The sequence below is a fragment of the Ensifer meliloti genome (assembly GCF_030064585.1).
GTDB lineage: Bacteria > Pseudomonadota > Alphaproteobacteria > Rhizobiales > Rhizobiaceae > Sinorhizobium > Sinorhizobium meliloti.
The window spans coordinates 1-57,671 of sequence record NZ_CP120365.1 but is presented as its reverse complement, the minus strand read 5'-3'; the positions used below and the strand labels follow the sequence as shown (position 1 = coordinate 57,671).

At 63.1% G+C, this 57,671-nt stretch carries 47 protein-coding genes and 3 tRNA genes (1 of these 50 running past the window's edge); 16 read left to right on the top strand and 34 right to left on the bottom strand.

All coding sequences use genetic code 11. The annotated features are described in order from the left end of the window. Positions 1-442 carry the end of an AEC family transporter gene (locus tag PZL22_RS07300; RefSeq protein WP_003533040.1) on the top strand. The gene continues 494 nt to the left of window position 1, outside the view, so the window shows 442 of its 936 coding nt (coding positions 495-936); its start codon lies off the left edge, out of view; it ends in the stop codon at positions 440-442. On the opposite strand, the gene PZL22_RS07295 is transcribed toward PZL22_RS07300, so the two are convergent. Further along, positions 424-2,076 carry an acyl-CoA dehydrogenase family protein gene (locus PZL22_RS07295; protein ID WP_003533037.1) on the bottom strand — a complete coding sequence of 551 codons (1,653 nt, stop codon included), beginning with the start codon at positions 2,074-2,076 and terminating at the stop codon, positions 424-426. The two genes, PZL22_RS07300 and PZL22_RS07295, sit on opposite strands and share 19 nt — an antisense overlap. A 142-nt stretch (positions 2,077-2,218) precedes the next feature. On the opposite strand from PZL22_RS07295, the gene PZL22_RS07290 reads away from it, so the two are divergent. The 10 genes from PZL22_RS07290 to rpmG all read left to right on the top strand — a co-directional run bounded on the left by PZL22_RS07290 (position 2,219) and on the right by rpmG (position 14,171). Continuing rightward, complete coding sequence (locus PZL22_RS07290; RefSeq protein ID WP_003533035.1) at positions 2,219-3,160, top strand: aspartate carbamoyltransferase catalytic subunit; 942 nt, start codon at positions 2,219-2,221, stop codon at positions 3,158-3,160. Next, on the top strand, positions 3,157-4,449 hold the full coding sequence (locus PZL22_RS07285) for a dihydroorotase (protein WP_003533033.1): 1,293 nt from the start codon (positions 3,157-3,159) through the stop codon (positions 4,447-4,449). Before PZL22_RS07290 ends, PZL22_RS07285 begins: the two co-directional genes overlap by 4 nt. Positions 4,450-4,484: 35 nt before the next feature. Further along, the gene (gene plsY, locus PZL22_RS07280; RefSeq protein WP_003533031.1) at positions 4,485-5,090 is read left to right on the top strand and encodes a glycerol-3-phosphate 1-O-acyltransferase PlsY; all 606 of its coding nucleotides are present in this window, start codon (positions 4,485-4,487) and stop codon (positions 5,088-5,090) included. After that, on the top strand, positions 5,090-6,241 hold the full coding sequence (dprA, locus tag PZL22_RS07275; protein ID WP_284718583.1) for a DNA-processing protein DprA: 1,152 nt from the start codon (positions 5,090-5,092) through the stop codon (positions 6,239-6,241). The genes plsY and dprA overlap by 1 nt, the downstream gene beginning before the upstream one ends. 209 nt (positions 6,242-6,450) lie before the next feature. Then, positions 6,451-9,135, top strand: coding sequence for a type I DNA topoisomerase (gene topA / locus PZL22_RS07270; protein WP_003533027.1), 2,685 nt, complete (start codon positions 6,451-6,453; stop codon positions 9,133-9,135). Between the two features lie 2 nt (positions 9,136-9,137). Then, a complete protein-coding gene (rnr, locus tag PZL22_RS07265; protein WP_003533025.1) occupies positions 9,138-11,507 on the top strand; it encodes a ribonuclease R in 2,370 nt (789 codons plus the stop codon). A gap of 36 nt (positions 11,508-11,543) precedes the next feature. Continuing rightward, positions 11,544-11,999 (top strand): DUF983 domain-containing protein, encoded by a 456-nt coding sequence (locus tag PZL22_RS07260; protein WP_010969162.1) that lies wholly within the window; start codon positions 11,544-11,546, stop codon positions 11,997-11,999. Beyond that, positions 11,996-12,712, top strand: coding sequence for an NUDIX hydrolase (locus PZL22_RS07255; protein WP_003537638.1), 717 nt, complete (start codon positions 11,996-11,998; stop codon positions 12,710-12,712). Before PZL22_RS07260 ends, PZL22_RS07255 begins: the two co-directional genes overlap by 4 nt. Before the next feature lie 12 nt (positions 12,713-12,724). Further along, the gene (locus PZL22_RS07250) at positions 12,725-13,909 is read left to right on the top strand and encodes an MFS transporter (protein WP_003537639.1); all 1,185 of its coding nucleotides are present in this window, start codon (positions 12,725-12,727) and stop codon (positions 13,907-13,909) included. Between the two features lie 94 nt (positions 13,910-14,003). Beyond that, complete coding sequence (gene rpmG, locus PZL22_RS07245; protein ID WP_003537640.1) at positions 14,004-14,171, top strand: 50S ribosomal protein L33; 168 nt, start codon at positions 14,004-14,006, stop codon at positions 14,169-14,171. Positions 14,172-14,657: 486 nt separating this feature from the next. On the opposite strand, the gene PZL22_RS07240 is transcribed toward rpmG, so the two are convergent. Beyond that, on the bottom strand, positions 14,658-16,025 hold the full coding sequence (locus PZL22_RS07240) for a PleD family two-component system response regulator (protein WP_003537641.1): 1,368 nt from the start codon (positions 16,023-16,025) through the stop codon (positions 14,658-14,660). A 17-nt stretch (positions 16,026-16,042) separates the two neighbouring features. Further along, positions 16,043-16,414 (bottom strand): response regulator, encoded by a 372-nt coding sequence (locus tag PZL22_RS07235; RefSeq protein WP_003537642.1) that lies wholly within the window; start codon positions 16,412-16,414, stop codon positions 16,043-16,045. 156 nt (positions 16,415-16,570) lie between these two features. On the opposite strand from PZL22_RS07235, the gene PZL22_RS07230 reads away from it, so the two are divergent. The 3 genes from PZL22_RS07230 (at position 16,571) to PZL22_RS07220 (ending at position 19,680) form a co-directional block, all read left to right on the top strand. Continuing rightward, positions 16,571-16,840, top strand: coding sequence for a DUF3572 domain-containing protein (locus tag PZL22_RS07230; RefSeq protein WP_003537643.1), 270 nt, complete (start codon positions 16,571-16,573; stop codon positions 16,838-16,840). Between the two features lie 206 nt (positions 16,841-17,046). Then, positions 17,047-18,339: a DNA polymerase IV gene (locus PZL22_RS07225; protein WP_003531881.1), complete on the top strand. Its 1,293-nt coding sequence runs from the start codon at positions 17,047-17,049 to the stop codon at positions 18,337-18,339. Between the two features lie 123 nt (positions 18,340-18,462). Next, positions 18,463-19,680 carry a L,D-transpeptidase family protein gene (locus tag PZL22_RS07220; RefSeq protein ID WP_284718582.1) on the top strand — a complete coding sequence of 406 codons (1,218 nt, stop codon included), beginning with the start codon at positions 18,463-18,465 and terminating at the stop codon, positions 19,678-19,680. A 280-nt stretch (positions 19,681-19,960) separates the two neighbouring features. Here PZL22_RS07220 and dnaE read toward each other — a convergent pair whose 3' ends face one another. The 27 genes from dnaE to PZL22_RS07085 form a co-directional block, all read right to left on the bottom strand. Further along, positions 19,961-23,470 (bottom strand): DNA polymerase III subunit alpha, encoded by a 3,510-nt coding sequence (gene dnaE / locus PZL22_RS07215; RefSeq protein WP_003531877.1) that lies wholly within the window; start codon positions 23,468-23,470, stop codon positions 19,961-19,963. 469 nt (positions 23,471-23,939) lie between these two features. Continuing rightward, a complete protein-coding gene (locus PZL22_RS07210) occupies positions 23,940-24,626 on the bottom strand; it encodes an ABC transporter ATP-binding protein (RefSeq protein ID WP_003531875.1) in 687 nt (228 codons plus the stop codon). A gap of 17 nt (positions 24,627-24,643) precedes the next feature. Continuing rightward, positions 24,644-25,957 (bottom strand): lipoprotein-releasing ABC transporter permease subunit, encoded by a 1,314-nt coding sequence (locus PZL22_RS07205; RefSeq protein WP_003531874.1) that lies wholly within the window; start codon positions 25,955-25,957, stop codon positions 24,644-24,646. 17 nt (positions 25,958-25,974) lie between these two features. Then, positions 25,975-27,303: a proline--tRNA ligase gene (gene proS, locus PZL22_RS07200; protein ID WP_003531873.1), complete on the bottom strand. Its 1,329-nt coding sequence runs from the start codon at positions 27,301-27,303 to the stop codon at positions 25,975-25,977. Between the two features lie 550 nt (positions 27,304-27,853). Further along, positions 27,854-28,147 carry a hypothetical protein gene (locus PZL22_RS07195; RefSeq protein WP_003531871.1) on the bottom strand — a complete coding sequence of 98 codons (294 nt, stop codon included), beginning with the start codon at positions 28,145-28,147 and terminating at the stop codon, positions 27,854-27,856. A 239-nt stretch (positions 28,148-28,386) separates the two neighbouring features. Beyond that, positions 28,387-28,656, bottom strand: coding sequence for a DUF1467 family protein (locus PZL22_RS07190; RefSeq protein WP_013844284.1), 270 nt, complete (start codon positions 28,654-28,656; stop codon positions 28,387-28,389). 139 nt (positions 28,657-28,795) lie between these two features. Beyond that, on the bottom strand, positions 28,796-29,200 hold the full coding sequence (mce, locus tag PZL22_RS07185) for a methylmalonyl-CoA epimerase (protein ID WP_003531864.1): 405 nt from the start codon (positions 29,198-29,200) through the stop codon (positions 28,796-28,798). 58 nt (positions 29,201-29,258) lie between these two features. Then, positions 29,259-30,926: a ribonuclease J gene (locus PZL22_RS07180; protein WP_010969151.1), complete on the bottom strand. Its 1,668-nt coding sequence runs from the start codon at positions 30,924-30,926 to the stop codon at positions 29,259-29,261. 27 nt (positions 30,927-30,953) lie between these two features. Then, complete coding sequence (locus tag PZL22_RS07175; RefSeq protein WP_003531861.1) at positions 30,954-31,721, bottom strand: biotin--[acetyl-CoA-carboxylase] ligase; 768 nt, start codon at positions 31,719-31,721, stop codon at positions 30,954-30,956. Continuing rightward, positions 31,718-33,160: an NADH-quinone oxidoreductase subunit NuoN gene (gene nuoN, locus PZL22_RS07170; protein ID WP_003531859.1), complete on the bottom strand. Its 1,443-nt coding sequence runs from the start codon at positions 33,158-33,160 to the stop codon at positions 31,718-31,720. The genes PZL22_RS07175 and nuoN overlap by 4 nt, the downstream gene beginning before the upstream one ends. A gap of 19 nt (positions 33,161-33,179) precedes the next feature. Beyond that, positions 33,180-34,691 carry an NADH-quinone oxidoreductase subunit M gene (locus tag PZL22_RS07165; protein ID WP_003531857.1) on the bottom strand — a complete coding sequence of 504 codons (1,512 nt, stop codon included), beginning with the start codon at positions 34,689-34,691 and terminating at the stop codon, positions 33,180-33,182. Beyond that, on the bottom strand, positions 34,691-36,685 hold the full coding sequence (nuoL, locus tag PZL22_RS07160; protein ID WP_003531855.1) for an NADH-quinone oxidoreductase subunit L: 1,995 nt from the start codon (positions 36,683-36,685) through the stop codon (positions 34,691-34,693). The genes PZL22_RS07165 and nuoL overlap by 1 nt, the downstream gene beginning before the upstream one ends. Before the next feature lie 7 nt (positions 36,686-36,692). Continuing rightward, complete coding sequence (gene nuoK / locus PZL22_RS07155) at positions 36,693-37,001, bottom strand: NADH-quinone oxidoreductase subunit NuoK (protein WP_003531854.1); 309 nt, start codon at positions 36,999-37,001, stop codon at positions 36,693-36,695. A gap of 29 nt (positions 37,002-37,030) precedes the next feature. After that, positions 37,031-37,645 carry an NADH-quinone oxidoreductase subunit J gene (locus PZL22_RS07150; protein ID WP_003531851.1) on the bottom strand — a complete coding sequence of 205 codons (615 nt, stop codon included), beginning with the start codon at positions 37,643-37,645 and terminating at the stop codon, positions 37,031-37,033. Between the two features lie 151 nt (positions 37,646-37,796). After that, entirely contained in the window at positions 37,797-38,288 is a 492-nt protein-coding gene (gene nuoI, locus PZL22_RS07145) for an NADH-quinone oxidoreductase subunit NuoI (RefSeq protein ID WP_003531850.1), read from the bottom strand. Positions 38,289-38,353: 65 nt separating this feature from the next. Continuing rightward, positions 38,354-39,397, bottom strand: coding sequence for an NADH-quinone oxidoreductase subunit NuoH (gene nuoH / locus PZL22_RS07140; RefSeq protein ID WP_003531848.1), 1,044 nt, complete (start codon positions 39,395-39,397; stop codon positions 38,354-38,356). 20 nt (positions 39,398-39,417) lie between these two features. Further along, the gene (nuoG, locus tag PZL22_RS07135) at positions 39,418-41,499 is read right to left on the bottom strand and encodes an NADH-quinone oxidoreductase subunit NuoG (protein ID WP_003531846.1); all 2,082 of its coding nucleotides are present in this window, start codon (positions 41,497-41,499) and stop codon (positions 39,418-39,420) included. Positions 41,500-41,698: 199 nt separating this feature from the next. Continuing rightward, a complete protein-coding gene (locus PZL22_RS07130) occupies positions 41,699-42,343 on the bottom strand; it encodes a helix-hairpin-helix domain-containing protein (protein ID WP_003531841.1) in 645 nt (214 codons plus the stop codon). Positions 42,344-42,349: 6 nt separating this feature from the next. Continuing rightward, positions 42,350-43,654 (bottom strand): NADH-quinone oxidoreductase subunit NuoF, encoded by a 1,305-nt coding sequence (gene nuoF / locus PZL22_RS07125; RefSeq protein WP_003531839.1) that lies wholly within the window; start codon positions 43,652-43,654, stop codon positions 42,350-42,352. A 14-nt stretch (positions 43,655-43,668) separates the two neighbouring features. Continuing rightward, a complete protein-coding gene (gene nuoE / locus PZL22_RS07120; RefSeq protein WP_003531836.1) occupies positions 43,669-44,499 on the bottom strand; it encodes an NADH-quinone oxidoreductase subunit NuoE in 831 nt (276 codons plus the stop codon). A gap of 16 nt (positions 44,500-44,515) precedes the next feature. Beyond that, on the bottom strand, positions 44,516-44,770 hold the full coding sequence (locus PZL22_RS07115) for a hypothetical protein (protein WP_003531834.1): 255 nt from the start codon (positions 44,768-44,770) through the stop codon (positions 44,516-44,518). Continuing rightward, positions 44,770-45,960: an NADH-quinone oxidoreductase subunit D gene (locus tag PZL22_RS07110; RefSeq protein ID WP_003531832.1), complete on the bottom strand. Its 1,191-nt coding sequence runs from the start codon at positions 45,958-45,960 to the stop codon at positions 44,770-44,772. The genes PZL22_RS07115 and PZL22_RS07110 overlap by 1 nt, the downstream gene beginning before the upstream one ends. A gap of 56 nt (positions 45,961-46,016) precedes the next feature. Beyond that, positions 46,017-46,622: an NADH-quinone oxidoreductase subunit C gene (locus PZL22_RS07105; protein ID WP_003531830.1), complete on the bottom strand. Its 606-nt coding sequence runs from the start codon at positions 46,620-46,622 to the stop codon at positions 46,017-46,019. 17 nt (positions 46,623-46,639) lie between these two features. Then, a complete protein-coding gene (locus tag PZL22_RS07100; protein ID WP_003531828.1) occupies positions 46,640-47,218 on the bottom strand; it encodes a NuoB/complex I 20 kDa subunit family protein in 579 nt (192 codons plus the stop codon). Further along, entirely contained in the window at positions 47,209-47,574 is a 366-nt protein-coding gene (locus PZL22_RS07095) for an NADH-quinone oxidoreductase subunit A (protein WP_003531826.1), read from the bottom strand. Before PZL22_RS07095 ends, PZL22_RS07100 begins: the two co-directional genes overlap by 10 nt. 301 nt (positions 47,575-47,875) lie before the next feature. Then, positions 47,876-47,952: transfer RNA gene (locus tag PZL22_RS07090), tRNA-Asp, on the bottom strand. A 69-nt stretch (positions 47,953-48,021) separates the two neighbouring features. Continuing rightward, a tRNA-Asp gene (locus PZL22_RS07085) sits at positions 48,022-48,098 on the bottom strand. Between the two features lie 443 nt (positions 48,099-48,541). Between PZL22_RS07085 and PZL22_RS07080 the strand changes: the two genes are divergently transcribed. Continuing rightward, a tRNA-Val gene (locus tag PZL22_RS07080) sits at positions 48,542-48,617 on the top strand. Positions 48,618-49,321: 704 nt separating this feature from the next. Here PZL22_RS07080 and PZL22_RS07075 read toward each other — a convergent pair. From PZL22_RS07075 to PZL22_RS07065, 3 genes are all read right to left on the bottom strand, one after another. Further along, the gene (locus PZL22_RS07075) at positions 49,322-49,720 is read right to left on the bottom strand and encodes a (R)-mandelonitrile lyase (protein WP_003531820.1); all 399 of its coding nucleotides are present in this window, start codon (positions 49,718-49,720) and stop codon (positions 49,322-49,324) included. 88 nt (positions 49,721-49,808) lie between these two features. Beyond that, positions 49,809-53,270 (bottom strand): ATP-binding protein, encoded by a 3,462-nt coding sequence (locus PZL22_RS07070; protein ID WP_003531817.1) that lies wholly within the window; start codon positions 53,268-53,270, stop codon positions 49,809-49,811. After that, entirely contained in the window at positions 53,270-54,562 is a 1,293-nt protein-coding gene (locus tag PZL22_RS07065; RefSeq protein WP_003531816.1) for a metallophosphoesterase family protein, read from the bottom strand. Before PZL22_RS07065 ends, PZL22_RS07070 begins: the two co-directional genes overlap by 1 nt. Positions 54,563-54,816: 254 nt before the next feature. On the opposite strand from PZL22_RS07065, the gene PZL22_RS07060 reads away from it, so the two are divergent. Then, positions 54,817-55,290, top strand: a complete 474-nt coding sequence (locus PZL22_RS07060; RefSeq protein ID WP_003531815.1) for a MarR family winged helix-turn-helix transcriptional regulator — start codon at positions 54,817-54,819, stop codon at positions 55,288-55,290. 188 nt (positions 55,291-55,478) lie between these two features. On the opposite strand, the gene PZL22_RS07055 is transcribed toward PZL22_RS07060, so the two are convergent. Further along, on the bottom strand, positions 55,479-57,671 hold the full coding sequence (locus tag PZL22_RS07055) for an esterase-like activity of phytase family protein (RefSeq protein ID WP_003531813.1): 2,193 nt from the start codon (positions 57,669-57,671) through the stop codon (positions 55,479-55,481).

Below are 57,671 nucleotides of genomic sequence, written 5' to 3'. Positions count from 1 at the left end.
CACCAATCCGCTGATCATCTCGTCGGCGCTCGGGATATTGTTCAACTTGACGGGCATCGAACTGTATGAGCCCGTGATGACGGCGGTCGACATGCTGGCGAGCGCTTCGCTCGGGCTTGGGCTGATCCTGGTCGGGGCCGGCCTCAAGATCGCCGACGCCTTGAACCCGAGCATCCCGGTCCTGTTCGCGGTCGTGCTCAAGCTGATCGTCATGCCGGTGTTCATGGTGGGCGGCAGCGCGCTTCTCGGCATCCGGGGGGATGCCCTGCTCGTCATCGCCGTGGGTGCGGCCGTCCCGACCGCCATGAACGGCTATCTTCTGGCCAAGCAGATGGGGGGTGACGCGGAGCTTTACGCGTCCGTCGCCACGATCCAGACGGCGGCCTCGTTCCTGACGATACCGCTCGTGCTCTTCGTTACGGGCTATGTTGCGGCCGGGTAGAGCAAATCGAGGACATAGGCCGAATCGAAGCGCGAATCGAGCATGCCGTAAGTCGAGCGCCAGCCGGCGGCCAGGCGCGATTCCAGGAACGCATCGGCGATGCGCCCGGCCCCGAGCCTGTAGAGTTCGGCAGCAGCCGCCGCCAGCGCCAGTTGCTCGACCAGCATGCGTGCCGCGCCCTCGTCGCGCTCGCAGAGCGACATGGCGGCACGCAGAACCTCGATCGTCTTGCGCCCGGCGGGGCCGAGATCGCGGCCGATCGTTGCGAAGAGCTGTTCGAACAGTTCCTTCCGGCGCCCGAGCACCCGCAGGACGTCGAGCGCCATAACGTTGCCGGAGCCTTCCCAGATCGCATTGACCGGGGCTTCGCGGTAGTGGCGCGCAAGCGCCCGCTCCTCGACATAGCCGTTGCCGCCCATGCACTCCATCGCCTCATAGATCAGCGCGGGGGCGATCTTGCAGCACCAGTATTTCGCGACCGGCGTCATGATACGGGCGTAGGCGGCATCCTCCGCGCTGCTATGGGCATTATCGAAGGCTTCGGCCAGGCGGAACGACAGTGCGCTTGCGGCCGCGACATCCAGGGCCATATCGGCGAGCACCCTGGTCATCATCGGCTGGCTGACAAGCGCCTTGCCGAAGACCTTGCGGCCGCGGGTATGATGCACGGCTTCGGCGAGCGATGCGCGCATCATCCCGGCCGAGGCCAGCGCGCAGTCGAGCCGGGTCAGCGTCACCATGTCCAGGATCGTGCGGATACCGGCATCCGGCGTACCGAGCAAGAAACCGAAAGTGTCGGAAAACTCGACCTCGGAGGAAGCATTGGAACGGTTGCCCAGCTTGTCCTTCAGGCGCTGGAAACGCAGACCGTTGGCCCCGCCGTCCTCCAGCAGCCGCGGGACCAGGAAGCAGCCGAGCCCCTCCCGGGTCTGTGCCAGCATGACGAAAGCGTCGCTCATCGGCGCGGACATGAACCATTTGTGTCCGGTGAGGCGATAAATGCCCTCCCCCACCCGTTCGGCCGTGGAGGTATTGGCGCGCACGTCGGTGCCGCCCTGCTTCTCGGTCATGCCCATGCCGATCGTGACCGCGGACTTCTGCATCCACGGCCGATTGGACGAATCATATTTGCGCGAGAGGATCTTCGGCGCCCATTCCTTCTGGACGGCGGGGGAAGCGGTAATCGCCGCGACCGAGGCACTGGTCATCGTCAGCGGGCAGAGATGGCCGCATTCGAGCTGCGCGGTCAGATAGAAGCGGATCGCCCTTACCTTGTGCGAGCGGCCGCGCTCATCGGGCAGGTTCTCCCAGGCGGAAGAATGCAGACCGGTCGTCATGGAGCGGCGCATCAGCGCATGCCAGGCGGGATGGAACTCGACGACGTCGAGGCGCTCGCCGCGCGGCCCGTGCGTCTTCAGCTTCGGCACGCCTTCATTGGCCATCCGGGCCAGTTCCTGTGCCTCGGGCGAAGTCACATAGCGCCCAAGCCCATCGAACTCGTCGCGCAGCGTCTTCGGCATGCTGGACGTGATGTCGACCACCAGCGGGTCGGAGCGAAAGGCGTTGACACCGGACCAGGGCTTGGGCTGGTTCAGTTCTGCAAGTTTTTGTTCTGTCCGGTTCATCTGATTCATGGGCCGGTTTTAGAGCCTTTCCTGTCCAAATGGAAACAATTCTGTTGGCCCAAGTTTTCTTCGGAACGGGCGGCGCGCCGCTTGCCGCGCCGGGGTCCACGTTCTATAGAGCGACCGAATTCCAGAAATGCAAGGGCGGCTCATGATCACCTTCCCGCATCGCCACCTGCTCGGCATCAAGGGGCTGACGGAACAGGATATCACGCTCCTGCTCGATCGCGCCGACGAGGCCGTCAAGATCTCTCGACAGAGGGAAAAGAAGACCTCCTCGCTGCGCGGGCTCACGCAGATCAATCTGTTCTTTGAAGCCTCGACCCGTACCCAGTCCTCATTCGAGCTCGCCGGAAAGCGGCTCGGCGCCGACGTCATGAACATGTCCGTCGGCAATTCCTCGGTGAAGAAAGGCGAGACGCTGATCGATACGGCGATGACGCTGAACGCCATGCACCCGGACGTGCTGGTCGTTCGCCACTCGTCGGCGGGGGCTGCCTCGCTGCTTGCCCAGAAGGTCTCCTGCTCAGTCGTCAACGCCGGCGACGGCCAGCACGAGCACCCGACGCAGGCGCTGCTCGACGCGCTGACGATCCGGCGCGCCAAGGGCAAGCTCTCGCGGATCATCGTGGCGATCTGCGGCGACGTTCTCCACTCGCGCGTCGCCCGCTCCAATATCCTGCTTTTGAACCAGATGGGCGCCCGTGTGCGGGTCGTCGCGCCGGCGACGCTGCTTCCCGCCGGCATCGCCGAGATGGGCGCCGAGGTCTACCACTCCATGGCCGAGGGCCTCAAGGATGCGGACGTGGTGATGATGCTGAGACTCCAGCGCGAGCGCATGGCCGGCTCCTTCGTGCCTTCGGTGCGCGAGTACTTCCATTACTACGGCCTGGATGCCGAGAAGCTCAAGGTCGCGAAGGACGACGCGCTCGTCATGCATCCGGGGCCGATGAACCGCGGCGTCGAGATCGCCTCGGAGATCGCCGACGGGCCGCAAAGCGTGATCGAACAGCAGGTCGAGATGGGCGTCGCCGTGCGCATGGCGGTGATGGAAACATTGCTTCTCTCCCAGAACCAGGGGCCGCGCCTATGACCAGACCACTCGTTCTGCAGAACCTCCGCATCGTCGATCCCTCGCGGAAACTGGACGAAATCGGCGCCATCATCGTCGGGGACGACGGCCGTATCCTCGCGGCCGGGAAGGATGCGCAGAACCAGGGCGTACCTGCGGACGCCTTCGTCAAGGACTGCGCCGGCCTCACCGCCGTCCCGGGATTGGTCGATGCGCGCGTCTTCGTCGGCGAACCGGGCAGCGAACATCGCGAGACGATCGAGTCGGCCTCGCGTGCAGCGGCAACCGGCGGCGTCACTTCTTTCATCGCCATGCCGGACACCGATCCGGTGATCGACGATATCGCGCTTGTCGAATTCGTGCAGAAGACCGCGCGCGACAAGGCGCTCGTCAACGTCCATCCGGCGGCGGCCCTGACCAAGGGACTGCTCGGCCAAGAGATGACCGAGATCGGGCTGCTTCGCGATGCGGGCGCCGTCTGCTTCACCAACGGGCGACAGCCGGTGCACGATACGCTCGTGCTTCGCCGCGCGATGACCTACGCGCGCGAGTTCGGTGCCGTCGTCGCGCTCGGGACGCGCGACAAGTATCTCGGCGCCAACGGCGTCATGAATGAAGGGCTGCTTGCGAGTTGGCTCGGCCTTCCCGGCGTGCCGCGCGAAGCCGAGATCATTCCGCTCGAACGCGACCTGCGCATCGCCGGCCTGACGCGTGCGGCCTATCACGCGGCTGAAATTTCCGTTCCCGAATCGGCCGAGACCATTCGCATCGCCCGCGAGCGCGGCACCAACGTCACCTGCGGCATCTCGATCAACCACTTGACCCTGAACGAGAACGACATCGGCGAGTACAGGACTTTCTTCAAACTCTCGCCGCCCTTGCGCACCGAGGACGATCGCGTCGCGATGGTCGAGGCGCTGGCCGACGGAACGATCGATATCATTGTCTCGTCTCATGATCCGCAGGACGTCGACACCAAGCGCCTGCCCTTCGCGGATGCCGCGGACGGGGCGATCGGCCTCGAAACACTGGCGGCAGCGGCGCTGCGGCTCTATCACAGCGGCGAAGTGCCGCTGATGCGGCTGATCGATGCTCTGTCCACCCGCCCGGCCGCGATCTTCGGCCTGGATGCCGGCACGCTGAAGCCCGGCGCCCGAGCCGACATCGCCGTCATCGACCTTGACGAGCCTTGGGTTCTCCACAAGGAGACGCTCGTCTCACGCTCCAAGAACACGCCTTTCGAAAATGCACGCTTTACCGGACGGGTCGTCCAAACCTATGTTGCTGGCGAACTCGTGCATTCGGCATAACCGGCGCGGGTCAGCGGAAGGGGGGACCGGTGGACATGTTTTCCTGGCAGTTGGGGCTGCCTTCGACTTTCGCATGCCTTGTTTTCGGTTATCTGCTGGGCTCGATCCCGTTCGGCCTCATTCTGACGCGGATGGCCGGCCTCGGTGACGTACGCAAGATCGGCTCCGGCAATATCGGCGCGACGAATGTGCTCAGAACCGGCAACAGGAAGCTTGCCGCCGCCACGCTGCTGCTCGATGCCCTGAAGGGCACGGCTGCCGCAGCGATCGCATCCTACTGGGGTGTCGAAGCGGGCATTGCCGCCGGTTTTGCCGCCTTTCTCGGACACCTTTTTCCCGTCTGGCTTTCCTTCAGGGGCGGCAAGGGCGTTGCGACCTATATCGGCGTACTGCTCGGCCTCATGCCGGTTATGGTGCTCCTTTTCGCAGCCATCTGGCTGGCGATGGCAAAGATCACCCGCTACTCCTCTCTTTCGGCACTCGTCGCGACCGCCGCCGTCCCCATCGCGCTCTATGCAGCCGGCAACGGCAAGGTGGCCGGGCTCTTTGCGGTCATGACGGCCATCGCCTGGATCAAGCACCGCGCCAACATCCAGCGCCTCCTGAGCGGCACCGAAAGCCGGATCGGAGAAAAGGGCTGATGCCGCCGGGCGGCGCTCGACGGACCGGGACCGCGCTCAGCGAACGGCAGAAGATCGCATGGTTGCGGCTCATCCGAAGCGACAATGTCGGCCCGGCAACCTTCCGCGATCTGATCAGCCATTTCGGCAACGCAGAGGCGGCGCTCGAGGCGCTGCCGGAACTTTCGCGTCGTGGCGGGGCGGACCGGTCCTTCCGCATTGCCACGGTGGACGAAGCCGAGCGAGAACTCGAGGCCGCACACCGGTTCGGTGCCGTGTTCGTGGGCATCGGCGAACCCGATTATCCGGACGCGCTCAGACAGATCGACGGCGCCCCGCCGCTTCTCGCGACGAAGGGCAATTTGAACGCGACGGCCCGTCCCTCGCTTGGGATCGTCGGCTCACGCAATGCCTCGGTCAGCGGCGCGAAGTTCGCGGCGATGATCGCCCGCGACGCCGGAGCTGCCGGCTATGTCATCACATTAGGGCTCGCCCGCGGCATCGACACCGCCGCGCACCGCGCCAGTCTGCGGACAGGCACGATCGCCGTGCTCGCCGGTGGCCTCGACCGCCCCTACCCGCCGGAGAATCTCGGCCTCCTGCAGGAAATCGTCTCCGGCGAGGGGCTGGCGGTCAGCGAGATGCCCTTTGGCTGGGAACCGCGCGCCCGGGATTTCCCGAGACGAAACCGGCTCGTCGCGGGCATCAGCCTCGGTGTTGCGATCGTCGAAGCCGCGAACCGTTCAGGGTCACTGATCACTGCGCGCTATGCCGCCGATTTCGGCCGGCTGGTCTTTGCCGTTCCCGGGTCGCCTCTCGATCCGCGCTGTCATGGCACGAACGATCTCCTGAAACAGGGGGCGACCGTTACGACCTCTTCGGCGGACGTGATCGAGGCGCTGGCGCCTCTCAGCCGCGACGACCTTTTCTCGCGGCTGGAAGCCAACGAGCCAAGCGCCGAGGAGCCGCGGCCGATGCCGCAGCCGCCGGACGACACAGATCGCTCGCGCGTCGTCGAGGCTCTCGGGCCGACGCCGGTCGCAATCGACGATCTCATCCGATATACCGGCCTTGCCGCACCGCAGATCCATATGGTGCTCGTCGAACTGGATCTTGCCGGTCAGCTCTGCCGTCACGGAGGCAATCTCGTATCCCTCGCGACGGCCGAATGACGGCCAGGACCTGTCGCTCCGCCGCGTCAAAGACAGCGGCAAGAATGACGACCACTGGTTGAGCCGATTCGAATGTTGCCGCTTGGTTGCGGTCGAGCGTGATATAGCTATTTTCGATCAAACCCCTTGACCGCGCCCGAATCCCTGTCCATGTCGTGGCGTCGGATTGGCGCGCAGGGTCGCCAAACAAGTTGTTTCAGAGAATGTCGATGAATGTTGTAGTGGTGGAATCGCCTTCCAAGGCCAAGACGATCAACAAGTACCTGGGCCCAGGCTACAAGGTGCTTGCCTCGTTCGGCCACGTGCGTGACCTGCCTGCCAAGGACGGATCGGTTCGCCCCGACGAAGACTTCGAGATGTCCTGGGAGGTCGACGGCGCTTCCGCCAAGCGGATGAAGGACATCGCCGATGCGGTGAAATCGTCCGACGGTCTCATTCTCGCGACCGACCCCGACCGCGAGGGCGAGGCGATCTCCTGGCATGTGCTCGACCTTCTCAGGAAGAAAAAGGTCATCGGCGACAAGCCGGTCAAGCGCGTCGTCTTCAATGCGATCACCAAGAAGGCCGTGCTCGATGCGATGGCCGAACCCCGCGACATCGATGCCTCGCTGGTCGACGCATATCTCGCACGCCGCGCTCTCGACTACCTCGTCGGCTTCAATCTTTCGCCCGTGCTCTGGCGCAAGCTGCCGGGCGCACGCTCGGCGGGCCGCGTGCAATCGGTGGCGCTGCGCCTCGTCTGCGACCGCGAGGCGGAGATCGAGCGCTTCGTCACCGAAGAATACTGGAACATCTCGGCGCTTCTGAAGACACCGCGCGGCGACGAATTCGAAGCGCGCCTCGTTTCGGCCGACGGCAAGCGGCTGCCGCCGAAGGCGATCGGCAATGGCGAGGAAGCCAACCGGTTGAAGTCCCTGCTCGACGGCGCGAGCTACGTCGTCGAGAGCGTCGAGGCCAAGCCGGTCAAACGCAATCCCTCCCCGCCCTTCACCACTTCGACGCTGCAGCAGGCCGCCTCCTCGAAGCTCGGCTTCTCGGCATCGCGCACCATGCAGGTGGCGCAGAAGCTCTATGAAGGCGTCGATATCGGCGGAGAAACCGTAGGTCTCATCACCTATATGCGAACGGACGGCGTGCAGATGGCGCCGGAAGCGATCGAGGCCGCGCGCCAGGCCATCGGCAGCCAGTTCGGAGAGCGTTATCTTCCGGAAAAGCCGCGCTTCTATTCCACCAAGGCAAAGAATGCCCAGGAAGCGCACGAGGCCATTCGCCCGACCGATTTCGACCGCACGCCCGACCAGGTCCGGCGCTTCCTCGACGGCGACATGCTGAGACTGTACGATCTTGTCTGGAAGCGCGGTATCGCGAGCCAGATGGCGTCTGCGGAGATCGAGCGCACCACCGCCGAGATCGTCGCCGACAATGCCGGCAAGAAGGCGGGTCTCAGGGCAACCGGCTCGGTCATCCGCTTCGACGGCTTCATCGCTGCCTATACCGACATGAAGGAAGACGGCGAGCAGGCGGATGACGGCGACGAGGACGGCCGCCTTCCGGAAATCAACGCACGCGAAAATCTTGCCAAGCAGAAGATCAACGCCAGCCAGCACTTCACCGAGCCGCCGCCGCGCTATTCGGAAGCGACGCTCATCAAGAAGATGGAAGAGCTCGGTATCGGCCGCCCGTCAACCTATGCGGCGACCGTCACGACCCTCATCGACCGTGACTATGTGGAGATCGACAAGCGCAAGCTGGTGCCGCAGGCGAAAGGCCGTCTGGTCACTGCGTTCCTCGAAAGCTTCTTCACCCGCTATGTAGAATATGATTTCACCGCGTCGCTCGAGGAGAAACTCGACCAGATTTCGGCAGGCGAACTCAATTGGAAGGACGTGCTGCGCGACTTCTGGAAGGACTTCTTCTCCCAGATCGAGGACACCAAGGAACTGCGCGTCACCAACGTGCTCGATGCGCTCAACGAGGAACTGGCTCCGCTCGTCTTCCCGAAGCGGGAAGATGGCGGCGACCCGCGCATTTGTCAGGTCTGCGGCACCGGCAAGCTGTCCCTGAAGCTCGGCAAATACGGCGCTTTCGTCGGATGCTCCAATTACCCGGAATGCAACTACACGCGCCAACTCTCCTCCGACAGCAACGGTGACGCCGAAGCAGCTGCAGCGAACGAGCCGCAAAGCCTCGGCAAGGATCCGCATACCGGCGAGGAAATCACGCTGCGCAACGGCCGCTTCGGCCCCTATGTCCAGCGCGGCGACGGCAAGGAGGCGAAACGCGCCAGCCTGCCGAAGGGTTGGACGCCGGCGGCGATCGATCACGAGAAGGCCCTCGCCCTGCTCTCCCTGCCGCGCGATATCGGGCCGCATCCGGAAAGCGGCAAGATGATCTCCACCGGCATCGGCCGCTATGGCCCCTTCGTGCTTCACAACGGCACCTATGCCAATCTGGAATCCGTCGAGGACGTCTTCTCTATCGGTCTGAACCGCGCGATTTCCGTCCTTGCCGACAAGCAGTCCAAAGGGGCTGGCGGCGGACGCGCTAGCGCGGCGGCCCTCAAGGAGCTTGGGGAACATCCGGACGGCGGCGCGATTACTGTTCGCGACGGACGCTTCGGGCCCTACGTCAACTGGGGCAAGGTGAATGCCACGCTGCCGAGGGGTAAGGACCCGCAATCGGTCACGGTCGAGGAAGCGCTTGCGCTCATCGCCGAGCGCGAAGCGAAAGGCGGCGTGACCAAGGGCAAGGCGGCAAAGGGAAAGCCGACCGGGGGAAAATCGGCCGGAACGAAGTCTGCCAAGGCTGCATCGGCCGGAACTGCGAAAGCGGAGAAGCCGAAATCAGCAGCGAAGACGAAAACGAAAGCGGCCGCGAAGGCCAAGAAGGACTGACCTTGACCAGGATTCCGCGCGACCCGACCGAAACGCCCGCAAAGGGCGCAGGCAAGAAGAACGGCCGCGCGGCCAGGACGGCACCGGCCGGAGAAAAGGAGACGATCGTTCATGGCGTCGTTCCTTCCCGCGAGGTGCTGATGCGCTTCATCGCCGAGAACCCGCAACACGCCTCGAAGCGCGAGATCGCCAAGGCGTTCGGCCTGAAGGGCGAGGCACGGGTAGAGCTCAAGGGACTGCTGCGATCGCTCGAGGAGGACGGGCTCGTCGAGAAGAAGCGCAAGTCGCTCGTTCGCCCCGGCGGGCTCCCGCCCGTCACCGTTCTTGACATTACCATTCGCGACGTCGATGGCGACCTGATCGGCCGGCCGGCCGAGTGGCTCGACGACGACGGCGTCGCGCCCGCAGTCCTGATCAAGCAATCAAGCGTCGCCAGGGCCAAGGGCAAGACGCCGGTAGGCGGTCTCGGCGACCGGGTGCTCGCGAAGATTTTCCCGGCCAAGGAACGCGGCGGCCCTGCCTATACCGCGCGTATCATCAAGGTGCTCGACAAGCGCAAGGACGCGGTCCTCGGCGTCTTCCGCGCCACGCCCGGCGGCGGCGGCCGGCTGATGCCGATCGACAAGCGCGGCGAGGAGCTCCTCATCGATCCGGAGTTCATCGGCGACGCCAAGGAAGGCGATCTCGTCGAAGCGCATCTTTCGCGGATCGGCCGCTACGGCCTGCCGCGGGCGCAGGTGCAGAACGTCATCGGCTCGGTCGCGTCCGAAAAGGCGATCTCGATGATCGCCATCCATGCCCATGGTATCCCGCACGTCTTTCCGGAGAGGGTGCTGCAGGAGGCGGAAGCCGCGCGTCCTGCAACCATGGCGCATCGCGAGGACTGGCGCACCCTGCCGCTCATCACCATAGACCCGGCGGACGCCAAGGATCACGACGACGCCGTCTACGCGGAGCCGGATTCGTCGCCGGACAATCCGGGCGGCGTCATCGTCACCGTCGCGATCGCCGACGTCTCCTGGTACGTCAGGGCACGCTCGGCACTCGATCTCGAGGCGTTGAAACGCGGCAATTCCGTCTATTTTCCCGACCGGGTCGTACCGATGCTGCCCGAGCGCATATCCAACGACCTCTGCTCCCTGAAGGAAGGCGTCGACCGCCCGGCGCTTGCGGTCCGGATGCGCTTTTCCAAGGAAGGCCGCAAGGCCGGGCATACGTTTCACCGCATCATGATGCGAAGCGCCGCCAAGCTCTCGTACCAACAGGCGCAGACCGCGATCGACGGTGCTCCCGACGACAAGACCGGCCCCATACTGGATACGATCCTCAAGCCGCTCTGGGAAGCCTATCGTACCCTCACCCGCGGAAGGGAGCGCCGTCAGCCGCTCGAACTCGACGTGCCGGAGCGCAAGATCATCCTGAAGCCGGACGGCACGGTCGATCGGGTCTTCGTGCCGGAACGCCTCGATGCGCACAAGCTCATCGAAGAGATGATGATCCAGGCGAATGTCGCCGCTGCCGAGACGCTGGAACAGAAACGTCAGGTTCTGATCTATCGTGTCCACGACCAACCCTCGCTCGCCAAGCAGGAGAGCCTTCGCGAATTCCTGGCGACGCTCGACATCGCGCTCGCCAAAGGCGGCAACATGCGGGCGAACCATTTCAACGGCATTCTCGCCAAGGCCGACGGAAAGCCTTACGAGACGATCGTGAACCAGATGGTGCTTCGTTCGCAAAGCCAGGCGATCTACAGCCCGGAAAATATCGGTCATTTCGGCCTGAACCTGTTGCGCTACGCCCACTTCACCTCGCCGATCCGGCGCTATGCGGATCTGATCGTGCACCGCGCGCTCGTTTCCGCGCTCGGGCTCGGCGAAGGCGGCATAATGCCCGAGGAAGAAGCAGCGCTCGACGATATCGCCGCCGAAATCTCGACCTTCGAGCGGCGCGCCATGGCGGCTGAACGCGATACGATCGATCGGCTGATCGCCCACCATCTGAACGGCCGCGTCGGCGAAGAGTTCGACGGACGGGTTTCCGGCGTCACCAAGGCGGGACTTTTTGTCACCCTCCCCGCCTATGGCGCCGACGGCTTCATCCCTATATCTACGCTCGGGCGCGACTATTTCATCTATGATGAGGCGCATCAGGCCCTTTCCGGCGAGAAATCCGGACTGGGTTACCGTCTCGGGGACCCGGTGCAGGTCAAGCTTGTAGAAGCGGTGCCGTTGGCCGGTGCACTCCGTTTCGAAATGCTGAGCGAGGGACGAAAGATGCCGACGGCAATGCGCTCCTTCCACAAGGCCGGCCGCCGCGACCGGACGGGTGCGCGCAAACGCCCGGGAACGCGACCGCCCCGCGGCAGGCACTGACAGCCGGACGCGCGACGTCCGGCACGAGGATTGGACATGAAGGCAACGGCGACAGACATGCTTCAGCTCGGCGGAGCGGAGGGCGACAAAAGGCCTGTCGGCCGCTCGATCAAGCGTGGCCTTTTCGGGACCTGTCCGGCCTGCGGCCGCGGCCGGTTGTTCCGCGCCTTCCTCAAATCGGTGGACGCCTGCGACGCCTGCGGCGAACGCATGGATCACCACCGCGCCGACGACTTCCCGCCCTATATCGTCGTCACGATCGTCGGCCATGTCGTGCTCGGCGGTTATATGATGACCGATCTCGTGCTGCCGCTTACGACATGGCAGCATCTCGCGATCTGGGCGCCGGTTACGCTTGCCAGTTCGCTCGCCCTGATGCAGCCGGTCAAGGGCGCGGTCATCGGCCTGCAATGGGCGTTGAGAATGCACGGCTTCGGCGGTCACGACGATCTGCCTGAAGACGTCCTCCCGCCGCGAGATCCTTCGGCATGACCCCGGAGCCGCTTGGCGGCCGCGCTTTCGCACTCGAGGCCGAAGCGGCGAGTTCTCCTACGGTCAGGACGCGCGATGCGGCCTCCATCATGCTTCTCGACAGATCCGGCAAGGACATTCGCGTGTTGATGGGCAAACGCCACAGCGCCCACGTCTTCATGCCGGACCTTTACGTCTTTCCGGGTGGCCGCCGCGATCCCGGCGACCATCGCCTGAGTTTTGACGGCGATCTTCATCCGGCGGTTCTGCGATCTCTCAGGGCAGGCGACGGGCGGGCGATCACCGAGGCTCGCGCACGGGCGCTAGCACTTGCGGCCGCGAGGGAACTTTACGAAGAAGCCGGGGTAAGCCTCGGCCGGACACGCGAGCGCCAAGGCGCGGTGCTTCCGTTTCTTCCCGATCTTTCGAACTTGCGCTATATGGCGCGGGCCATTACTCCTCCGGGACTGCCGAGGCGGTTTGACACACGGTTCTTTGCCGTTTTCGCGGACGAGGCCGAGATCGATCCCTCACTGGTGGCGGAAAGCCGGGAGCTTCAGGATTTGCAGTGGATCGATGTCAACGACTTTTCCGCGCTTCGCGTGCCGGAGATCACCGCAATCATCCTCTCGGATCTGAGAAACGATCTCATGTCGGATCCTTCGCTTCCGCCTGAAAGAACCGTTCCATTTTATTTTACGCGCCATGGGCGCTTTCACCGCACGCTTCTCTGAGGGCCCTATCGCATGTCGAAGCCGCCGCCCGGTACGTCAGGACCGGTTGACGAAATCCACTGGCCTTCATTGATCGCCGCGCTCGCGTCGATCACTGCCGTCGGCATCGCGATCGGCCTGGGGCTCCCGCTGCTCAGCGTCATCATGGAAAAGCGGGGCATCGCGCCCACCCTGAACGGGCTGAATGCGGCAATGGCCGGCCTCGCATCGATGGCCGCCGCCCCGTTCACGATGAAATTCGCCCATCGTCACGGCGTCGCTCCGACCATGCTGCTGGCGATAATGTTTGCGGCGGCGAGCTCGCTCGGTTTCTACTACCTCACGAATTTCTGGCTCTGGTTTCCCCTGCGCATCGTCTTTCACGGCGCAATCACCGTCCTCTTCATCCTTTCGGAGTTCTGGATCAACGCCACCGCGCCCCCCAACAGGCGCGGCTTCGTGCTCGGGATTTACGGCACGGTACTCTCGCTCGGCTTCGCGAGCGGTCCCCTGCTCTTCTCCATCCTGGGCAGCGAAGGCTTCCTGCCCTTCGCTGTCGGCGCGGGCGTCATCCTGCTTTCCGCGATCCCGATCTTTCTCGCGCGCAATGAAAGCCCGGTGCTGGACGAAAAGCCGAAGCGCCATTTCATGCGTTATGTCTTCCTGGTGCCGACCGCGACGGCCGCCGTCTTTATCTTCGGCGCGGTGGAATATGGCGGGCTTTCCCTGTTTCCCATCTTCGGGACCCGCGCGGGTTTCAGCGAATCGCAGGCAGCGCTGCTGCTGACGGTCATGGGCGTCGGCAATTTCATCTTCCAGATCCCCCTCGGCATGCTTTCCGACCGCGTGAAGGACCGCCGTACGATCCTGTCGGCGCTGACCCTGATCGGGCTCGTAGGCGCCCTGTTCCTGCCTACGCTGGTTGAAAACTGGTTCCTGATGGCGCTTGTTCTTCTGTTCTGGGGCGGATGCGTCTCCGGTCTCTATACGGTCGGCCTCAGCCACCTCGGTTCCCGTCTTCAGGGAGCGGACCTTGCGGCCGCCAACGCCGCCTTCGTGTTCTCCTACGCCGTCGGCACGGTAGCGGGTCCGCAGGTGATCGGGGCGGCCATGGATGTGACGGGCAATGACGGCTTTGCCTGGGCAATCGCCGGCTTCTTCGGGCTTTATGTCGTACTTTCCCTGGTCCGCATCGTTTTGAAACCAAAACGGCCTTGACTTTTCGGTCGTGATTTGTAGTTTCGCGGCAACTTGACCGTGGCCCGCAATCGGTTGTCCACGGCTTTCAATTTTTCATAAAGGCAGGACGACCATGGCGAAAGCTACCACCATCAAGATCAAGCTGCTGTCGACGGCCGACACCGGTTACTTCTACGTCACCACCAAGAACAGCCGCACGATGACGGACAAGATGACGAAGACGAAATACGATCCGGTCGCGAAGAAGCACGTCGAATTCAAGGAAGCCAAGATCAAGTAAGATCGCCGCTTTCTTCGATCGAGGAGCGCCGCCCGCAGGGCCGGCGCTTTTTCTTTGCGCTTTTCCGTTCTTTGCGCTTTTCCGGCGCTTGAACCTGAAACGAACGGAAGAGACGAAAACGCCGCCTCTTTCGAAGCGGCGTTTCGAATGGGGGTCGACTGGTCCGGTTGCAGCACGAGGAATCCGCAAGTCCGAGGCCAGCCGACCGACCCCACGACCCAGGAGATGCGGCGGACCTGAGCATCATGGGGTAACCGAATGCTGTGGAAGTTTCCTTCCTCGCTTATCAGCATTGCCTGAAACTAAAAAAAAATCAATGCATTCTTAATCGCCGAAGAGGGGTTGCTCGGCGTTTGGTTAATTCTGTTTCAGAATCGGACAGTGTCGCCTGCAGATGTGCTTACCCCGGCACGGGCCACGCGAAGAAAAACGGAACCTGAAGGAACCCGCGCGCGAGGCCCTGAAAAGCTCAGCATGTGCGGCGGATCAGGCAGCGGCAGCGACGACGCGGTTCCGTCCGCCGTTCTTCGCCTGATAGAGCGCCATGTCGGCCCGCTTCAGCAAAGCCTCGGCCGTATCGCCATGCGGCCTCAGGGTTGCAATGCCGAGCGACGCCGTTACGTTCAGGACCGTCGCGGCCTGCGGAATGTCGAAGCCACGGCTCTCGACCGCCAGTCGAAGCCTCTCCGCAACGATTGCAGCCATTTCGGGCGTCGTATCCGGCATGACGACCACGAACTCCTCCCCGCCGAAACGGCAGGCAAGATCCGCGCCGCGCACCGTGGCGCGAACACGGTTGGCAAATTCGCGCAGTACATCGTCACCGGCATCATGGCCGTGAGTGTCGTTCACACGCTTGAAGCGATCGATATCCGTGATGCAGATCGACAGCGGACGCCCCCTTGTGGTCGCGCGATCGATCAGCAGCTTCAGGTGGTTTTCCAGATAACGCCTGTTGTGGAGGCCGGTGAGATCATCGGTCACGGCCAATTCGATCGTCTGCTGGACACTTGCGCGCAGGCGATCGTTGCAATGCTTGCGCCGGATCTGCGTGAGGGAGCGGGCGACAAGTTCGTTCGGATCGACGGGTCGCATGATGTAGTCCGTCACGCCCAGTTCGAGTGCGCGGACGATTCTCTCATCGTTTCCCTGCTCGGTTACCAGCAGGATCGGAATGAAGCGGGTCCGCTCGAGCGAGCGCAATTGCGAACACAGACGCAAGGGATCGTAGTCGTCGAAATTCGCGTTGACGATGATCAGGTCGAAACTGCTTTCGGCGGCCTCGAACAGAGCGGCCTGCGGGTCCGATATGACGGCGACATCGGCGATCGGCTTCAGGGCACGGGTGAGCCGTTCCTGTGAAGAAGCGCGGCCATCGACCAGTAGCACGCTGCCGGGCTCGTCCGGCCGATCGACACGGGCCAGTTCCTGCAGCCCGATCGTTTGCGCCGTCTGGGCTCTGAGACGCAGCTCGTCGCTGACGTTCTTCAGGCGTACGAGGCTTTTCACGCGCGACATGAGCTGCAGATCGTTCACGGGCTTGGTCAGGAAGTCGTCGGCGCCGGCCTTCAGCCCGCGCACACGATCGGACGGCTGATCGAGCGCCGTTATCATCACGACCGGAATATGCGCGGTCCGGCTGTTCGCCTTCAGTCTTTCGCAGACCTCGAAACCGTCCATCCCCGGCATCATGATATCGAGCAGGACGAGATCCACCGGCGTCTTTTCGCATGTCGCCAATGCGGCGTGCCCGTCCCCGGCCGTAAGCACGTCGAAATATTCGGCCACGAGCCGCGCTTCCAGGAGCTTCACATTGGCTGGTACGTCATCAACGACGAGGATGCGCGCAGTCATATCGATCTTTCCGGCAGTCAGGCATCGCCCAGGTATGTTTTGATCGTCTCAATGAATTTTGGAACGGAAATCGGCTTGGAGACATAGGCCTCGCATCCCCCTTGGCGGATGCGTTCCTCGTCGCCCTTCATGGCAAAAGCGGTTACGGCAATGACCGGAATCACGTGAAGCTCATCATCTTCCTTGAGCCATTTCGTGACCTCGAGGCCGGAGACCTCCGGCAATTGGATGTCCATCAGAATCAGGTCGGGACGATGCTTGCGCGCGAGTTCCAGGGCTTCCATGCCGTTGCGCGTCTGGATCGTCGCGTAGCCCGAAGCCTCAATCAGGTCGCGGAAGAGCTTCATATTCAGCTCGTTATCCTCAACAATCATTACCTGTTTGGGCATGTCGATCCCTTGCTGTCTGCCGCCGCCTTGCAAGTCTCCGGGAGAGATTTAAGTTGCAACAACGGCGACTCGACCCATTTCGTCGATCGCCAGGCTAGCGCGATTTGGTTGAAAAATAGGTAATTGCGGCCGCCAAACGAGAAGAGAGCGCATATCATGAAGAACGCTGACGATACGGCGATCGCCATCCTCACCTGGCTCGCGAACGAGCCTGAGCTGATGTCGCGCTTTCTGGCGCTTACCGGCACCGATCCCGCCTCCCTGCGCAGCGCCATCGGCGAGCCGGGCTTCATGGGCGGACTCGTTGCGTTCCTGATGGAGCACGAACCGACGCTGATGGCCTTCTGCAACGAAACGCAAACCTCGCCGGAAGAGGTCGTCCGGGCGCACCATGTCCTCTCCGGCCCACGTGACTTCGAGGACTGAATGGTGCCGATACGCGATGTGCGCGGCGCGGTACACCGCCCGACGCCGAATGCGCCCTGACGACCAAACAGTGCCCCGAAGTCCGGCCGGCGATCGGCCCGCACCATCTCAAATTTAACAGCGATATCCAAAACAGCCTCCAGCCGCCGCCTTGAGACTCAGCAGCGTAGAGCGTAAAGTCGCCGCGTTCAACATTTGTTCCGGATATGATCGACAGCGCCGCCCCACCCTCCGGCTTCTGCCGTGATTGCCTCAAGGAGCAAGCCGCCCATTCACGGCGGTGCCTCGCCTGCGGCAGTCCGCGGCTCCTCCGGCACTCCGAACTCTACCGGTTGACCCTCGCGCATATCGACTGCGATGCCTTCTATGCCTCGGTCGAGAAGCGCGACAATCCGGAGCTCGCCGACAAGCCCGTGATCATCGGCGGCGGTAAGCGTGGCGTCGTCTCCACGGCCTGTTACATTGCCCGCATCCATGGCGTGCGCTCCGCCATGCCTATGTTCAAAGCCCTCGAAGCCTGCCCGCAGGCCGTGGTGATCAAGCCCGACATGGAGAAATATGTGCGCGTCGGGCGCGAGGTCAGAGCGATGATGCAGGAGCTGACGCCTCTCGTGCAGCCGCTGTCGATAGATGAGGCCTTTCTCGATCTGAGCGGCACCGAGCGGCTTCACCACGATCCGCCCGCCCGAACGCTTGCCCGCTTCGCCAAGCGTGTAGAGCAGGAAATCGGCATCACCGTTTCCGTCGGGCTTTCCTACTGCAAATTCCTGGCCAAGGTCGCCTCGGACCTTCAGAAGCCCCGCGGCTTTTCGGTCATCGGCCAGGCCGAAGCCGTCGACTTCCTGAAAGCCAAGCCCGTTACCCTCATCTGGGGCGTCGGCAAGGCCTTCGCCGCCACGCTCGAAAGGGACGGAATCCGCGCGATCGGGCAGCTCCAGACGATGGAAGAGGCGGACCTCATGCGCCGCTACGGCACGATGGGCCGGCGGCTCTACCGGCTTTCGCGCGGCCTGGACGAAAGGTCCGTGGAGATCGACGGAGAAGCGAAGAGCGTCTCCTCCGAGACGACCTTCAACGACGACCTGGCGCGCCAGGAGGACCTCGTAGCGCATCTGAGGGGCCTCAGCGAACAAGTGGCATTCCGCTTGCGAAAATCCGCGCTGGCAGGGCAGACGGTGGTGCTGAAGCTCAAGACCGCGGACTTCAAGACCCGAACGCGCAACCGCCGGTTGGAAAGCCCGACCCGCCTGGCCGACCGCATCTTCCGCACCGGCCTGCAGCTGCTCGAGAAGGAGGTAGACGGGACGAAATACCGGCTGATCGGCATCGGCGTCAGTGATCTGGTCGATCCCGATCTCGCCGATCCGCCGGATCTTGTCGATCCGCAGGCCTCCCGGCGTGCCGCCGCCGAGGACGCGATCAACAGGCTGCGCGACAAGTTCGGAAAGACAAGCGTCGAGACCGGCTACACATTCGGCAAGGGGCGGCGCGGACAATAGCCGTCACGGTTGTACGACCGGACGGCTCCCGCATCGTATGGGGCAATTCCTTAAAGATTGAACGGTAGCCTGCTTCCACGGCTCCGCCTTGCGGTGCCGCCACTGTCTGAACGAGGGTAGGTGTTGCGTTTCGCTCTCCGGATGGGATTCGCGGTTTTCGTCATGGCGTCGACGTCCGGGCTTGCGGCCGGCGCCAAGACGCCGTTGCAGGTCGTCGTATCGAGGGAGCAGCAGTCCCTCGTCGTCTATGACGGCGACACGGTGGTCGCCACGTCGAAAGTGTCCACAGGAAAGGCCGGGCACGCAACGCCGACGGGCATTTTCTCGATCCTGGAGAAGCGCCGACGTCACGAGTCGAACATCTATTCGAATGCGCCGATGCCGTTCATGCAGCGGCTTACCTGGTCCGGCATTGCGCTGCACGGCTCAAACCATGTACCGGATTATCCGGCTTCGCACGGTTGCGTGCGGCTGCCGAGCAAATTCGCGGCGAGCCTGTTCAAGATGACGGGCTACGGCATGCATGTGGTCATATCGGATCGGCAGATCGCCCCTGTCGAGGTCGCGAGCGAAATGCTTTTCCAGCCAAGCGAGTCGCGACCGCAGGGACCTGCCCTGTCGGACGTCCCCCTGCGGCCGGCGATCGGGGAGTTCAACCAGAGCGCAGTTGAAGTCGCCATGACCGACAAACGCCCCTCGCCCGTCGCATCCGACGAGGAGAAGGTCCCGATACGCATTCTGATTACCCGGCGCGGTACACAAGAGAGCGTGCGCGACCTCCAGACGCTCCTCAATACGCTCGGCTACGATGCAGGCCTGCCGGATGGCTTCAGCGGTCCGGCGACGGCCGCCGCAATCGAAGCGTTCCAGAGGGCCGAAGCTCTGCCCGTCGAAGGCAAGGTAACGCCGGAGCTGATCGAAGCCGTCTTTCGCCAGGCGGGCCGCAGCGCACCGCTGAATGGCGTATTGCGGGTGCGCCGGCAATTCCAGCCGCTTTTCGAGGCCGAGGTCGCCATCGCAGAACCGGAAACGGCGCTCGGAACACATTTACTGCAGTTCCAGGATCTCGACACGAACACCGGACAGGGCAAGTGGTTCGGCATGTCGCTCGAGAACAAGCTGCCGAAAACGACCAAGAAGCGACTTGGCATCACAGCGGAAGGCGAGCCCGGCACGCTGGAGCGAACGCTGAGCCGCATCACCGTACCCAAAGACGTTCGCGAGCGCCTCGCCGGCCTCCTTGCAAACGGCTCGTCCCTCTCGATCACCGATACCGAATCGGGGCTGGAGACCGGCAAGGGAACGGATTTCATCACCGTGACGAGGGAGCGGCGCGGGTGAGGAATGGGGTGATTTCCGCACCCTGGTTTGCCCCTCATCCCCCTGCCGGGACCTTCTCCCCGCAAGCGGGGCGAAGGGACAAGCGGCAAGCGCCCGCTTTTCGACGGAGTGATTTAAGGGCTGTTGAGATTCGGGATACCCGCCGCGGCTTATTTGATCTCCTCATTCCTGTGCTCGTCACAGGAATCCAGCCAGCCCAAGTCATTGGGCTGGAAGAACTCTTCCCCGCGCCGCAGACGCGACGCTGCTGCATCTCTGTGACAAGCACAGAGAACAGACCTTAAACCAGCTCGACGTCCACCACCCCGGGCGCGGAGCGAAGGGCGGCGGCGATCTCGGGTGAGATCCGGTATTTCTCGTTGAGCTCGACTTCGATCTCCCGCTGTCCGTTGTCCTTGATGACGATAAAGGAAACCAGGCCGTCCCCCTTGGCGTTCAGATGCGAAGCGATGGAGCGCAGCGGTCCGCAGTCGCGCACATAGACGCGCAAGGCCTTCTGCATCTGCAGCGATTCCTCCTCGAGCGAACGCAGGGTTCGGATACGAAGGCCGATCCCTTCCGGCCGCTCTTCGGCGTCGACCGTCATCACCAGCGATTTGCCGGGCTCCAGAAGATCGCGATACTGGTTCAGCATTTCGGAGAAGAGCACGGCCTCGAACTGGCCCGAAGCGTCCGAGAAGGCGACGATCCCCATCTTGTTGCCGGTGCGCGTCTTGCGTTCCTGCTTCGACGTCACCGTACCGGCGAGGCGGCCCGCCGCCGCTCCCTTTTTCACGGCTGCCGAGAAATCCGCAAATGTCTGCACGCGCATCTTCGCGAGCAGATTATTGTAGGTGTCGAGCGGATGGGCGGAGAGATAGAAGCCCAAGACCTGGAACTCGCGATGCAGCTTCTCCGAGGCGAGCCACGGCGTATAGGGCGAAAGCGCTATCTTCTCGGGCCCCGTCGCGGCCCCCGCGCCGAACATGTCGCTCTGGCCGCTCACCTTGTTTTCCTGGGCGCGCTGCGCGAAACCGAGGATGCGATCGAGCCCGCCGATGAGCTCCGCCCGGTCGTAGCCGAAGCAGTCGAAAGCACCGGCGGCGATCAGACTTTCGAAAACACGTCGGTTCAAGAGCTTCGGATCGATCCTCAGGCAGAAGTCTTCGAGACTTGCGAAGGGCCGATCGCCACGCACGGCGACGATGTGGTCGACGGCCGACTCGCCGACGCCCTTTAGGGCGGCGAGCGAGTAATAGATGCGGTTGTCGCCGGTTTCGAAGTGGCGGTGGGAGGTCTGCACTGACGGCGCGACCACCTGAATGCCGAGGCGCATCGCGTCCTGACGGAAATCGTTGATCTTGTCCGTGTTCGACATGTCGAGCGTCATCGACGCTGCGAGGAACTCGACCGGATAATGCGCCTTCATGTAGGCGGTCTGGTAGGAGACGATGGCGTAGGCGGCGGCATGCGACTTGTTGAAGCCGTAATTGGCGAACTTGGCGAGAAGGTCGAAGATCAGGTCGGCCTGCGGCTTCGAGACGCCATTCTTGACGGCGCCATCGACGAAGCGGGCGCGTTGCTTGTCCATCTCCGCCTTGATCTTCTTGCCCATGGCGCGGCGCAGGAGGTCGGCCTCGCCGAGCGAATAGCCCGAGAGCACCTGAGCGATCTGCATCACCTGCTCCTGGTAGACGATGACGCCCTGCGTCTCCTTGAGCAGGTAATCGATCTTCGGATGGATCGATTCGATCTCCTCCTCGCCGTGCTTGCGGGCGTTGTAGACCGGGATGTTCTCCATCGGACCCGGGCGATAGAGCGCCACGAGCGCGATGATGTCCTCGATGCAGTCCGGGCGCATGCCGATCAGCGCCTTGCGCATGCCGGCGCTTTCCACCTGGAACACGCCGACCGTCTCGCCGCGCGAAAGGGTCTCGTAGGTCTTCGGATCGTCAAGCGGAATGCTTGCGAGGTCGATATGGATGCCGCGCTTGCCGACGAAGTCGACGGCGGTCTTCAGAACGGTCAGCGTCTTCAGGCCAAGGAAGTCGAACTTCACGAGACCCGCCTGCTCGACCCATTTCATGTTGAACTGGGTGACCGGCATGTCGGAGCGCGGATCGCGGTACATCGGCACGAGCTGCGAGAGCGGCCTGTCGCCGATGACGATGCCGGCCGCGTGCGTCGAGGCGTGGCGGTAAAGCCCCTCGATCTTCTGGGCAATGTCGAGGAGACGGGCAACGACCGGCTCCTTCTCCGCCTCTTCCTGCAGGCGCGGTTCCTCCTCGATCGCCTTGGAAAGCGGTGTCGGGTTGGCGGGATTGTTCGGCACCAGCTTGCAGATCTTGTCGACCTGGCCATAGGGCATTTCCAGCACGCGGCCGACGTCGCGCAGTGCTGCACGCGCCTGCAGCGATCCGAAGGTGATGATCTGCGCCACCTGCTCGCGGCCGTATTTCTGCTGCACGTAGCGGATGACCTCCTCGCGCCGGTCCTGGCAGAAATCGATGTCGAAGTCGGGCATCGACACGCGTTCGGGGTTGAGGAAGCGCTCGAAAAGCAGCGAGAAGCGCATCGGGTCGACATCGGTGATCGTCAGGGCATAGGCGACCAGCGAGCCGGCACCCGAGCCGCGGCCCGGCCCGACCGGAATGTCATGCTGCTTGGCCCATTTGATGAAGTCCGCAACGATGAGGAAGTAGCCCGGAAACTTCATCCGCTGGATAACGCCGAGTTCGAAGGCCAGCCGCTCCCGATAGTCCTCTTCCTTGTAGCCGGGCGCCATGCCGAGCTTGGCAAGGCGTTCCTCCAGCCCCTCCTCCGCCTGCCGGCGCAGTTCCGCTACCTCCGCGCGTTCAGCCTCCTCCGGATCATCCGAAGCGCCGGTAAAGCGCGGCAGGATCGGTCCGCGGGTCTTCAACATGAAGGAGCACCGCCGCGCCACCTCGATCGTATTCTCCAATGCCTCGGGCAGATCCGCAAAGAGCGCCGCCATCTCCTTGCGGCTCTTCAGGTAATGATCCGGGGTCAGACGGAAACGGCTGTCGTCGGACACCATCGCATTGTGAGCGACGGCCATCAGCGCATCGTGGGCATCATAGTCGGACGGCGACGGGAAAAACGCCTCGTTGGTGGCGACGAGCGGAATGTCGAGCCGATAGGCGAGATCGATCATGCGGTTCTCGTGACGCCGGTCGTAATTCCCGTGCCGCTGCAGTTCGACATAGAGGCGATCGCCGAAAAGCTCGATCAAGGCTTGCAGGCGTGCCTCGGCCAGAGCCGGCGAACCCGACTTCAGCGCCATGTCGACCGGGCCGGCTCCCGCACCGGTGAGCGCGATCAGGCCGGTCGTGCCGCCAGCCGCAAGCCAGGAGCGGCTTATTCGCGTTTGCTGGTGACCCTCGCCTTCGAGATAGGCGCGGCTCACGAGCTCGACGAGGCGGGCGTAACCGTCCTCGGTCGCCGCGATCAGCACGATCGCGGGAAGTTTGACGAACTGATGGGCGTGTCCGCGCCGCTCGCCTTCCGCCTCGTCTTCCATATCGATCGAGAGCTGGCAGCCGATGATCGGCTGCAATCCGTCGTCGGCCGCCTTCTGCGAGAATTCGAGTGCCGCGAAGAGATTATTGGTGTCGGCGATGCCGATCGCCGGCTGATCGTCGGCGACCGCCTTGCCGATGATCTTCTTCAGCGGCAAGGCGCCTTCCAGCAACGAATAGGCGGAATGCACCCGCAGGTGAACGAACTGCGGATCGGCCGCAGCCCCTGTGCCGTGCCCGATACCCTGCCCGATACCCTGGTTGCCTGTCATCGCCGCACTCCGATTCTTGTCCGGCGTCGAGGATATCCTGTTTCCCGTCCCAACTGTCCAGTCTCAAGGACGGGCCGCCGGGGTTTTTGCCCGGCGTGTGGTGTTTACTGCGCGTTCGACAGGACGCGGAGCACGCTGGATAAATCCCGGTCACAGGCCGAGAGCGATTACCGAGATGCTCACGATGAAAAGGCTCATCGAGGCGAAGGCAGCAAGATCACGTACGAAATCAGCCATAACTTGTCTCCTTTCCGCTACTGTTCCCTTTTTGTTCTATTTCCGTTCGATAGTCAAGGAAGTCTGCATGGAAGACCCGCTATTCAGTGGCTATGGTTAATGTGCACCGACGGACCCCATTCGCGCATGCGTTCCGAGGAGCGACACGCCTCGAACGGAACATGCAAGGAGCGCCAAGCGGTGACCGCGCCTCGAGCGAGGTCGGGGCTGAATACGCGCCGTCGCGGCCGGACTATTTCAGTTCGACCACCTTGCCGTCCTCGATCGTCACGCGGCGATCCATGAGCGAAGCGAGTTCGTGATTGTGGGTGGCGATCAGCGCCGCGAGCCCGGACTGGCGCGCCAGGGCTTCCAGCGCCTCGAATACATAGCCGGCCGTCTCGGGGTCGAGGTTGCCGGTCGGCTCGTCCGCCAAAAGGATGAGCGGCGCATTGGCGACCGCCCTGGCGATGGCGACGCGCTGCTGCTCGCCGCCGGAAAGCTCGGTCGGGCGGTGGCTGCCGCGATGGCCGATGCGCATATAGTCCAGAAGGGCCGATGCCCGCTCCGCCGCCTCGGCCCTGGGCAATCCGGCGATCAGTTGCGGCATCATGATGTTCTCCAGCGCCGAGAATTCCGGCAGGAGATGGTGGAACTGATAGACGAAGCCGATCTCGTTGCGGCGGATTGCCGTTCGCCGGTCGTCGCTGAGTCCGTTGCATGAGGTGCCGTTCACGAGCACCTCGCCCTCATCCGGGTGTTCGAGCAGCCCGGCGATATGAAGCAATGTCGACTTTCCGGTACCGGACGGTGCCACGAGGGCGACTGTCTCGCCGCTTCGCAACGTCAGGTCGGCTCCCTTGAGGATCGGCAGAAACGTGTCGCCCTCGCCATAATGCCGCTCGATGCCGGAGAGCTGCAGTGCCACGCGCGCATTCATTTAAGCTGTTGTCCTTGTTATTCGTACCGCAGGGCCTGCACCGGATCGAGGCGCGAGGCGCGCCAGGCCGGGAAGATCGTGGCAAGGAAGGAAAGCGCAAGCGCCATGACGACGACGGTGACGGTCTCGTCGGCATTCATGTCGGCCGGAAGCTGGCTGAGGAAATAGAGCTCCGGATCGAAGAGCGTGGCGCCGGACACCCAGGAGAAGAACTGGCGGATCGACTCGATGTTGAGGCAGACGACCACCCCGAGGGCGACGCCGGCGATGGTTCCCGTAACCCCGATTGCGGCGCCGGTCATGAAGAAGATGCGCATCACCGAACCGGAGGTCGCGCCCATCGTCCTGAGGATCGCGATATCGCTGCCCTTGTCCTTCACCAGCATGATCAGCCCGGAGATGATGTTCAGCGCCGCGACCAGCACGATCAGCGTCAGGATCATGAACATCACGTTCCGTTCCACCTCGAGCGCGGAAAAGAACGTCCTGTTGCGTTCGCGCCAGTCGGTAATGAATATCTGCCGGCCGGCGGCGTCCTCCACCGGCTTGCGAAGCTCGTCGACCGCGTCCGGATGCTCGGCGAATATCTCGATCGACTGAACGAGGCCTTCGGCGTTGAAATAGAGCTGCGCTTCCTCGAGCGGCATGAAGATGATGGTCGCGTCGTATTCCGACATGCCCATCTCGAAGATGGCCGAGACGGTATAGGCCTTGACCCTCGGATTCATGCCCATCGGCGTGACGTCGCCGTTCGGCGAGGTGAGCGTGATCGTCCCGCCCACCCGGATGCCCAGCTGCTCGGCCATGCGCGAGCCGATGGCGACGCCGCTGCCCGAGGCGAAGCCGACGAGGTCGCCGGACTGAATATGCTCGGAGATCGACTTCAGCTTGGTGAGGTCGTCGGCGCGTATCCCGCGAACGAGCGCACCCGTCGACGCATCGCCCAGGCCTTGCGCGAGAACCTGGCCCTCGACGATCGGAATGGCCATGGTCACGCCGGGAACGGCGGAGAATCTGGTGGCAAGATCGGCATAATTGGTGAGCGGGCCGTCCAGGGGCTGGACGATCATATGGCCGTTCATGCCGAGAATGCGCGAAATGAGCTCGGTTCGGAAGCCGTTCATCACCGCCATGACGATGATCAGCGTTCCCACCCCGAGCATGATCCCGATGAAGGAGAAGCCGGCGATGACCGAGATGAACGCTTCCTTCCGCCGCGAACGCAGGTAGCGCCAGGCGACCATACGCTCGAAGGCGGAGAAGGGACGGCTGGAAGATATGCTGGATGGAGCGGCAGCTTGCACTTGCTCATCCGTCGCCGCGGTCATCATCGATCCCTTCGTCTCTGTTATCTCGCCGCGACCAGTTTGTTGATCGCCGCTTCGACGGTCATCGTCTCCCGCGCGCCGGTCTTGCGGTCCTTCACTTCGACTTCGCCGTTCGCGATCGAACGCGGTCCGACGATCACCTGCACCGGCACGCCGATGAGGTCGGCGGTCGCGAACTTCCCGCCGGCGCGCTCGTCGGTGTCGTCAAGAAGAACATCGAATCCAGCCTTGCCGAGATCGGAGTAGACCTTGCCGCAAGCCGCATCGCAAGCTTCATCGCCCGTTTTCATGTTGATGACGACGACGTCGAACGGGGCGATGCCCTTCGGCCAGATGATGCCGTTGTCGTCATGCGAAGCTTCGATGATCGCCGGCACCAGGCGGGTCGGACCGATGCCGTAGGAGCCCATATGCACGGTGTGTTCCTTGCCGTCCGGCCCAAGCACCTTCGCACCCATCGCCTCGGAATATTTGGTGCCGAAATAGAAGATGTGACCCACCTCGATGCCGCGCGCGGACAGGCGCTCGCCTTCGGCGATGGCGCCGAAGGCGGCCTCGTCATGCATTTCCGAGGTCGCCGCATAACGCGACGTCCATTTGTCGAAGATCGTCTTCAGGCCGGCGACGTCGTCGAAATTCGTATCCTCGCCCGGAATGTCGAAGCCGAGAAAGTCCTTGTGGCAGAACACCTCGGACTCGCCGGTGTCGGCAAGGATGATGAACTCGTGGCTCAGGTTACCGCCAATGGGACCCGTGTCGGCACGCATCGGTATGGCGCGCAGGCCCATCCGGTCGAAGGTGCGCAGATAGGCAGCGAACATCTTGTTATAGGCGTGCTCCGCCCCTGCCCGGTCGAGATCGAACGAATAGGCGTCCTTCATCAGAAACTCGCGCGAGCGCATGGTGCCGAAGCGCGGGCGGATCTCGTCGCGGAACTTCAGCTGGATATGATAGAGGTTCAGCGGCAGATTGCGGTAGGACTTGACGTAGGAGCGGAAGATGTCGGTGATCATCTCCTCGTTCGTGGGCCCGTAGAGCATCGGCCGGTCCTGCCGGTCCTTGATGCGCAGCATCTCCTTGCCATAGGCGTCATAGCGCCCGCTCTCCTGCCAGAGCTCCGCCGATTGCAGCGTCGGCATCAGCAGTTCGATGGCGCCGGAACGGTTCTGCTCCTCGCGAATGATCGCATTGACCTTGTCCAGCACGCGCTTGCCGAGCGGCAGCCATGTGTAGATGCCGGCGGACTGCTGGCGGACCATGCCCGTCCTCAGCATCAGTCGATGGGAAACGATTTCCGCTTCCTTCGGATTTTCCTTCAAGATGGGCATGAAAAAGCGGGACAGGCGCATGACAGGTTCCAGAACTGGTGAATTCGCACTATCGACGGATTCAGGCGAAATGACGTTGTGCTTCGGCCGCCCCTTCGCCTGAGATCAGGGTAGGCAGCTGTTGCCATTCTAACAGGGCTCTTGATTTTCCCGGCGACGCATCGACGGGAACCTTTCGAGTTCAGCGTTCATAGCCGCTTCGCGCACGGAAGGGAACCCTGCCGTAGGGGTGGCGGGACGCTGCATCGACACATCTCCCGGATGAGAAACACCAGGCCTGGCCTGCGGCAAAAGAGCACGCTAGTAACAGGACGAAGACAGTTGGTGTCAACGGAAAAATTTTACCCGACTGTAGCAAAAATGCAAAAAAAGCAGATGACAGCGCCCAAGGTTTGAGCTAATTTCGGCTCACAAAACAGGCAGGAAGACCAAATTCTTGCCGAAATTCGCGGTCAAGTCTTGGGAGGATAAGATCTTAGGCGCGCTTGTTCGCTGCCGCCGGAAACGGATTAAAGATCACGCGACACTTAAAAACAAGGCTTTGGCCTTGTTTTTTTTTGGTTTTTTCACCTCACATATTACGGCGAAGCAGTTTCAACAGTGTCTTTTTGTTGACTGTCAAGGGCTTCACCCGGCCGGTCGGCGCCTCGAAATGCCTCGGCAGCCCCGCCACCCCTCTTTCGCCGTCATGTTTGGGCTTGACGCAGACTTGACCCCAGAATCCATACTCAAGCCCACCAAAGTTCAAAATACAGCACTCTAAGGCCTGTTGAGATCGGGATTCCGCCGCGGCTTGTTTGATCTCCTCATCCCTGTGCTTGTCATAGGGATCCAGCCAGACCAAGTCCTTGGGCTGAAAGAACATTCAGACGCGGCGCTGCTGGATCTCTGTGACAAGCACAGAGATGAGGAAGAGGAGAAATTGCAGTCCTCCGAGGTTCCCACAGCGCGCCGCGCGTCTTATCAGTCTAGCCCACGAGATCAGCCGGAGCATGCCGCGGATTAGGGCCGAGGCCGCGGTGGCGGCGCCCGCTCTCAATCTGAGGCTTTGCCCGGTGTCATGCTGCTTGCTCGCGATGCCGGTTCCGTCGCCACCGCAATCGCTCAGTAGAATTTCGGCGCGAAGCGCGGAATGGCGTCGATGTCGTAGCCGAGCTTCACGGAAAGGACGTACCAGCCGAGATGGATGACCGCGGCGATCACCGTCGTGAGCAGCACGACCCTCAAGGCGCGAAAGCGTGCAGGAGCACTCTCGACGGTTCCGGGGACGACATCGTTCTCCTCGGCCTGCGTGCGCACCCCCAGCGGCAGCACGACGAAGAGCGTGATCCACCAGATGATGAAATAGATTGCGAAGGTCGAAAAGACGGACATCGAAAATCTCTGGAGCACTTCCACGAAAAGCGGGTAGCGGATTTCCGTGCGGAAGTGCGTAGCTTCAGGAGTAGGAGCGTTCGCCTGCCTTATAACGCCGACCGGCCAATGCGGCAAACCTCTTCCCCGCGCCCGACTGTCACACCTCTTCGAGCTCGATCAAGGTGCCGTGAAAGTCCTTGGGGTGAAGAAACAGGACCGGCTTGCCATGCGCGCCGATCTTCGGATTGCCGTCGCCGAGGATACGGGCGCCGGCCTGCCTCAGCCGGTCGCGCGCGGCGATGATGTCTTCCACCTCATAGCAGATATGGTGCATGCCGCCGGCCGGGTTTTTCTCGAGGAAGGCGGAGATCGGCGATGCCTCGCCGAGCGGCTCGAGCAATTCGACCTTGGTGTTGGGCAGCGTCACGAAGACGACGGTCACGCCGTGTTCAGGCAGGGCCTGCGGTTCCGTGACCGATGCACCGAGGGTGGAGCGATAGCTTTCGACTGCGGCCGAAAGGTCCGGGACCGCAATCGCCACATGATTCACTTTTCCCAGCATCGAACACTCCACTCCTTGCCCTGCAGCTGACGCCCACGGCGGGCGTCGCGCACGGAAGTCAGACCTTCGTGATAAAAACCGTCACGACCGGCTTCTTGCCCCAGACCTGGTTCGTGGTGCTGCGCACGGCGCGGCGAACGGCTTCCTGCAGCATCGCGAGGTCCTTCCGCTTTGCCCGCGGGATGCTTTCCACGGCGCCGAGCACCGCATCATAGAGCGTGTCCTCCATCGCCTCGCCTTCGTCGTCGAATTCCGGAAGGCCGATCGGCACGACGTCCGGGTCACCCAGAAAGTCGTAGCGGCTGTCGAGTACGACACTGACGGAGACGTGGCCGGCAAAGGACAGCTTGCGGCGTTCACCGATCCCCATCTCTTCGAAATCGCCGATGAGGGTGCCGTCCTTGTAGATGCGGCCGTGCGGCGCCTCGTCGATGACTTCCGCGGGGCCCGGCGCAAGCCGTAGCATTTCGCCATTGCGCAGCCGCGGCACGCTCGGGATGCCCGATTGCAGCCCGAGCTCCGCATGTGCCGTCAGATGCGCCGCCTCGCCATGCACCGGCACGAGGATCTGCGGCTTCACCCATTGGTACATCTGCTGGAGCTCGGTGCGCCGCGGATGGCCGGAAACATGCACCAGCGCCTCGCTATCCGTGATGATGTGGATGCCTTGCTCGATAAGCCCGTTCTTGATGTCGTTGATCGCTTTTTCGTTGCCGGGGATGGTGCGCGACGAAAATACGATCGTGTCGCCGGCCGAAAACGCCACGTTGCGCATCTCGTCGCGAGCGATCTTGGCAAGGGCCGCGCGCGGCTCGCCCTGGCTGCCCGTCAGGATGACGACGACCTTGTCGCGCGGGATGTAGCCGAACTCGTCCTCTGCGAGGAACGGCTTCACGCCTTCCATGAGCCCGACATCGCGCGCAACGTCGACGACGCGCTTCATCGAACTGCCGAGTAGAAGCACCTCCCGCCCCGCAGCCTCCGCCGCTTCCGCAACAGAGCGGATGCGCCCGACATTGGAGGAGAAGGTGGTGATCCCGACGCGGCCCTCGGCATCGGCAATGATCTTGGCGAGACTTTCGGAGACTTGCCGCTCGGACGGCGACACGCCTTCGCGCAAGGCATTGGTCGAATCGCAGACGAGCGCGAGGACGCCTTCCTCCCCGATCTGGCGAAACCGCGACTCGTCGGTCAGAGGCCCCAGCGAAGGCTCGAGATCGATCTTCCAGTCGCCCGTGTGCACGACGGTGCCGAGTTGCGTGCGGATGACGAGTGCCATCGGCTCGGGGATCGAATGATTGACCCCCACGGCTTCGACGCTGAAAGGTCCGACATTGATGCGGTCGCCCTGCTTGAAGATCGTGATCGGGATCTCGCTGCGGGATTTTTCGAATGCACGCTTGGCCTCCAGCATGCCCGCGGTAAAGGGCGAGGCGTAGACGGGAACGTTCAGGCCCGGCCACAGGTCGTTCAGGGCCCCGTAATGGTCCTCATGCGCATGCGTGATGATGATCGCCTTGAGGTTGCGGCGCTGTTCGGCCAGAAAGGCGATATCGGGCAGAACCAGATCTACGCCGGGCAATTCCGGGCCGGGGAAGGTAACGCCGCAATCGACCATGATCCATTGGCGGTGACCTGGCCTTCCATAGCCGTAAAGGCCGAGATTCATGCCTATTTCGCCGACGCCGCCGAGCGGCAAGAACACCAGTTCTTCATCTTGCGCCATGTCGTGATGCGCCTTTGCTTTTTTCAATCATCCAAAAAATACGTCGCCCGCCGCAATGGTTTGCGGCGGGCCGGAACCCGTGTCGAGTAGAAGCCGGCCGTCCCGATCGATACCTGCAAAGCGCCCGGAAAGCGAGCGGTCCGGCAGGTTGACCGTGATCGCCTCGCCGATGCCCTTGGCCGCGGCGCGCCACTGATCGATGATTGCGGCGACGCCGGCGCCACGGTCCCAAACGGCGAGCGTCTCGGCCATGGTTACGAAAAGATGCGCGAACAGCTCCTCGGGAGAGATTGTCGCGCCCTCGCGCCGAAGCGATGTGACGGGGTAAAGTGCGTCTTCAGGCATGACGGCGACGTTGATGCCGCAGCCGATCACCAGGGCCCGCCGCCCGTCGGCCAGAACCTCGCCTTCGAGAAGAATGCCGCAGGTCTTCCGCCCGTCGATAAGAATGTCGTTCGGCCACTTGATCGCGGCCTCGGCTCCGCCCGGCGGCATCACCCGGCGGATGGCCCGATGAACCGCAACCGCTGCCGCAAGCGGCAGCGCATGCAGCCTGTCCACCGGCGCCGGATCGATGAGCAGCAGGGATGCGTAGAGGTTCCCCGGCTCCGAGAACCAGGCGCGGCCACGCCTGCCCCTGCCTCCGGTCTGGCGCACCGCGGTGATCCAGAGATTGCCGGGATCACCCTCGCGCGCCCGCAGAAGGCACTCGCTGTTGGTCGAGACCGTTTCGGCGAGCGCGACGTGCCGGAAATCTTCAGGCGAACTCCGGCCGCCGCTTCGTCCGCCGGTCAAAAGAATGTCCGCGCCGCGGCTTCGGCGGCGGTTCCGAGCGGACCGCCTATGAGCACGTAGCCGAGCACGAAGAGGCCGGACAGGCCGAACACCAGCCTAAGCTCGCCCGCCGTCCGGGCAAACTCGCCTCTCGGCTCCTCGAACCACATCACCTTGATGACCCGCAGATAGTAGTAGGCGCCGACGACGGAAGCGAGCACGCCGATGATTGCCAAGCCATAGAGCTGCGCCTCGATTGCCGCGACGAAGACGAAGTACTTGGCGAAGAAACCTGCCAGCGGCGGGATGCCGGCGAGCGAGAACATGAGGATCGTCAGCACCGTCGCCATGAACGGGTTGGTCTGCGAAAGACCGGCAAGATCGTCGATGCCTTCGACATGCTCGCCTTCCCTGCGGCGCATGGCGAGGATGCAGGCGAATGTACCCAGCGTCATGACCATGTAGATCAGCATGTAGAGGATCACGCCGCGCACGCCGGCCATGGAGCCGGCCGCGAGGCCGACGAGCGCATAGCCCATGTGACCGATCGAGGAATAGGCCATCAGCCGCTTGATGTTGCGCTGGCCGATCGCGGCGAAGGAGCCGAGCAGCATCGATGCGATCGAGATGAAGACGACGATCTGCTGCCAATCGGCGACTACCGGCTCGAAGGCGTTGATGACGATGCGAACGAGGATCGAAATGGCCGCGACCTTCGGTCCGGCGGCGAAGAATGCCGTCACCGGCGTCGGTGCGCCTTCATATACGTCCGGCGTCCACATATGAAAGGGGACGGCGGAGATCTTGAAGGCGAGGCCCGCAAGAATGAACACCAGACCGAAGACGAGGCCCAGCGACCGGCCCTCGGCCGTGAGCGCCGCCGCGATCTCGTCGAAGCCGGTATGCCCCGTGAAGCCGTAGACGAGCGACATGCCGTAAAGCATCATCCCCGAAGACAACGCACCGAGAACGAAATATTTCAGGCCCGCTTCCGTCGAGCGGACGCTGTCGCGGTTGATTGCCGCCACGACGTAAAGGGCGAGCGACTGCAGCTCCAACGACAGGTAGAGCGAGATGAGATCGTTCGCCGAGATCATCAGCAGCATGCCGAGGGTGGCCAGAACCAGAAGCACGGGGAACTCGAACCGGTCGATCTGAGCCGAACGCGCGTGGCCGACGGTCATCACCATCACGGTGATCGAGCCGATCAGGGCGAGCACCTTCATGAATTTGGCGAAAGGATCCGACAGGAAGGCGCCGCCATAGGCCTCCCCCTCGCCCGTCTTCAGCACGAGCCACAGCCCGGCGATGATGAGCACCGCGACCGCAAGGCCGGTCACGGTCGGTGTGGCTCGTTCGCCCGAGAAGACGCCGATCATCAGGAGTGCCATCGCGCCGACCGCAAGGATCAGCTCGGGCATCGAAAGTTGCAGGCTGGCGATAAGGGTTTCAGCAGTCATGTCACATCACGTCCCTTGATCATTGCACCGAAAGCGCAACGTCTTGCGCTGCCTGCAGGGCGGCGGCGTAGTTGTTGACGAGCAAGTCCACGGAGGCCGCGGTCGCGTCGAAGACCGGTGCCGGATAGACACCGAAGAAGATGGTCAGGATCACCAGCGGATAGAGAATGAGCTTCTCGCGCGCCGACAGATCGAGCAACGCCTTCAAGCTTTCCTTTTCCAGCGCACCGAAAATGACCCGGCGGTAGAGCCAGAGAGCGTAGGCGGCCGACAGAATGACGCCGGTCGTCGCGAACAGGGCGACCCAGGTGTTGGCGCGGAAGGCGCCCACCAGCGTCAGCACTTCGCCGACGAAGCCCGACGTTCCCGGAAGGCCCACATTGGCCATGGTGAAGACCATGAAGGCGACGGCATATTTCGGCATGTTGTTGACGAGGCCGCCATAGGCCGCGATCTCACGCGTATGCAGCCGGTCATAGACGACGCCGACGCAAAGGAAGAGCGCGCCCGAGACGATGCCGTGCGACAGCATCTGGAAGATCGCACCCTGGACGCCCTGAACATTCGCCGCGAAGGTTCCCATCGTCACATAGCCCATATGCGCAACCGAGGAATAGGCGATGAGCTTCTTGATGTCGGTCTGCATCATCGCCACCAGCGAGGTGTAGATGATCGCAATGATCGACAGCGTGAAGACGAACGGCGCGAAGAAGTCGGACGCCAGCGGGAACATCGGCAGGGAGAAGCGCAGGAAGCCGTAGCCGCCGAGCTTCAGGAGGATGCCGGCCAGGATGACCGAGCCTGCCGTCGGCGCCTGCACGTGCGCATCGGGAAGCCAGGTGTGCACCGGCCACATGGGCATCTTCACCGCGAAGGAAGCGAAGAAGGCAAGCCAGAGCCAGGTCTGCATTTCACGCGGGAACTGATAGGCCAGCAATTGCGTGATGTCGGTGGTGCCCGCCTGCCAGTACATCGCCATCATGGCGAGCAGCATCAGAACGGAACCGAGCAGCGTGTAGAGGAAGAACTTGTAGCTCGCGTAGACGCGCTCCTTGCCGCCCCAGACGCCGATGATGATGAACATCGGGATGAGGCCCGCCTCGAAGAAGACGTAGAAAAGGATGATGTCGAGAGACACGAAGACACCGAGCATCAGCGTTTCCAGGATCAGAAACGCGATCATGTACTCCTTCAGGCGCTTCTCGATCGTGACCCAGCTTGCCAGCACGCAGAACGGCATCAGGAATGCCGTCAGCGGGACGAAGAGTATGGAAATGCCGTCGACGCCCAGATGGTAGGAAATGCCGGTGCCGAGCCACTCCCGCTTCTCTACCATCTGGAAGCCCGGGTTCGACGGGTCGAACTGGTACCAGATGTAGAGCGACACGAGGAACGTGAAGACCGTCGTCAGCAGCGAGACGTTCAGGATGTTGCGGCGGCCGTAGGCGCTGTCTTCCCTTGTGAGCAGGAGAAGCAGAACGCCGACGAGCGGCATGAAGGTGACCGCGGAAAGTACGGGCCAATCGGTCATCAGAAGGAACTCCCGAGCATCATCCAGGTAACGAGCGCTGCAATACCGATCAGCATGGCGAACGCGTAGTGGTAAAGGTATCCGGTCTGCAGGCGGACCACCCGGTCGGTCACGTCGAGAACGCGCGCAGCGATCCCGTTCGGGCCGTACCCGTCGATCACCCGTCCGTCACCCTCCTTCCAGAGGAAGGTACCGAGGCGCTTGGCGCTGCGGACGAACAGGAAATCGTAGAGTTCGTCGAAATACCACTTGTTGAGCAGGAACTGGTAAAGCCCGCGATGCTGCTCGGCGAGATATTTCGGCGTCTCCGGCGAGCGGATGTACATGTACCAGGCCGTGAAGAGACCGAGCGCCATGGCCGCGAACGGGCTCCATTTCACCCATAGCGGAACGTGGTGATACTCCTCGAGAAGTTCGTTTTCGGCCGACGTGAACAGAGCGCCCTGCCAGAATTCGGCGTAGTGGTGGCCGAAGAAATAGTCGTGGAACAGGAAGCCCGCGACAAGGGCGCCGGCGGCCAGGATGTAGAGGGGCACCAGCATGACCTGCGGCGACTCGTGGACGTGATGCATGACGTCGGAGGAAGCGCGCGGCTTGCCGTGGAACGTCATGAAGGTCAGGCGCCAGGAGTAGAAGCTGGTGAAGAGCGCTGCGATGACCAGCAGCACGAAGGCCAGACCGGAAACGACGCTATGCGACGCGAAGGCGGATTCGATGATCGCATCCTTCGAGAAGAAGCCCGCCGTGCCGATGACCGTACCGGGAATGCCGACACCGGTGAGCGCGATCGTACCGATGAACATCATCCAGTAGGTGACCGGAATATGCGTGCGCAATCCGCCCATGTAACGCATGTCCTGCTCGCCGTCGACGGCGTGGATGACCGAGCCCGCGCCCAGGAACAGGAGCGCCTTGAAGAAGGCGTGCGTGAAGAGGTGGAAGATCGCCGCGCCATAGGCGCCGACGCCGAGCGCGACGAACATGTAGCCGAGCTGCGAGCAGGTCGAATAGGCGATGACGCGCTTGATGTCGTTCTGGACGAGACCGACCGTCGCCGCAAAGAATGCGGTGATCGCGCCGATCAGCGTGACGACCGTCAGGGCGTCCGGCGACAGCTCGAAGAGCGGCGACATGCGTGCGACGAGGAAGACGCCCGCGGTCACCATGGTTGCGGCATGGATAAGGGCCGAAACCGGGGTCGGGCCTTCCATGGCGTCCGGCAGCCAGGTGTGCAGCAGGAACTGCGCCGACTTGCCCATCGCGCCCATGAAGAGCAGCAGGCAGGTGGCCGTCAGGGCATGCCCCTTGTCGAGCTGCATTCCGAAGAGATTGATGACCGCATCCCCCGCCGCAGCACCCTCGGCCGGCAGATAGTTCTGCGCGGCGGCGAAGATGGTCTCGAAATTGATCGAGCCGAAGAGGACGAAGACGCAGAAGATGCCGAGCGAGAAGCCGAAGTCGCCGACGCGGTTGACGATGAAGGCCTTCATCGCCGCCGCATTGGCGGACGGCTTCTTGTACCAGAAGCCGATCAGCAGGTATGACGCGAGACCCACGCCTTCCCAGCCGAAGAACATCTGCAGCAGATTGTCCGACGTGATGAGCATCAGCATCGCGAAGGTGAAGAGCGACAGATAGGCGAAGAAGCGCGGCCGGTTCGGATCGTGGTGCATGTATCCGATCGAATAGATGTGCACCAGGGTCGAAACCGTGTTGACGACGACGAACATGACGGCCGTCAGCGTGTCGACGCGGAAAGCCCATTCGACATCGAAGCTTCCGGACTGGATCCAGCGCAGCACCGAAACCTTGATCATCTCCTCCTCGCCGAGAGCGACGTGGAAGAAGACGAACCAGGAGAGCGCGGCGGTGACGAGCATCAGGCCGCTGGTCACATATTCGGATGCCTTGGCGCCGATCTGCGTGCCGAGAAGGCCGGCGATCAGGAAGCCGATCAGAGGCAGGAAAACGATAGCCTTGACGATGGTATCCATAGCCCTGTCAGCCCTTCATCATGTTGACGTCTTCGACGGCGATCGAGCCGCGGTTGCGGTAGAAGACGACGAGAATTGCAAGTCCGATCGCGGCTTCGGCCGCCGCAACGGTCAGGATGAACAGCGCGAACACCTGGCCGGTGATGTCGTTCAGGAAGGCCGAGAAGGCCACCATGTTGATGTTGACGGCCAGCAGGATGAGCTCCACCGACATGAGGATGATGATGACGTTCTTCCGGTTGAGGAAGATGCCGAAGACGCCGAGCGTGAACAGAATGGCGCTGACGGTCAGATAGTGGGAAATTCCGATTTCCATAAGTGTAGTCCCTCGACCTCGCGTCCCGATTAGATGCCCTGCCCCGGCTTGACCGTAACCACCTCGACGGCGGTTTCGGGGGTGCGGGCAACCTGTTGCGGAATGCTCTGACGCTTGATGTTCTGACGGTGACGCAGGGTCAGCACGATGGCGCCTATCATGGCGACGAGCAGCACGAGCCCCGCGATCTGGAAGAAATAGACGTAATGGGTATAGAGGACATCGCCGAGCGCGGCGGTGTTGGTGCGCTCGCTGGGTGCCGGTATCGGCATTGCGATGCCCTTGGCGATCTCAGGTGAGAAGGCCGAGCCGCCGACAACGACGATCAGTTCGGCGGCTAGGATCAGACCGATCAGCGCGCCGATCGGCGCATATTCGAGCACGCCGGCGCGAAGCTCGGTAAAGTCGATATCGAGCATCATGACGACGAAGAGGAAGAGAACCGCGACGGCCCCGACATAGACCACCAGCAGGATCATCGCCAGGAACTCGGCACCGGTCAGCAGGAAGAGCCCGGCCGCGTTGAAGAAGGTCAGGATCAGGAACAGAACCGAATAGACCGGATTCCTGGCCGCGATGACCATGAATGCCGACGCCACGGCGATGAAGGCAAAGAGATAGAAAAAAAGAGCCTGCAGACCCATGATCGGTGCCTTTTTCGTCTTGCTGGCGTGAAGGCCCCCAGGCCCGCACTCCAGGAGGCAAAGCCGGACCACATGTCCGGCCGATGCCCAAACCCGTTTTGCATGCACCGTCTTCGATCAAGCGGCGCGATGCTGCGTTGCGCGAATGGCCTCAGCGGTAGGGCGAGTCCATCGCAATGTTGCGCGCGATTTCCCGCTCCCACCGGTCACCGTTGGCGAGCAGCTTCTCCTTGTCGTAGTAGAGCTCTTCGCGCGTCTCGGTGGAGAACTCGAAGTTCGGCCCCTCGACGATCGCATCGACCGGGCAGGCTTCCTGGCAGAAGCCGCAATAGATGCACTTCACCATATCGATGTCGTAACGCACCGTGCGGCGCGTGCCGTCGTTGCGGCGCGGCCCGGCCTCGATGGTGATGGCCTGCGCAGGACAGATCGCCTCGCACAGCTTGCAGGCGATGCAACGCTCTTCGCCGTTGGGATAACGGCGCAGCGCGTGCTCGCCGCGGAAGCGCGGACTGACGGGCCCCTTCTCGAAGGGATAGTTCAAGGTCGCCTTCGGACGGAAGAAATAGCGCATCGACAGAAGGAATGCGCCGACGAATTCCTTGAGGAACAGCGAGCTGACGGCGTTCGAAAGACCGGCCATCATTAACCTCCAAACTTGCCCGGTCTGGGAGAAACCGGCGGTATGCAGCGAAGCTTGAGCGGCCATCATGCCCAGCCCGTCAGCTTCAGAACGAATGCGACGATGACGACCATCGCCAGCGAAAGCGGCAGGAAGACCTTCCAGCCGAGGCGCATCAGCTGGTCGTAGCGGTAGCGCGGGACGAAGGCTTTCACCATCGCGAACATGAAGAACACCAGCGACGCCTTCAGCACGAACCAGATGATGCCCGGGACCCAGTTCAGGAGCCAGATGTCGACCGGGGGCAGCCAGCCGCCGAGGAACAGGATCGTCGTCAGCGCGCACATCAGGCAGATCGCCGCGTATTCGCCGAGCATGAACATCATGTACGGGGTCGAGCCGTATTCGACCATGAAGCCGGCGACGAGTTCCGATTCGGCTTCCGGAAGGTCGAAGGGCGGACGGTTCGTCTCGGCGAGCGCCGAGATGAAGAAGATGATGAACATCGGGAAGAGCGACAGCCAGTGCCAGTCGAGGAACGAGGCAGGCAGGCCGAGCATGGTGCCGAGACCGTCGTTCTGCGCGTTTACGATGTCCGTCAGATTGAGCGAGCCGACGCAGAGCAGCACAGTGACGATGACGAAGCCGATCGAGACCTCGTAGGACACCATCTGCGCCGCGGAGCGCAATGCGCCGAGGAAGGGATATTTCGAGTTGGACGCCCAGCCGCCCATGATGATGCCATAAACCTCGAGAGAAGATATGGCGAAGACGAAGAGGATGCCGACATTGATGTTCGCGATCACCCAGTTCGCATTGAGCGGAATGACCGCCCAGGCGGCGAGCGCCAGCGTCACGGAAACGAGCGGCGCGAGCAGAAAGATCGTCTTGTTGGCGCCGGCCGGGATGACCGGCTCCTTGAAGACGAATTTCAAAAGGTCGGCGAAGGACTGGAACAGCCCAAAGGGACCGACGACGTTAGGGCCGCGGCGAAGCTGCACGGCCGCCCAGATCTTCCGGTCGGCGAGCAGGACATAGGCGATGAAAAGCAGCAGCGCGACCAGAAGCAGGAGCGACTGGCCGATCATGATGGCCGTGGGCCAGACATAGGTCGAAAAGAAAGCGTCCATGATGCTCTATTCCCTCGCGCTCATTCCGCGGCAGCTTTGAAATTGTTGCGCGCCAAGGCCGAGCATTCGGCCATGACGGCGGATGCGCGCGCTATCGGGTTCGTCAAATAGAAGTCTTTGACCGGAGACGCAAACACGGATTTCGCCATCGCACCGGCTTTTTGCGCAAGTGCGGCAATTTCGTCGCTGCTGCCGGCGGCGATCTCGTCGACTGCGGCGAAATGCGGATGGGCCGCATAGAGCTTCGCGCGCAATTCGCCGAGCGAATCGAAAGGCAGCTTCCTGCCGAGCACGTCGGAAAGCGCACGGATGATCGCCCAGTCCTCGCGGGCTTCACCCGGCGCGAAAGCGGCCCGGTTGCCCATCTGGACGCGTCCCTCGGTATTGACCCAGGTGCCGGACTTTTCCGTGTAGGTCGCGGCGGGAAGAATGACATCCGCCGCATGCGCGCCGTTGTCGCCGTGCGAGCCGATATAAACGGTGAAGCCGGCCTTCCTGGCCGAGAGATCGATTTCGTCGGCACCCAGCAGGAAAAGGACATCCATGGCGTCGACCATTTCGCCCGCCGACTTGCCGCCCTGACCGGGAACGAAGCCGAGATCGAGACCGCCGACGCGGGCGGCCGCGCTGTGAAGCACGGCAAATCCGTTCCACTCGGCGTTCACCGCGCCAACGGCAACGGCGAGCTTCGCCGCATTGGCGAGAACGGCCGCACCGCCCTCCCCTGCCAGGGCCCCCTGGCCGACGATGATCAGCGGACGCGCGGCCTTTTCCAACGTCGCGAAGAACGTCCCCTTGCCGGAAACGAGTTCGGCGAGCGTGTCGGTACCCGCACCCAGATATTCGTATTCGTAACGCAGCTCACCCGCCTCGCCGATCACACCGATGGGGAAGTTGGCCATGCGGTAGCGCTTGCGGATGCGGGCATTGAGGACCGACGCTTCGAAGCGCGGATTCGAGCCGATGATAAGCAGCGCATCGGCGCTTTCGATACCTTGGATCGTCGGGTTGAAGATGTAGCTCGAACGGCCGAACGACGGATCGAGCGCTGCGCCGTCCTGCCGGCAGTCGAGGTTCCCGGAGCCGAGCGAGGAGACGAGCTCCTTCAGCGCATACATTTCCTCGACCGAGGCGAGATCGCCGGCGATCGCGCCGATCCTGTCGCCGGACGTGCCGGCAACGGCGGTCTTGATCGCCTGGAAGGCTTCGCCCCAGCTTGCCGGCTGCAGGCGTCCATCCTTCTTGACATAAGGGCGGTCCAGGCGCTGCGTCTTCAGCCCGTCCCATATGAAGCGCGTCTTGTCGGAGATCCACTCTTCGTTGATCTCCTCGTTGACGCGCGGCATGATCCGCATGACTTCGCGGCCGCGCGTATCGACGCGGATGGCCGAGCCGACCGCGTCCATGACATCGATCGATTCGGTCTTGCCGAGCTCCCACGGGCGCGCGGTGAAGGAGAAGGGCTTGGAGGTCAGCGCGCCGACCGGGCACAGGTCGACGACGTTGCCCTGCAGTTCTGAGGTCATCGCCTGTTCGAGATAGGTGGTGATCTCGGCATCCTCGCCGCGGCCGATCAGGCCGAGTTCGGCGATGCCGGCGACTTCCGTCGTGAACCGGACACAGCGCGTGCAGTGAATGCAGCGGTTCATCACCGTCTTGACGAGCGGACCGATATATTTGTCCTCGACCGCGCGCTTGTTTTCCTGATAGCGCGAGCTGTCGATGCCGAAGGCCATCGCCTGGTCCTGCAGGTCGCACTCGCCGCCCTGGTCGCAGATCGGGCAGTCGAGCGGGTGGTTGATGAGCAGGAACTCCATGACGCCTTCGCGCGCCTTCTTGACCATCGGCGTGGTCGTGAAGACTTCCGGCACCTCGCCGTTCGGGCCGGGACGAAGGTCGCGCACGCCCATGGCGCAGGAGGCCGCCGGCTTGGGGGGTCCGCCCTTGACCTCGATCAGACACATGCGGCAGTTGCCGGCAACCGAAAGCCGCTCATGGAAACAGAAGCGCGGGACCTCGGCGCCGGCCTCCTCGCATGCCTGAAGCAGCGTGAAATGATCCGGGACCTCGATCTCTTTTCCGTCGACTTTCAGCTTTGCCATCTTCGTACTCAATCCTGTCTTCAGTCCGTCTGCTCTTCCACAGCGCCGCGCGTCTTGTCAGGCGCGCAAGGGTCGCTGCAGCACTTGGTTTGCTGCATATTTCCTTTAATCGGCTACGATTAAAGGAAACATGCAGTAGGCGACGGACAATTCCTTCACGGTCTCGCCGCTTGCCGTGACGACCGCACGGGTCGTCACGTTATTTCTCTCGCGCTCCCGTCAGCGCCTTTGCCTGCCCGATCCAATCGTCGCGGACCACGCGGCCGGCAAGGCCGAGTTCGCTATCCAGTCGCTCCACGTCGGCCCTGCTCAGGGCGGCGATGTCGGCGAAGCGGAAAATGCCCCTGCCGTTCAGCACCTGCTCGAGCTTGGGGCCGATGCCGGAGATACGCTTCAGGTCGTCGTTTGCGAGGCTTGCCGCCGGTGCCGCAGCCCGCTTGACGGGCCTGCGCGATTTGGGCGTCTCGCCCGCGGAGACCGGAGCTTTCCGCGCCTGCGCCGCCTTTTGCGGCCTTGCGACCGGAGCAGGCTTGGAGACCTCCGTCTGATCGGGCGCGGCAACGCCTTTCTGCAGCGTGCTGGCCGCCCCCTGCATCGCGCCGAACATCATGCCGGCGATGTGACTGGACAGACCGAAGCCGAGAGCCGTCGCCGCTGCAACGGCCGCCGCCGGATGCGCCATCAACGGATGCAATCCGACACTCGGCAAGCCGGCGTTCGACAGGTTCTTCATCCATTCGCCCATGCCGAACGGATCGGCCGGGTCGGCGCCCTGAGGCCATGCGAATGGACCGGCCGCGCTCGCGGCTGTCCTCTCCTGTCCGTCCTTGCGTGCCCCAGCCATGGTTTCTTACTCCGCCGCCTCCAGCACGGCGCCATGCGAGGTCGCATTGCGCGTGTATTCGTCGATCCGCTTCTCCATTTCCGGACGGAAATGCTTGATAAGGCCCTGGATCGGCCATGCCGCCGCATCGCCGAGCGCGCAGATCGTGTGGCCCTCGACCTGCTTCGTCACGTCGAAGAGCATGTCGATCTCGCGCTTCTGGGCGCGGCCCTGCACCATGCGCTCCATGACGCGCATCATCCAGCCGGTGCCTTCGCGGCAGGGCGTGCACTGGCCGCAGCTCTCGTGCTTGTAGAAGGCCGACAGCCGCCAGATCGCCTTGATGATGTCGGTCGACTTGTCCATGACGATGACGGCAGCCGTGCCGAGGCCCGAGCCGAGCTCGCGCAGGCCGTCATAGTCCATGATCGCGTCCTTCATCTGCGCGCCGGGCACGCAGGGGACCGAAGAGCCGCCGGGGATGACCGCCAGCAGATTGTCCCAGCCGCCGCGAATGCCGCCGCAGTGCTTCTCGATCAGCTCATGGAACGGGATCGACATCGCGTCCTCGACCGTGCATGGGCGATTGACGTGGCCGGAAACCGAATAGAGCTTGGTGCCGTGGTTGTTGGGGCGGCCGAAGCTCGTGTACCAGCCGGCGCCGCGGCGCAGGATGGTCGGCGTCACCGCAATCGACTCGACATTGTTGACCGTCGTCGGGCAGCCATAAAGGCCCATATTCGCCGGGAAAGGCGGCTTCAGGCGCGGCTGGCCTTTCTTGCCTTCGAGGCTTTCGAGCAGCGCCGTCTCCTCGCCGCAGATATAGGCGCCGGCACCGTGATGCACGTAAATGTCGATGTCGTAGCCGAGCTTGTTGTTCTTGCCGAGCAGGCCGTATTCATAGCATTCGTCGATCGCCGCCTGCAGCGCTTCGCGCTCGCGGATGAACTCGCCGCGGACGTAGATATAGGCGGCATGCGCACCCATGGCGAAGCTCGCAATCACGCAGCCTTCGATCAGCGTGTGCGGATCGTGGCGCATGATGTCGCGGTCCTTGCAGGTACCGGGCTCGGACTCGTCGGCATTGACGACGAGATAATGCGGGCGCCCATCGCTTTCCTTCGGCATGAAGGACCATTTGAGACCGGTCGGGAAGCCGGCGCCGCCGCGGCCGCGGAGGCCGGAGGCCTTCACCTCGTTGATGATCCAGTCGCGGCCCTTTTCGAGGAACTGCTTCGTGCCGTCCCAATGGCCGCGCGCCATCGCGCCCCTCAACGACTTGTCCTTGAGGCCGTAGATGTTGGTAAAGATGCGATCTTCATCTCTAAGCATGGGGTATCACCTCTTCACCGCGGCTTCTTCGCGGGCTTCGACTTATCGACCGTTTCGCCCTCGATCTTGACGTTCTTCGCCGCCGCCTTCCTGGCGGTGGCCGGCGTCTTCAAGGTCGGGTTGGTGACGTCCGTCGCGGTCGACGGCTTTGCCGCGTTCGACGGAGGCACGCTCACCGCCTGTTCGTCCTTCGCCTTGCTCGCGCGGACCGGTTTCTTCTTCTCTTCGACCGGCTCCGGCGCCTGCAACGTCGTCAGGCCGCCGATCGGCGCGGAATAGACGCGGTCGATCTGCGGGCCCGGAACGACTTCCGACCCTTTGCCGGCCTCGAAGCGGTCGATGATCTCCTCGAGCCGCTCCGGCGTCAGATCCTCGAACGTGTCCTTGAAGATCATGACCATCGGCGCGTTGACGCAGGCGCCCTGACATTCGACCTCTTCCCAGGAAAGCGTGCCGCCCTCATTGAGGGTGAACGGTTCGCTGGCGATCTTCTTCTTGCAGATCTTGATCAGGTCTTCGGCGCCGCGCAGCATGCAGGGCGTGGTGCCGCAGACCTGGACATGGGCACGCGTTCCGACCGGCTGCAGCTGGAATTGCGTATAGAAGGTAGCGACTTCGAGGACGCGGATATAGGCCATGCCGAGCATGTCGGCGACCGACTCGATCGCCGCCCTCGTCACCCAGCCATCCTGCTCCTGAGCGCGCATCAGCAGGGGAATGACCGCCGACTGCTCGCGGCCTTCGGGATATTTCTTGATCGTTGCCTCGGCCCAGGCAGCATTTTCCTTGCTGAACGCGAAGGCCGCTGGCTGGACTGTGTCTTCGGCTAGTCGACGAACGGACATTCTAGTGGACACCTTATCAGTTAATCGAACCGCACCGCGATTTCGTCAGCGAGACAAATTCGCAGGCATAGGCTGACTGGTCTTTCTGCAAAAACACGATGTAGCGCGCGCCGTTGTTGACGGCTGCCTTGATCTCGTAGCCCCTCGACAGGAGCGCCGACATGCTGCCGCCCCTGAGCGCAGCGGACGACTCGCTGCCGACGTCTTCCTGGGCCGAAGCCCCGGAGGCGAGCGCAAGAAGTCCGACAGCGACGAGCGGCACCAGACGCATCAGCGATCCACCTCGCCGAAAACGATATCGAGGGAGCCCAGCACGGCCGAAACATCGGCAAGCTGGTGTCCGCGACAGAGGAAGTCCATCGCCTGAAGATGCGCGTAACCCGGAGCGCGGATCTTGCAGCGATACGGCTTGTTGGTGCCGTCGGAGACCAGATAGACGCCGAACTCGCCCTTGGGCGCCTCGACCGCGGCGTAGACCTCGCCGGCGGGCACGTGATAGCCCTCGGTATAGAGCTTGAAGTGATGGATCAGCGCCTCCATCGACCGCTTCATCTCGCCGCGCTTCGGCGGCACGATCTTGCCGTCGAGCGAGGAGACCGGACCGATCTTGGCATCGCCGAGCAGGCGATCGACGCACTGGCGCATGATGCGCGCCGACTGGCGCATTTCGATCATGCGGATGAGATAGCGGTCGAAGCAGTCGCCGTTCTTGCCGATCGGAATGTCGAACTCCAGGTCGGAATAGCATTCATAGGGCTGCGAACGGCGCAGGTCCCAGGCCGCACCCGAGCCGCGCACCATCACGCCCGAGAAACCCCAGGCCCAGGCGTCTTCGAGGCTGACGACGCCGATATCGACGTTGCGCTGCTTGAAGATGCGGTTGCCGGTCAGAAGCTCGTCGATATCGTCGACGGTCTTCAGGAACGGGTCGATCCAGTTGCCGATGTCTTCGACCAGTTGGTGCGGCAGGTCCTGATGTACGCCGCCCGGACGGAAATAGGCCGCGTGCATGCGCGCGCCGCAGGCCCGCTCGTAGAAGACCATCAGCTTCTCGCGCTCCTCGAAGCCCCAGAGCGGCGGCGTGAGCGCGCCGACGTCCATGGCCTGAGTCGTCACGTTGAGGAGATGCGACAGGATACGGCCGATCTCGGAATAGAGAACGCGGATCAGCTGACCGCGGATCGGCACTTGCGTACCGGTCAATCTTTCGACCGCAAGCGCGAAGGCGTGCTCCTGGTTCATCGGCGCGACATAGTCGAGCCGGTCGAAATAGGGTATCGCCTGCAGATAGGTCTTGGCCTCGATCAGCTTCTCCGTGCCGCGATGCAGGAGGCCGATATGCGGATCGACGCGCTCGACGATCTCGCCGTCAAGCTCCAGCACCAGACGCAGAACGCCGTGCGCCGCCGGATGCTGCGGGCCGAAGTTGATGTTGAAGTTGCGGACGTTATGTTCGGTCATACCGATTGCTCCAGGCCGGATGGCGTCCTTCGCGGACTGCCGCGGGCCGACTTAATTCAGCGTGGTCTCGCCTTTTCGTCGCCGGGCAGCACGTATTCCGTGCCTTCCCAGGGCGAAAGAAAGTCGAAATTGCGGAATTCCTGCTTCAGCTCGACGGGTTCGTAGACGACGCGCTTGGCTTCGTTGTCGTAACGCACCTCGACGAAACCGGTCAGCGGGAAGTCCTTGCGCAGCGGATAGCCTTCGAAGCCGTAGTCCGTTAGGATGCGCCTCAGATCCGGGTGACCGGTGAAGAGGATGCCATACATGTCGTAGGCTTCGCGCTCGAACCAGTCGGCGCCGGGGAAAACTGACGTCGCCGACGGGACGGGCTCGTTCTCGCCGGTCGCAACCTTCACGCGGACGCGCTGGTTCTGGCGCGGCGAGAGAAGATGATAGACGACATCGAAGCGGTCCGGGCGCTGCGGATAATCGACCCCGCAGACATCGATGAAGCTGACGAAACCACACTGGACATCGTCGCGCAGGAAAGTCAGGAGCGCGATGAGGTTCTCGGCTTTCGCCGTCACCGTCAGTTCGCCGTATTTGACCTCCGCATCGGCGATCAGCGCGCCACGCGCCTCGCGGAGATAGGAGGCAAGCTCGTTCAGGGCTTCACTCATCTTAAGTTCCCCTGCCCTTAGCGCTCGATCGTGCCGGTCCGGCGGATCTTCTTCTGCAGCAGAAGCACGCCGTAAAGCAGCGCTTCTGCCGTGGGAGGACAGCCAGGCACATAGATGTCGACGGGCACGACGCGGTCGCAGCCGCGCACAACCGAATAGGAATAGTGGTAGTAGCCGCCGCCATTGGCGCAGGAGCCCATCGAGATCACGTAACGCGGCTCGGGCATCTGGTCGTAGACCTTGCGCAGCGCGGGCGCCATCTTGTTGGTGAGCGTGCCGGCGACGATCATGACGTCGGACTGACGCGGCGAGGCGCGCGGCGCAAAACCGAAGCGTTCGGCATCGTAACGCGGCATCGACATCTGCATCATCTCGACCGCGCAGCAGGCGAGACCGAAAGTCATCCACATCAGCGAACCGGTTCGGGCCCAGTTGATCAGCTCGTCGGTCGAGGTGACGAGAAAGCCCTTGTCGGCGAGCTCGTTGTTGATCTCGCCGAAGAAAGCGTCATTGCTGCCGATCGGCTTGCCGGTCGCGGGATCGAGGATCCCCTTGGGCTGCGGCGCAACGAGCGTGGTGCCGGATGCTAATTCCATTCCAGCGCTCCCTTCTTCCATTCATAGATAAAGCCGACCGTCAGGACCAGAAGGAAGACCATCATCGACCAGAAGCCGAACCAGCCCATCTCCTTGAACGAAACCGCCCATGGGAAGAGGAAGGCGACTTCGAGATCGAAGATGATGAAAAGGATCGACACGAGATAGAAGCGGACGTCGAACTTCATGCGGGCGTCGTCGAACGCATTGAAGCCGCACTCGTAAGCCGACAGTTTTTCCGAATCAGGCGCCTTGAAGGCGACGGCGAAAGGAGCGACCAGAAGTGCGAGGCCGATCACCAGCGCGATCCCAATGAAAATCGCGATCGGTACGTAGGAACCGAGAAGTTCTGTCATTTTATCCGTCCCTGCCTGCGGAGGGCGCCATGAAAGCGCTTCAACGAAGAATGCCGCAGGCCGAAAAGCATGTTGCAACGCCAGAGTGGTTAGCGCAGCCGGCGCCCGGGCGCAAGCCTCGAAGGGGCATTTAAACCGGTTCGCGGCGCATAGCGGACATGCGCCTACCGCGGGATGCTGGGCAATGCGCGCAATCGCGGGAAACCGGGCCTCCCGGCGCCAGGAATTCCGCGGCGAGACACTTTGCCGCAATGCAAAAAAGGAAGCACCGAAAAAGGCAGACGGCCACTTGAGAAGAGAATGGCGCGAGTGACGGGGCTCGAACCCGCGACCTCCGGCGTGACAGGCCGGCACTCTAACCGACTGAGCTACACCCGCGCATTATGGCCATCGCTGACCATTATCTCATCATCGGCACTTTTTGAGAATGCCGCAGTCTTTCAAGAGTGGCGCGAGTGACGGGGCTCGAACCCGCGACCTCCGGCGTGACAGGCCGGCACTCTAACCGACTGAGCTACACCCGCATCTCTTGACGTTCCAGACGCGCTCGCGCGCCCCTGCCCGAAGCGGCCTTGCCGTTCGATGAGCGGCTAACTAAGCGGTTCGCTTTGGGGTGTCAAGCGCGATTGAAAACAAATCCGTGACGGAACGTTTTTTGGTCCACAGCATGTCTTTTCGGAAGGATTTGGCCGCCTGTGGAAGCACGCTCCAAAGGTGAGCACCCGTTCACCCCCTCGGGGGCTCGCCCTCCTTATATATATGCGGGCCCAGCGGAGCGACCAACAATGCGCCGCCTGCCTCGATAACTGCCTCTCGTCGCCGCCCTATTTGTCCACAAGCTTCATAACGGGCGCCCCGGCCCGCGATAAAAAATTCGAAAAAATCGCTCGAACGCTCTTGCGGTTTTCGCCGGTTACGCATAGATCACGCCCACCGACGCGGCGGACACTTGTCCGGCAACGCGAGAGGGCGATTAGCTCAGTTGGTAGAGCGCCTCGTTTACACCGAGGATGTCGGGAGTTCGAGTCTCTCATCGCCCACCATTTTTCCATATGACAGGCAATGTTTGCGCAGACGGCTCCCGCGAGTCGTCTCTTTTTGAAGCCGCAGCGATGCCGGACGCCGCGCTGTCTGCGTAGCGCACGCCCTCCGACCGTCATTCCTGTGCCTGCCACAGGAAGCCAGCAAGGCCAATTCCTTGGGCGAACAGGCTTTTCCGCGCCGCAGACGCGGCGCTGCTGGATCCCTGTGACGAGCACAGGGATGAGGAGGAGAGAGTGCCGTCCCTCAGAGCACCTCCCGTAGGCCGTACGGAAGGTCAGGAGACTGCGCGCGTATCCCCAGGTGAACGTTGATGTAGCCCCGCAACCCCCCTCATTCCTGTGCTTGTCACAGGAATCCAGCCAGCCCAAGTCCTTGGGCTGAAAAACTCGCAGGCGATGGGCGAGCGGTGACCTGCCGGGAGACGACGGACAGGGCTGGTTTCGTCGCCCCTCATCCGGCCTGCCGGCCACCTTCTCCCCGCAAGCGGGGCGAAGGGGACTCGCGGCGTGGCTCTGCACTCAGCCGCTTACGGGGGAGCGGCGGGCCCGAGGCTTGCCCCTTCTCCCCGTCATACGGGGAGAAGGTCGCGGCAGCGGGATGAGGGGCTGCCACGAATCGAAAACACCCGGCGCAGCAGGTCCGTTACCCCTGCCGCCATAAGCGTGGAAAAGCCCGGGGCCTTCGACATCGTCACGCACGACCCCTACCCGCCCCGATACTGCTCCTCCGTCACATGCTCGAGCCAGTCCACCACCTTGCCGTCGAGCGCTTCCTGAATCGCGATGTGCGTCATGCCGGTCTCGGACGCGGCGCCATGCCAGTGCTTTTCACCCGGCGGGAACCAGACGACGTCGCCGGCGCGGATCTCGCGCAGTTCCCCGCCCCAGCTCTGCGCCAGGCCGCGGCCTGCGGTGACGATCAGGGTCTGGCCGAGCGGGTGCGTGTGCCAGGCGGTGCGCGCGCCGGGCTCGAAAGTCACGGTCGCGCCGCGTACCCGTGCGGGTGACGGCGCCTCGAAGGCTGGGTCCACGCGCACGGAGCCGGTGAAATATTCGGCCGGGCCGCGCGCCGAGGGTCTCGATCCGCATTCGAAGATTTCCATTGGAGCCTCCTTTGAGGGACTTCGCCGGGCCAGCCGACGGGTGATGCAGGGGCAAGGCGCATGCAGCTTACCTCCTTCCGGCAAGCGGCTACAACCGGTGGATCGTCACGCCCGGGCAGGCGCTCCGCGCAATGTCGCAAAGATGCTCATGGTGGGTCAGATAGATCACCTGCCCCACATCGGCCATTTCCGCCATCAGCTCGAAGGCGCGGCCGGCGCGGCCGTCGTCGAAGGTTTCCATGATGTCGTCGGCGATGAAGGGCAGCGTCTCCCGCGTCGCCGCGACCTCGTGGTAGCCGGCGATCCTGAGCGCGAGATAGAGCTGGAAGCGCGTGCCCTTGGAAAGATCGCGGGCGAGCTTCGATCCGCCGGCGGCGGTATTGGCGATGAGGAATTCCTGGCCCTTGTCGGCTTGCGTCGAGAGACCGGAATACTCGCCGCCGCTGATATGCATGAAAGTTCGCGAGGCGCGCTGCATCATGGCGCTGCGGTGGCGCTCGCGAAACAGCCTGAGCGCCTGTTCGGCGGCGATCACGCCCGCACGCAGCCGGAGATAGCCGATCGCCTTGCTCTCGATGTCGAGAAGCAGAGTGCGGCGCCGCTGTTCGAGCTCCGCCACCCGGTCGCCGCCCTCGACGGCGGCAAGCGCCCTCTCCCGGGTCCTGACATCGGCGTGCAGCTCGCTGACATCCCGGTCGGCCGCGTCGATCGCCTCCTCCAGCCGCGCGAGTTCCAGGCCGAGCTCCCGGTCGTCGAGTTCGGCGAGAAGCGCTTCGGCCTCGGCGGCGGTCGCGACGCCGAGCCGCGCAGCCAGATCGCTTTCCATTTCCGAGCATCTCTGCCGCAGCCGCTGCTCTTCGCGGGCGGCTTCCAGGCAGGCGGCCGCTTCGTCGAGAGTCCCGCAGTCGAAGAAGTCGAGGACCCTCTGCCTGTTGGCGGCGTGGAGCCGCTCCTCGGCGCGCAGCGAGTCGAGGCTCTCCTCCATGCGCTCGATATTGCCCTGAAGCGCCAGGCGGCGCTCCTCCTTCTGAAGTGCGGCGCCAACGCGATCGCGCACCGCGGAAAAGAGCGTGAGAACATCGCCGGCCTGTCTTTCGCCCAGTACCGCGGCCAGGCCCACGACGCTTTCAGTGAAGGCCGCCTGATCCCTGCGCATGCCCGCCACGCGATGGTCGAGCTCCGCCTTCTTCTGCATCAGCTTGTCGAGGTCCTGAAGCACGGCGAGCACGGGGCCGATTTCCTGCGGCTGCGGCCGCTCCACCTGCCGGGAAAGCCATGTGCCGGCAAGCGCCTCATCCCATTCCCCGCACCAGGACGCCATCGCAGCCTCCGCGGCCGCAAAGACGGCCCGCCGCTTTTCGAGCGCCTCCGAGGCACGTTGGAACTGCGCCACGGCATTCCGGTAGGCCGCGGATGCGGCCTCCGCGCGGGAGGAGACAAGTTCCGCCACCGCGAGCAAGGCGTCGAGCCGCTCCGGCAGCGCATCGGTGATCCCGAGCCGCGCCAGCTCCGCCCGAAGGCTGCAGACCGCCGCCTTCTCTTCGGCGACCGCCCGGTCGCGCTCCTTCAGCGCGGTGCGCAGTTCCCCGCGCAAATCGAGCGCGGATGCGCGGGCCGCAAGCCAAGCCTCGAACTGCGGCAGCCCCGTTATGCAAGGCAAGCCAGAAGCGCGTGCGGCGGTGCCGATCTCGGCGCTCAGCCTCTGCCGCTGCTCCTCCGCGGCTTTCCTTTGCGCGTCCAGCGACTGCAGGCGGGCGCGCCGCTCGGTGACGGCAAGCGTCAGGCTGCGTATCTCGGCCACGCGCTCCGCCTGGGCAAGCCGAAGCGCCGTGATTGCATCATGCTCGTTCAGTGCGGTCTCGAATGCGGTCGCCGTCTGCTCGCCGAGAACGGCACGATGCCGCTGCCAGGCTGTATCGCGGCGCCGCCTCAGTTCGCAAACGGCCGCGTCATCCACGACGCCGCCATTGGCCGCAATGGCGGCAAGGCGCGCCTCGTCTCCGGCCTGGCGCTCGCTTTCATCGGCGATCCTGTCGGCGAGGCGCAAGCGCCGCTCCGCCTCGGCGTGGTCCTCGGCCCGCCACGCTTCCACGACGGCCGGTGCCGGAGCGGGAAGCGTGGCCAGATCGTCGATCGTACCGGCGAAGGGCCGCAATTCATCCAGTCTGTCGCAAATCGCCGCCTCGAGCCGGTCGATCTCTCTTGCCGACGACTGCTGGCGCAACAGGCAATCGCTCTGCCGGAGGAGATGCACGCGTTCGGCGAGGAACGCCGGGTCGGCCGCCCCCTCCTTCAGCCGGGCGACTTCGCGCTCGGCGTCGCCGTGGTTCCCTTCGGCGGTTTCCGTCTCCTCGCGCGCCGACGCAAGCCTCTCCGAAAGGCTTGCATGCCGGCGCACCAGATCCTGCAGGCGGACGGCGCGCGCCGCCGGCAGCAGGAGCGAGGCGAGATCGGGATTGCCCGCCTCGCCGAGGCGGACGAGGCAGGCATCGATCTCGGCGGCCGTCTTCGCAAGTTCCTCCAGACGCGCCGGCATGTCGCGGTCGGCCGTCAGATAGCGGGCTTCGAGGGCGGTTTCACGCAGAGCCCCGAACCGTTCCGCGATCGCGAGCGCCTGCTCGTCCCGAGGTAACCCGGCAAGCTCTTCGCGCCGCCGGGTGAGTTCCTCGTGCACCTGCCGGAGCGCCGCGGAGATTTCCGCATCGCGCCGGCGAAGAACCGGCAACTCCTCCTGCCACTCCGCCGGCGGCACCGGCAACGAGTCCCGCCCGGCAAGCTCCTGCCTTGCGCCGCGAAGCCGCGCGAGAAGCGGCAGGGCGTCGCGCTGACCGCGCATCCTGTCCCGGTCGGCGCGCAACTCGTTGCGCAGCCTCGCCGCCGCCTCGTGGCGTGCGCGCATGCTCGCCAGGGCCTTGCGGAGTGCTGCATATTCGCGTGCATTCACGTCGATCTCGTTCCGCTCCGCCTTCAGCGCATCGAGCTCAGCCTTCAGTTCGGCAAGCTGGTGCTTGCGCGCCTGCGGGCGGAAGAAGGAATCCGCTTCGGCTCGAAGCCCGGCAAGCACGGCGGTGCTGTCCGGCAGACCGGAACTCGCGGAAAACAGAAGGGACCCGAGTTCGCCCTCGCTCTTCAGTATGGCTTCCCCGCCCTCTTCGATGCTGTCGTCGTCGAGCGAGAACATCGTGCTGTAGGTTGCCCGGTCGATGGAGACGAGGGCTGTGGAAAACAGGCCGTCGGGCAGCGGCTGCTCGTCGGGGCCGATCAGGCTGTTGGCATTGCGCTTGATGCGGTAGGCGTGATGCAGGCGGTTACCGGCCGCGACGATGCCGCCGATCCGCATCGTCTGATAGGGATGCAGGAAGCCGTAGGGGCTCGAACGTTCTATGCCGAAGATGAGGTCGAGGAAGCCGGAGAAGAGGGTCGACTTGCCGGCTTCGTTCGGGCCGTAGATAAGGTGAAAATCCGGCTCGCCCAGCTTCGCCTCGCCGAAATCGAGATGCCGCTCCGTGAATTTGCCGTAGCGGACGAGCTCCAGTCGCTGAAGCCGCATCAGTCGGTGCCTCCGGCGCCGGCACGGCCGTGAAGATGCGCCAGCACATCCGCACTCCCCGCAAGTGCTGCCTCCAGCGCCAGCCGCTCCAGCGCCTCTTCGTCGCCCGCCAGCACTTGCCTGAGTTCAGGCGGCAATTGCTGCAGGAGCTCCTTGGCAACGCCGCTCAGTTCGGCGCGAAAGCCGAAGGAGGGCAGAACGTCGTTTTCGACGAGTGCCGCCAGTTCGCCGACCGGATCGGCCGCATTTTGCTCCGCATTGCCGGTTGCCTGGCAGCTCATTTCCGTGTTCTCGATCCAGCATCCGCCGATCCCGGCCGCGATGTTGACGATCTCCGCCTCCAGGAGATCCGCGTCGCGCCTGAGGCGCCAGGCAAGCGGCGTCGCGCCGGTCAGCGTCAAGCGCAGGATCAGATTGTCCGCCGCCATGTTCTTTCGAAGGAGGATCAATTCACTGGTCACCGCATCCAGCATGTCGCGCCAGTCCGCAATCCCGCTCACGTCGATCTCGTGCCGCTCGAACGCGGCGGTGCCGGTCGGCCGTTCATCCAGCGTGACCAGCCCTTCATCGTCGATCGTCACGACCGTGACGCCCTTCGTCCCCGCTTCGTTGATGTCTCGGCCCTGCGGCATGCCGGGCATGACGATGAAGGGCTTCTCGCAGTGCACCTGCCGCTGGTGGACATGGCCGAGGGCCCAATAATCGAAACCGTGCCGCTGAAGCTCGGCGACGCTGCAGGGCGCGTAGGGGTCGTGGGCCGCCGATCCGGAGAGGCTGGTATGCAGCATGCCGATATTGATGCCGCCGGCGACCGGCGGATGGAACTGGGGCAGCAGGCTTTCCGGAGCGTGGGGGTCGGCAAAGCTCACGCCGTGGACGTGCACCGTGCGGCCGTTCGCAAGCGTCTTGACATGAACCGCCCTGCTCCGGCCGGCAAATACATGCACCGAAGGCGGCAGGGTGAGTTCGCGCGTCACCTGCGACTGGGAATCGTGATTGCCGCGAATGATGAACGACCGGATGCCGGCTTCGTCGAGGCGCCGAAGCTCGCCCGCCAGGAAGAGCGCCGTGTTCATGGAGGTCTGACTGCCGTCATAGAGATCGCCGGCGATCAAAAGCGCATCGACGCTTTCGGCAATGCAGAGATCGACGATGCGGACGAGCGCATTGCGCGTCGCGCTTCGAACGAGCCCGGCAAGCTCCGCATTCCGGAGCGCCAGGCTGCGCAAGGGCGAATCGAGATGGAGGTCTGCGGTGTGAACAAATCGGAAGGGCATGGCCGGGCGGACCATGGCCCGGCGCCGCCGCTTTCGTCAATGGCCGCAGGACCGGGTATCCACGGAATGCTTGAATGCGAGCAGCATCGCAACGCCAACTGCCGGCAACTCTTCGCTTCACAAACAAAGGCATCGCGAGCAGGAAGCGTTTCTTACAGCCGGCGGACATTCCCAAGTTTTAGGTGGTTTTGGTCGACAAATGCGACAATTGTGACTATCAATAATGTCACTGCCATTTCACATGGCCCCTCATAATAACTCATAAGGTCATGAAGAAGACATTCGAGGTTTCCGACAAGCTGTTCGAGCTCTACCATCGCGTTCATCGGCTGGTGAACGAGTCCATGACGGAAGAAGGCGTATCGCTTGCCAGGAGCAAGTTCCTGTTCTTCCTGAGCAAGCTCGGACCCTGTCGGTCTACCGACATAGCCTGTGCGCTGAATTTCGCTCCGCGAACGGTGACCGAGGCGATCGACGGACTGGAACGCGACCGTCTGGTCATGAGAAAGCCCGACCCCGAGGATCGCCGCGCGAAGATCGTCTCGATAACAGAGACCGGCCGGGCCGTACTTCAGGCTGCAGAACATCCGCGCAAGCAGCTCATCGAAGAGATCTTTTCGGCGCTCGACGACGAGCAACTCGACCAACTCTATGACATCGTCAGCAAACTCGTCGAGAAAACCGACGACATCCGCAAGCGCAAGGAAGAAGCGGAAGCCGCCGAGATTGCCGTCGCGCGCTAGATCACGATGTTTTTAGGCCGGATCGACCTAAAAACATGAACGTGATCGACTCCAAAAAGTTGGAGCGGGATGCGGGCGGAAAACCGCGTACACTTTTCCTCATCCCGCTCTGAGCTTCGCTTCGAATGCAAAAGGAAGAGGCCGCGACGTCATGTCCCGGCCTCTTCCGTTTTCTCGGGATGGGACGCTTACATGGCGTCCATCGCGCCTATGGAGAAGAACAGCGTCTCGCCGGAGGAATCGTCGACGCCGTCATTGTCGGTGACGACATAGCCGTTGCCGGCTGCGTCGACTGCAAAGCCTTCGACCTTGTCGACGACATAGCCGTTGAGCGACTGCAGGTCCGGAATGAGGTCGCGCACCTCTTCCTTGTTCACGACAGGCAGTTCCCCGCCGAGCGCCGCGGGTTTCAAATCCGCAAGCGCAACGCGGTAGAGCTTCTTGAGCTTGGCGGCTTCTCCGATCAGATTGTCACGCTCGACGATATAGGCGTAGTCTCCATGAACGGAGATTTCCGACAGGCCGACCCAGCCTTCCTCCGACTTTTCAAGCGGATAGCGCACGGCGCCCCATTCTTTGCTCGACGGCTTGTAGGAGACGAGCTTGACGAAGCCCTTCTCGTCATCCTTCCATTCGCGCTGCACAGCCATCCAGAGAACCTGATCGTCCCCTTCGCCCACGACTGCGACGCCTTCGAAGCCGTAGCGGATCTCGTTGGCGCGCAATTCCTCCGGCAGCGCGATCTCCTGCTTGATCTCGCCCTTCTTGTTCACGTGCAGCAGCGCGTGGCTGTAGAGCTTGTCGGAATTGCCTTCCGAAGCGAGCCAGAAGCCGCCTTCGCCATCATTGGCGATGCCTTCGATGTCGAGCTTCTGGGCGGGAGCGCCGTCACGGGTGATCGGCAGGGCTTCCGTGATCAGCGCGGGCTTCTGCGTAGCGTCGATCGTGAAGATGGTCGGCTGCGACGAGAAGACGGAATCGTTGACCGCATGCAGGAAGCCGGTCTTGTCGGCAGCGGCAAGACCGGAAAGCGCCCCGAAGCCGATGGGCAGCCCGTCCTTCTCCACGGAACGGATCTGCGGATAGGCAGCCTCCCCCTCGCCGCGCTCGTAGATCATGACATGCGACCGCGCCCCGCCGTCTTCTACGAGATCGACCTCGTTGGCGGTCGCAAACAGGTTGCGCCCGGGAATGGCGACAGCACCCTCGGGCGAAACGCCGGAGGGCAGAAGCTGCACCAGCTCCGGTTCGCCGCCCGTATCCTTGTAGACGCCGACGATCGAGGCACGCTCGGACAGAACGAAGAAAAGCTTGTCTTCGCCGAATTGCGCCAGTTCCAGGCCTTCCGGCTCGACGCCCTTCGCCGAGGAACGCTTTTCCGGATAGTGGCCGATCGACGCGATAGCGCGTTCGAAGCCTGCTCCCGATTCGTAGAGGACCTTCCCGGTCGTGTCGAAGATCGTGAAGCCGCGGCTCCCGCCCTCATAGTCGCCCTCATTGGCGACGACCAGACGATCGTCGTCGAGCCACTTGATCGCATCGGGCTCGCGCTTGCGGCCCGCCTGCTCGCCGGTGAAGGCGATGGAGCCGTCACGCTTGGTGTCGATAGCTTCGAGATCGACCGTGCCCGCAGGGAAATGCGTCTTCACGGTCGCGGACTTGCCGTCGATGACGACGATGTGGTTGTTCTCCTGGAGGGTGAGTGCAATCTCGTCCCTGCCGTTGAAGGCAACGAACTCCGGCTCGGGATCGTCGCCGGCGACCTCGGCGAGACCGGTCAGCGTCACATGCTTGATCGTCGCGCAATCGGCCGCCCCGTCCTTCAGCGACAGGATCACGAGATCGCCTGCAGGCATCTGAGGAATCTGCCCGTCATTGACGTCCTCGTCGCGCTCGTTCTCGATCGCGATTGCGGCAAGCGTCCGATCCTTGTTCACGGCCACCGAGTCCGGCTGGCCACCGAGATCGCAGGTGGCGTCCACCTTCCTCCCGGCAATGTCGACCACGGCGAGCACGCCGGACGGCTTGGTAAAGCTTTCGCTCGTGTTGACGGCAACGAGCGCTTTGGCGCCGGCTACCGCGACCGAAGTCGGCTCCCCGCTGAAAGAGACGATACCGCCTGCCTCAGGCGCCTTGGCATCGGTGATGTCGATGAACCCGATGCGCTTGCCGGGACTGTCGGAATAGATCAGCGTATTGCCGTCTTCGCTTGCGGTGATGATTTCGGCCGATGTCGGCGCGTTCCGCTCGGCTCCCTCGGGCAAATTCGTGGCCACCGCAAAGGACACGATGCGGTTGAATACCTGTTCGGCCTGAACGACCGACGCCGTCGATGCGGCAAGCGCCGCGGCCAATGCCGTGGTGATGGAAAATGCTTTCAT

What these genes read in the sequence shown, in the direction of transcription:
- PZL22_RS07295 (WP_003533037.1), bottom strand. Translation starts at nt 2,076, where the DNA reads ATGAATCAGATGAACCGGACAGAACAAAAACTTGCAGAACTGAACCAG.
- PZL22_RS07290 (WP_003533035.1), top strand. Translation starts at nt 2,219, where the DNA reads ATGATCACCTTCCCGCATCGCCACCTGCTCGGCATCAAGGGGCTGACG.
- PZL22_RS07285 (WP_003533033.1), top strand. Translation starts at nt 3,157, where the DNA reads ATGACCAGACCACTCGTTCTGCAGAACCTCCGCATCGTCGATCCCTCG.
- plsY (WP_003533031.1), top strand. Translation starts at nt 4,485, where the DNA reads ATGTTTTCCTGGCAGTTGGGGCTGCCTTCGACTTTCGCATGCCTTGTT.
- dprA (WP_284718583.1), top strand. Translation starts at nt 5,090, where the DNA reads ATGCCGCCGGGCGGCGCTCGACGGACCGGGACCGCGCTCAGCGAACGG.
- topA (WP_003533027.1), top strand. Translation starts at nt 6,451, where the DNA reads ATGAATGTTGTAGTGGTGGAATCGCCTTCCAAGGCCAAGACGATCAAC.
- PZL22_RS07260 (WP_010969162.1), top strand. Translation starts at nt 11,544, where the DNA reads ATGAAGGCAACGGCGACAGACATGCTTCAGCTCGGCGGAGCGGAGGGC.
- PZL22_RS07255 (WP_003537638.1), top strand. Translation starts at nt 11,996, where the DNA reads ATGACCCCGGAGCCGCTTGGCGGCCGCGCTTTCGCACTCGAGGCCGAA.
- PZL22_RS07250 (WP_003537639.1), top strand. Translation starts at nt 12,725, where the DNA reads ATGTCGAAGCCGCCGCCCGGTACGTCAGGACCGGTTGACGAAATCCAC.
- rpmG (WP_003537640.1), top strand. Translation starts at nt 14,004, where the DNA reads ATGGCGAAAGCTACCACCATCAAGATCAAGCTGCTGTCGACGGCCGAC.
- PZL22_RS07240 (WP_003537641.1), bottom strand. Translation starts at nt 16,025, where the DNA reads ATGACTGCGCGCATCCTCGTCGTTGATGACGTACCAGCCAATGTGAAG.
- PZL22_RS07235 (WP_003537642.1), bottom strand. Translation starts at nt 16,414, where the DNA reads ATGCCCAAACAGGTAATGATTGTTGAGGATAACGAGCTGAATATGAAG.
- PZL22_RS07230 (WP_003537643.1), top strand. Translation starts at nt 16,571, where the DNA reads ATGAAGAACGCTGACGATACGGCGATCGCCATCCTCACCTGGCTCGCG.
- PZL22_RS07225 (WP_003531881.1), top strand. Translation starts at nt 17,047, where the DNA reads ATGATCGACAGCGCCGCCCCACCCTCCGGCTTCTGCCGTGATTGCCTC.
- dnaE (WP_003531877.1), bottom strand. Translation starts at nt 23,470, where the DNA reads ATGACAGGCAACCAGGGTATCGGGCAGGGTATCGGGCACGGCACAGGG.
- PZL22_RS07210 (WP_003531875.1), bottom strand. Translation starts at nt 24,626, where the DNA reads ATGAATGCGCGCGTGGCACTGCAGCTCTCCGGCATCGAGCGGCATTAT.
- PZL22_RS07205 (WP_003531874.1), bottom strand. Translation starts at nt 25,957, where the DNA reads ATGATGACCGCGGCGACGGATGAGCAAGTGCAAGCTGCCGCTCCATCC.
- proS (WP_003531873.1), bottom strand. Translation starts at nt 27,303, where the DNA reads ATGCGCCTGTCCCGCTTTTTCATGCCCATCTTGAAGGAAAATCCGAAG.
- PZL22_RS07195 (WP_003531871.1), bottom strand. Translation starts at nt 28,147, where the DNA reads ATGTTCTTTCAGCCCAAGGACTTGGTCTGGCTGGATCCCTATGACAAG.
- PZL22_RS07190 (WP_013844284.1), bottom strand. Translation starts at nt 28,656, where the DNA reads ATGTCCGTCTTTTCGACCTTCGCAATCTATTTCATCATCTGGTGGATC.
- mce (WP_003531864.1), bottom strand. Translation starts at nt 29,200, where the DNA reads ATGCTGGGAAAAGTGAATCATGTGGCGATTGCGGTCCCGGACCTTTCG.
- PZL22_RS07180 (WP_010969151.1), bottom strand. Translation starts at nt 30,926, where the DNA reads ATGGCGCAAGATGAAGAACTGGTGTTCTTGCCGCTCGGCGGCGTCGGC.
- nuoN (WP_003531859.1), bottom strand. Translation starts at nt 33,160, where the DNA reads ATGACTGCTGAAACCCTTATCGCCAGCCTGCAACTTTCGATGCCCGAG.
- PZL22_RS07165 (WP_003531857.1), bottom strand. Translation starts at nt 34,691, where the DNA reads ATGACCGATTGGCCCGTACTTTCCGCGGTCACCTTCATGCCGCTCGTC.
- nuoL (WP_003531855.1), bottom strand. Translation starts at nt 36,685, where the DNA reads ATGGATACCATCGTCAAGGCTATCGTTTTCCTGCCTCTGATCGGCTTC.
- nuoK (WP_003531854.1), bottom strand. Translation starts at nt 37,001, where the DNA reads ATGGAAATCGGAATTTCCCACTATCTGACCGTCAGCGCCATTCTGTTC.
- PZL22_RS07150 (WP_003531851.1), bottom strand. Translation starts at nt 37,645, where the DNA reads ATGGGTCTGCAGGCTCTTTTTTTCTATCTCTTTGCCTTCATCGCCGTG.
- nuoI (WP_003531850.1), bottom strand. Translation starts at nt 38,288, where the DNA reads ATGGCCGGTCTTTCGAACGCCGTCAGCTCGCTGTTCCTCAAGGAATTC.
- nuoH (WP_003531848.1), bottom strand. Translation starts at nt 39,397, where the DNA reads ATGGACGCTTTCTTTTCGACCTATGTCTGGCCCACGGCCATCATGATC.
- nuoG (WP_003531846.1), bottom strand. Translation starts at nt 41,499, where the DNA reads ATGGCAAAGCTGAAAGTCGACGGAAAAGAGATCGAGGTCCCGGATCAT.
- PZL22_RS07130 (WP_003531841.1), bottom strand. Translation starts at nt 42,343, where the DNA reads ATGGCTGGGGCACGCAAGGACGGACAGGAGAGGACAGCCGCGAGCGCG.
- nuoF (WP_003531839.1), bottom strand. Translation starts at nt 43,654, where the DNA reads ATGCTTAGAGATGAAGATCGCATCTTTACCAACATCTACGGCCTCAAG.
- nuoE (WP_003531836.1), bottom strand. Translation starts at nt 44,499, where the DNA reads ATGTCCGTTCGTCGACTAGCCGAAGACACAGTCCAGCCAGCGGCCTTC.
- PZL22_RS07115 (WP_003531834.1), bottom strand. Translation starts at nt 44,770, where the DNA reads ATGCGTCTGGTGCCGCTCGTCGCTGTCGGACTTCTTGCGCTCGCCTCC.
- PZL22_RS07110 (WP_003531832.1), bottom strand. Translation starts at nt 45,960, where the DNA reads ATGACCGAACATAACGTCCGCAACTTCAACATCAACTTCGGCCCGCAG.
- PZL22_RS07105 (WP_003531830.1), bottom strand. Translation starts at nt 46,622, where the DNA reads ATGAGTGAAGCCCTGAACGAGCTTGCCTCCTATCTCCGCGAGGCGCGT.
- PZL22_RS07100 (WP_003531828.1), bottom strand. Translation starts at nt 47,218, where the DNA reads ATGGAATTAGCATCCGGCACCACGCTCGTTGCGCCGCAGCCCAAGGGG.
- PZL22_RS07095 (WP_003531826.1), bottom strand. Translation starts at nt 47,574, where the DNA reads ATGACAGAACTTCTCGGTTCCTACGTACCGATCGCGATTTTCATTGGG.
- PZL22_RS07075 (WP_003531820.1), bottom strand. Translation starts at nt 49,720, where the DNA reads ATGGAAATCTTCGAATGCGGATCGAGACCCTCGGCGCGCGGCCCGGCC.
- PZL22_RS07070 (WP_003531817.1), bottom strand. Translation starts at nt 53,270, where the DNA reads ATGCGGCTTCAGCGACTGGAGCTCGTCCGCTACGGCAAATTCACGGAG.
- PZL22_RS07065 (WP_003531816.1), bottom strand. Translation starts at nt 54,562, where the DNA reads ATGGTCCGCCCGGCCATGCCCTTCCGATTTGTTCACACCGCAGACCTC.
- PZL22_RS07060 (WP_003531815.1), top strand. Translation starts at nt 54,817, where the DNA reads ATGAAGAAGACATTCGAGGTTTCCGACAAGCTGTTCGAGCTCTACCAT.
- PZL22_RS07055 (WP_003531813.1), bottom strand. Translation starts at nt 57,671, where the DNA reads ATGAAAGCATTTTCCATCACCACGGCATTGGCCGCGGCGCTTGCCGCA.